The sequence below is a fragment of the Xanthomonas sp. CFBP 8445 genome, assembly GCF_025666235.1.
Lineage (GTDB): Bacteria > Pseudomonadota > Gammaproteobacteria > Xanthomonadales > Xanthomonadaceae > Xanthomonas_A > Xanthomonas_A indica.
Genome location: NZ_CP102594.1, coordinates 772,088 through 829,758, shown reverse-complemented (window position 1 = coordinate 829,758; position 57,671 = coordinate 772,088). Strand labels below are relative to the sequence as shown.

The 57,671-nt window shown below is 70.9% G+C and carries 41 protein-coding genes (2 of these 41 running past the window's edge); 20 read left to right on the top strand and 21 right to left on the bottom strand.

Going from position 1 to position 57,671, the window contains the following annotated elements; genetic code table 11:
* Positions 1–663, bottom strand: the 5' portion of a protein-coding gene (locus tag NUG21_RS03600; RefSeq protein WP_263392307.1) for a DUF3800 domain-containing protein. The gene continues 120 nt to the left of window position 1, outside the view; 663 of the gene's 783 nt are visible here — the first part of the coding sequence; its start codon is at positions 661–663; its stop codon lies off the left edge, out of view.
* 206 nt (positions 664–869) lie between these two features.
* Here NUG21_RS03600 and NUG21_RS03595 point away from each other — a divergent pair, with 206 nt between their 5' ends.
* Positions 870–1,154, top strand: coding sequence for a hypothetical protein (locus tag NUG21_RS03595; RefSeq protein WP_263392306.1), 285 nt, complete (start codon positions 870–872; stop codon positions 1,152–1,154).
* Between the two features lie 587 nt (positions 1,155–1,741).
* On the opposite strand, the gene glgB is transcribed toward NUG21_RS03595, so the two are convergent.
* The 4 genes from glgB to NUG21_RS03575 form a co-directional block, all read right to left on the bottom strand.
* Positions 1,742–3,925: a 1,4-alpha-glucan branching protein GlgB gene (gene glgB, locus NUG21_RS03590; protein WP_263392305.1), complete on the bottom strand. Its 2,184-nt coding sequence runs from the start codon at positions 3,923–3,925 to the stop codon at positions 1,742–1,744.
* Positions 3,922–7,275 (bottom strand): maltose alpha-D-glucosyltransferase, encoded by a 3,354-nt coding sequence (gene treS, locus NUG21_RS03585; RefSeq protein ID WP_263392304.1) that lies wholly within the window; start codon positions 7,273–7,275, stop codon positions 3,922–3,924. Before treS ends, glgB begins: the two co-directional genes overlap by 4 nt.
* Positions 7,272–10,433, bottom strand: a complete 3,162-nt coding sequence (locus tag NUG21_RS03580; RefSeq protein WP_263392303.1) for a maltotransferase domain-containing protein — start codon at positions 10,431–10,433, stop codon at positions 7,272–7,274. Before NUG21_RS03580 ends, treS begins: the two co-directional genes overlap by 4 nt.
* A gap of 562 nt (positions 10,434–10,995) precedes the next feature.
* The gene (locus tag NUG21_RS03575; protein WP_263393025.1) at positions 10,996–13,332 is read right to left on the bottom strand and encodes a GH92 family glycosyl hydrolase; all 2,337 of its coding nucleotides are present in this window, start codon (positions 13,330–13,332) and stop codon (positions 10,996–10,998) included.
* Between the two features lie 147 nt (positions 13,333–13,479).
* Between NUG21_RS03575 and NUG21_RS03570 the strand changes: the two genes are divergently transcribed.
* The 3 genes from NUG21_RS03570 to NUG21_RS03560 all read left to right on the top strand — a co-directional run bounded on the left by NUG21_RS03570 (position 13,480) and on the right by NUG21_RS03560 (position 17,202).
* Complete coding sequence (locus NUG21_RS03570) at positions 13,480–14,529, top strand: LacI family DNA-binding transcriptional regulator (RefSeq protein ID WP_263392302.1); 1,050 nt, start codon at positions 13,480–13,482, stop codon at positions 14,527–14,529.
* Positions 14,526–15,830 (top strand): sugar MFS transporter, encoded by a 1,305-nt coding sequence (locus tag NUG21_RS03565; protein WP_242081904.1) that lies wholly within the window; start codon positions 14,526–14,528, stop codon positions 15,828–15,830. The genes NUG21_RS03570 and NUG21_RS03565 overlap by 4 nt, the downstream gene beginning before the upstream one ends.
* An 85-nt stretch (positions 15,831–15,915) precedes the next feature.
* On the top strand, positions 15,916–17,202 hold the full coding sequence (locus NUG21_RS03560; protein ID WP_263392301.1) for an AGE family epimerase/isomerase: 1,287 nt from the start codon (positions 15,916–15,918) through the stop codon (positions 17,200–17,202).
* Between the two features lie 256 nt (positions 17,203–17,458).
* On the opposite strand, the gene rpoD is transcribed toward NUG21_RS03560, so the two are convergent.
* On the bottom strand, positions 17,459–19,321 hold the full coding sequence (gene rpoD / locus NUG21_RS03555) for an RNA polymerase sigma factor RpoD (protein ID WP_160945553.1): 1,863 nt from the start codon (positions 19,319–19,321) through the stop codon (positions 17,459–17,461).
* Positions 19,322–19,435: 114 nt separating this feature from the next.
* Positions 19,436–19,876, bottom strand: coding sequence for a D-aminoacyl-tRNA deacylase (dtd, locus tag NUG21_RS03550; RefSeq protein ID WP_019797359.1), 441 nt, complete (start codon positions 19,874–19,876; stop codon positions 19,436–19,438).
* A 179-nt stretch (positions 19,877–20,055) separates the two neighbouring features.
* Between dtd and NUG21_RS03545 the strand changes: the two genes are divergently transcribed.
* Positions 20,056–20,970, top strand: a complete 915-nt coding sequence (locus NUG21_RS03545) for a lauroyl acyltransferase (RefSeq protein ID WP_263392300.1) — start codon at positions 20,056–20,058, stop codon at positions 20,968–20,970.
* 25 nt (positions 20,971–20,995) lie between these two features.
* Here NUG21_RS03545 and NUG21_RS03540 read toward each other — a convergent pair whose 3' ends face one another.
* The gene (locus NUG21_RS03540) at positions 20,996–21,517 is read right to left on the bottom strand and encodes a GNAT family N-acetyltransferase (RefSeq protein ID WP_263392299.1); all 522 of its coding nucleotides are present in this window, start codon (positions 21,515–21,517) and stop codon (positions 20,996–20,998) included.
* 284 nt (positions 21,518–21,801) lie between these two features.
* On the opposite strand from NUG21_RS03540, the gene ribA reads away from it, so the two are divergent.
* From ribA to NUG21_RS03525, 3 genes are all read left to right on the top strand, one after another.
* The gene (gene ribA, locus NUG21_RS03535) at positions 21,802–22,926 is read left to right on the top strand and encodes a GTP cyclohydrolase II RibA (RefSeq protein WP_263392298.1); all 1,125 of its coding nucleotides are present in this window, start codon (positions 21,802–21,804) and stop codon (positions 22,924–22,926) included.
* A gap of 148 nt (positions 22,927–23,074) precedes the next feature.
* Entirely contained in the window at positions 23,075–23,614 is a 540-nt protein-coding gene (locus tag NUG21_RS03530; RefSeq protein WP_242081901.1) for a PH domain-containing protein, read from the top strand.
* A complete protein-coding gene (locus NUG21_RS03525) occupies positions 23,611–25,143 on the top strand; it encodes a PH domain-containing protein (RefSeq protein WP_263392297.1) in 1,533 nt (510 codons plus the stop codon). Before NUG21_RS03530 ends, NUG21_RS03525 begins: the two co-directional genes overlap by 4 nt.
* A 22-nt stretch (positions 25,144–25,165) precedes the next feature.
* On the opposite strand, the gene NUG21_RS03520 is transcribed toward NUG21_RS03525, so the two are convergent.
* The 8 genes from NUG21_RS03520 to def form a co-directional block, all read right to left on the bottom strand.
* Complete coding sequence (locus NUG21_RS03520) at positions 25,166–26,203, bottom strand: CDP-glycerol glycerophosphotransferase family protein (RefSeq protein ID WP_019797753.1); 1,038 nt, start codon at positions 26,201–26,203, stop codon at positions 25,166–25,168.
* Entirely contained in the window at positions 26,203–27,036 is an 834-nt protein-coding gene (locus NUG21_RS03515; RefSeq protein WP_160945561.1) for a glycosyltransferase family 2 protein, read from the bottom strand. The genes NUG21_RS03520 and NUG21_RS03515 overlap by 1 nt, the downstream gene beginning before the upstream one ends.
* 82 nt (positions 27,037–27,118) lie before the next feature.
* Positions 27,119–28,393: an O-antigen ligase family protein gene (locus NUG21_RS03510; RefSeq protein WP_263392296.1), complete on the bottom strand. Its 1,275-nt coding sequence runs from the start codon at positions 28,391–28,393 to the stop codon at positions 27,119–27,121.
* A 53-nt stretch (positions 28,394–28,446) separates the two neighbouring features.
* A complete protein-coding gene (locus tag NUG21_RS03505) occupies positions 28,447–29,481 on the bottom strand; it encodes a glycosyltransferase (protein WP_160945563.1) in 1,035 nt (344 codons plus the stop codon).
* Positions 29,482–29,557: 76 nt separating this feature from the next.
* The gene (locus NUG21_RS03500; protein ID WP_263392295.1) at positions 29,558–31,273 is read right to left on the bottom strand and encodes an ArnT family glycosyltransferase; all 1,716 of its coding nucleotides are present in this window, start codon (positions 31,271–31,273) and stop codon (positions 29,558–29,560) included.
* 25 nt (positions 31,274–31,298) lie between these two features.
* Positions 31,299–32,618 carry a 16S rRNA (cytosine(967)-C(5))-methyltransferase RsmB gene (gene rsmB / locus NUG21_RS03495; protein WP_263392294.1) on the bottom strand — a complete coding sequence of 440 codons (1,320 nt, stop codon included), beginning with the start codon at positions 32,616–32,618 and terminating at the stop codon, positions 31,299–31,301.
* Positions 32,619–32,765: 147 nt separating this feature from the next.
* Entirely contained in the window at positions 32,766–33,689 is a 924-nt protein-coding gene (gene fmt / locus NUG21_RS03490) for a methionyl-tRNA formyltransferase (RefSeq protein WP_263392293.1), read from the bottom strand.
* 114 nt (positions 33,690–33,803) lie between these two features.
* On the bottom strand, positions 33,804–34,316 hold the full coding sequence (gene def / locus NUG21_RS03485) for a peptide deformylase (protein ID WP_160945567.1): 513 nt from the start codon (positions 34,314–34,316) through the stop codon (positions 33,804–33,806).
* Between the two features lie 138 nt (positions 34,317–34,454).
* Between def and NUG21_RS03480 the strand changes: the two genes are divergently transcribed.
* The 9 genes from NUG21_RS03480 (at position 34,455) to NUG21_RS03440 (ending at position 44,688) form a co-directional block, all read left to right on the top strand.
* On the top strand, positions 34,455–35,591 hold the full coding sequence (locus NUG21_RS03480) for a LysM peptidoglycan-binding domain-containing protein (protein ID WP_263392292.1): 1,137 nt from the start codon (positions 34,455–34,457) through the stop codon (positions 35,589–35,591).
* An 81-nt stretch (positions 35,592–35,672) separates the two neighbouring features.
* The gene (gene dprA, locus NUG21_RS03475; RefSeq protein ID WP_263392291.1) at positions 35,673–36,827 is read left to right on the top strand and encodes a DNA-processing protein DprA; all 1,155 of its coding nucleotides are present in this window, start codon (positions 35,673–35,675) and stop codon (positions 36,825–36,827) included.
* A 43-nt stretch (positions 36,828–36,870) separates the two neighbouring features.
* Positions 36,871–37,344: a DUF494 family protein gene (locus NUG21_RS03470; RefSeq protein ID WP_010340686.1), complete on the top strand. Its 474-nt coding sequence runs from the start codon at positions 36,871–36,873 to the stop codon at positions 37,342–37,344.
* 21 nt (positions 37,345–37,365) lie between these two features.
* Positions 37,366–38,088: a pilin gene (locus NUG21_RS03465; protein ID WP_263392290.1), complete on the top strand. Its 723-nt coding sequence runs from the start codon at positions 37,366–37,368 to the stop codon at positions 38,086–38,088.
* Positions 38,089–38,127: 39 nt separating this feature from the next.
* Positions 38,128–39,075: an RDD family protein gene (locus NUG21_RS03460; protein WP_263392289.1), complete on the top strand. Its 948-nt coding sequence runs from the start codon at positions 38,128–38,130 to the stop codon at positions 39,073–39,075.
* A 237-nt stretch (positions 39,076–39,312) separates the two neighbouring features.
* Positions 39,313–41,799, top strand: a complete 2,487-nt coding sequence (locus NUG21_RS03455) for a DNA topoisomerase I (RefSeq protein ID WP_263392288.1) — start codon at positions 39,313–39,315, stop codon at positions 41,797–41,799.
* Between the two features lie 331 nt (positions 41,800–42,130).
* The gene (locus NUG21_RS03450) at positions 42,131–42,691 is read left to right on the top strand and encodes an L-threonylcarbamoyladenylate synthase type 1 TsaC (protein WP_160945573.1); all 561 of its coding nucleotides are present in this window, start codon (positions 42,131–42,133) and stop codon (positions 42,689–42,691) included.
* Between the two features lie 591 nt (positions 42,692–43,282).
* Positions 43,283–44,038, top strand: coding sequence for a DUF4124 domain-containing protein (locus NUG21_RS03445; RefSeq protein ID WP_263392287.1), 756 nt, complete (start codon positions 43,283–43,285; stop codon positions 44,036–44,038).
* Positions 44,038–44,688 carry a DUF4124 domain-containing protein gene (locus NUG21_RS03440; protein WP_263392286.1) on the top strand — a complete coding sequence of 217 codons (651 nt, stop codon included), beginning with the start codon at positions 44,038–44,040 and terminating at the stop codon, positions 44,686–44,688. The genes NUG21_RS03445 and NUG21_RS03440 overlap by 1 nt, the downstream gene beginning before the upstream one ends.
* Before the next feature lie 842 nt (positions 44,689–45,530).
* Here NUG21_RS03440 and NUG21_RS03435 read toward each other — a convergent pair.
* Entirely contained in the window at positions 45,531–46,304 is a 774-nt protein-coding gene (locus tag NUG21_RS03435; protein ID WP_263392285.1) for an SDR family oxidoreductase, read from the bottom strand.
* 87 nt (positions 46,305–46,391) lie between these two features.
* Between NUG21_RS03435 and NUG21_RS03430 the strand changes: the two genes are divergently transcribed.
* Entirely contained in the window at positions 46,392–46,598 is a 207-nt protein-coding gene (locus NUG21_RS03430) for a hypothetical protein (protein WP_317852483.1), read from the top strand.
* Positions 46,599–46,679: 81 nt separating this feature from the next.
* Here the strand turns inward: NUG21_RS03430 and sppA are convergent, their stop codons facing one another.
* The 3 genes from sppA to NUG21_RS03415 all read right to left on the bottom strand — a co-directional run bounded on the left by sppA (position 46,680) and on the right by NUG21_RS03415 (position 51,640).
* Positions 46,680–48,578, bottom strand: a complete 1,899-nt coding sequence (gene sppA, locus NUG21_RS03425) for a signal peptide peptidase SppA (RefSeq protein ID WP_160945578.1) — start codon at positions 48,576–48,578, stop codon at positions 46,680–46,682.
* 76 nt (positions 48,579–48,654) lie between these two features.
* Positions 48,655–50,025 (bottom strand): MATE family efflux transporter, encoded by a 1,371-nt coding sequence (locus NUG21_RS03420; RefSeq protein ID WP_160945579.1) that lies wholly within the window; start codon positions 50,023–50,025, stop codon positions 48,655–48,657.
* Positions 50,026–50,185: 160 nt separating this feature from the next.
* Positions 50,186–51,640: a hypothetical protein gene (locus tag NUG21_RS03415; protein ID WP_263392283.1), complete on the bottom strand. Its 1,455-nt coding sequence runs from the start codon at positions 51,638–51,640 to the stop codon at positions 50,186–50,188.
* A gap of 429 nt (positions 51,641–52,069) precedes the next feature.
* Between NUG21_RS03415 and NUG21_RS03410 the strand changes: the two genes are divergently transcribed.
* Entirely contained in the window at positions 52,070–54,259 is a 2,190-nt protein-coding gene (locus NUG21_RS03410; RefSeq protein ID WP_263392282.1) for a primosomal protein N', read from the top strand.
* A 327-nt stretch (positions 54,260–54,586) separates the two neighbouring features.
* Here NUG21_RS03410 and NUG21_RS03405 read toward each other — a convergent pair whose 3' ends face one another.
* Positions 54,587–56,320 (bottom strand): VanW family protein, encoded by a 1,734-nt coding sequence (locus NUG21_RS03405; RefSeq protein ID WP_263392281.1) that lies wholly within the window; start codon positions 56,318–56,320, stop codon positions 54,587–54,589.
* 195 nt (positions 56,321–56,515) lie between these two features.
* Here NUG21_RS03405 and NUG21_RS03400 point away from each other — a divergent pair, with 195 nt between their 5' ends.
* Positions 56,516–57,671, top strand: partial view of an NAD(P)/FAD-dependent oxidoreductase gene (locus NUG21_RS03400; protein WP_263392280.1) — the 5' portion only. 149 nt of this gene lie beyond the right edge of the window; 1,156 of the gene's 1,305 nt are visible here — the first part of the coding sequence; the start codon lies at positions 56,516–56,518; its stop codon lies beyond the right edge, outside the window.

Below are 57,671 nucleotides of genomic sequence, written 5' to 3'. Positions count from 1 at the left end.
AGGGCGCAGAAGTTCAGCGTATCTCGGCTCAGTGAATCCATGGCCGTTTTGATTGACGCCATACCACATAGCAGAGGCGACAGCGTCCGCAAGCTGGAGGCCCATGCGCTTACTGTGCTCAAAAATTTTGACGTCCCGGCAATTGACTGAAGTCCAGTCGATCCGCACATCCCACTCGGTGCTGTGCTGTTTTAGGCGATCGAGGTACGTGCAAAGTTCCGCGTATGACATGTTGGATCGGTTGGAAAAGATCAACCGCGCCACATGCGCAGGATCCGTTCTCCGATCACGACAAAGCCAGGAAACTCGCTCCAAGAGCAGGCGAGTGGCGTAATTGTAGAGACGCCCTTTTTCAGAATATGCGTCTGCATCCAACGAGGGCTTATGGATGAGCACGGAAACTACCCTGAGCCGAGCAGCTGCGATCTGTTGCAAATAGGGTAGCCGCTGCTCATGCCGCAAATCACGGAAATGGAGGTCAGCCCGCTGATGCTTCCTCAAGCGCTCTCGAACCTGATCAACGAGCTTGACCGTTTCCAGATCTGATTCTGCCCGCGTGATCACAGCAGCCAGCGCAAACCAGCGCGAACTCCCCCGATTCTCCTCCTTGAATCGAAAGCCCTCGTCGCCTGATTCGTCGATATAGACGTTGAACGCGTGCATCATGCTTCTCGCGAATGATTGCAGACGAGTCTAAGAGCTGCCCAAGCTACGGGCTAGGGACAAGTCTGTGGATAACACGTTGAGAGACGGTCGTTTTGACCGTGCACGCAGCCACTTGAAGCGCGAGCACCGGCCGAACACTTTTCCGCCAGCCGGCAGAACGCTCTGCCAAGAGTTATAAGCTGGCAACACTTACGGAGATGCCCATGCAATCGATCGAAGAGAAGGTGTTAGCCCTCACGGAGCGCGCGTTCCGTTCCGAGGCCCGGCTGGATCTCATGATGAGTGCGGTTCTAGCGTTGGTTGGGACACACCCTGAGCCTAAGCGCCTTTTGGAGGAGTGGCGGATCCTTTCTTCGATACCGCTGGCTAACACTGCGGCAGAAGCCAATCAGAGCTTTCAAGGCGAGGTGCAAGCAGATGAGACGCGGGAGATGCACGCGATCTGGGACGAGGCGTTTCAGCGGGCCGCGGGCAACCTCGACGACTGAGCTGCATGGATGGCAGCACGCATCGCAGATGCCAGAAAGCCGCGTGTAGTTCCGGTGTAAGGATGTCGGAAATTCCCGGGGTTTCACCGCGAAAATCGGAAAGCGGGTGTGCACCAATATCCGTAGAAACCGCAGGTTTTCAGGGCATTTTGAGCGAACTGAGGGCTGACGGAAACTCAGCGGAACCGGATTATGAGTCCTCTGCTCTAACCGTTGAGCTATAGGCCCGGATGCGTCCGGAGCGGGCGGGCGATGCGTCGGCCGCCGGCTTGGCGCCTCTGGCGTGCATGCAGAGGAAGGCGCCGAGGCGGGCGTGAGTTTAACGGTCGGGGCGGTGGGCTGTCTGCCCGGGGCGGTAGACGGGGCCGAGAATTGCGCTCGGCCTGTGGGCTCAGCGGGTTGGGCGCCGAGGACTGCACCTAACGGGTGCGAATCCTCGGCATCTCGTGCGGTTAAGGCTCGGGTGCTGACAGTAGGGCGGGAAAGCGTCGGGACTGAAGTCCCTCCCACAACAGCCGGCTTCTTCCGGGCAGCCGGCTCTTTCCGCGCTCTAGCCACGGCCCCTTCGCTTTCTCGCCCTACTCGCCCTACTCCTCCACCCCAAGCACCAGCACCGCCAGCGGCGGGATGGTCAGCACCAGCGACGCCGGATGCCCATGCGCGCCGACGTTCTCGGCCCGCACGCTGCCACCGTTGCCGGTGTTGCTGCCACCGTAGATCTCGCTGTCGGAATTGAGCAGTTCGCGCCAGCGGCCGGCGCGGGGCACGCCGATGCGGTAGCCGTGGTGCACCTGCGGGGTGAGGTTGGCCACCACCAGCAGCGGGGTGTCGCCGCTGCGGGCTTTGCGCAGGTAGGCGAACAGGCTGTTGCCGGCGTCGTCGCCGATGACCCAGGCGAAGCCTTCGGGTTCGTCGTCGCGCGCGTGCAGTGCGGGGTGCTCGGCGTAGAGGCGGTTGAGGTCGCGAACCAGGCGTTGGATGCCGCGGTGGTTGTGCTGGTCGAGCAGGTGCCAGGGCAGCGCGGCGTCGTGGTTCCACTCGGTGGGCTGGGCGATCTCGCAGCCCATGAACAGCAGTTTGCGCCCGGGGTGGGTGTACATGTAGCCGAGGTAGGCGCGCAGGTTGGCGAAGCGCTGCCAGTCGTCGCCGGGCATGCGGCCAAGCAGGGAGCGCTTGCCGTGCACCACTTCGTCGTGGGAGATGGGCAGCATGAAACGCTCGGAATACGCGTAGACCATGCTGAAGGTCATCTCGCCGTGGTGGTAGCGGCGGTAGATCGGGTCGAGCTGGATGTAGTGCAGGCTGTCGTGCATCCAGCCCATGTTCCACTTGTAGTCGAAGCCCAGGCCGCCGTGGGCGAGGTCGGCGGTGACGCCGGGCCAGGCGGTGGATTCTTCGGCAATGGTCATGGCGCCGGGCGCCTGGTCAGCCACCACCTGGTTGAGCCGGCGCAGGAAGGCGATGCTCTCGTAGTTCTCGCGGCCGCCATGGATGTTGGGCACCCACTCGCCGGCGTTGCGGCTGTAGTCGCGGTAGAGCATGGAGGCGACCGCGTCCACGCGCAGGCCGTCGACGTGGTAGCGCTGCAGGAACTCCAACGCGCTGGCGATCAGGAAGCCGGAGACTTCGCGACGGCCGTGGTTGTAGATGAGGGTGTTCCAGTCGCGGTGGAAGCCTTCGCGCGGGTCGGCGTGTTCGTACAGGGCGGTGCCGTCGAAGTGGGCCAGGCCGTGCGCGTCGGTGGGGAAATGCGCCGGCACCCAGTCGACGATGACGCCGATGTCCTCGCGGTGGCAGCGGTCGACAAAGCGGGCGAAGCCTTCCGGGCTGCCGAAGCGCGCGGTCGGCGCGAACAGGCCCAGCGGCTGGTAGCCCCAGGAGCCGCCGAACGGATGCTCGGTGACCGGCAGCAGTTCGATGTGGGTGAAGCCCATGTCGGCCACATAGGGAATGAGCCGCTCGGCCAGTGCGTCCCAGTCGAGCATGCTGCCGTCGGCGGCGTGCATCCACGAGCCGGCGTGCACCTCGTACACGCTGATCGGCGCCTGCGGGGCGTGGCGGCGCGCGCGGGTGGCCATCCAGGCGTCGTCGCGCCACTGGAACGGCGTGGGGTCGGCGACGATGGAGGCGGTGCCAGGCGCCAGTTCCGCCTGGCGCGCGACCGGGTCGGCCTTGGCCGGCAACTCTTCGCCGCGCGGGCCGCGCAGGGCGAACTTGTAGCGCGCGCCGGGGCCGACGCCGGGCACGAACAGCTCCCACACGCCGGCCTGGTGGCGCAGGCGCATCGGGTGACGGCGCGCGTCCCAGCTGTTGAAGTCGCCGATCACCGCCACGCGCGAGGCGTTGGGCGCCCATACCGCGAAGCGGGTGCCGCGTTCGCCGTCGACCTCGACCACGTTGGCGCCCAGCGCGTCGGCTAGGTGCAGGTGATGGCCTTCGGCGATCAGGTGCAGGTCGAAGTCGCTGAGTTGTGGGCCGAAGGCGTAGGCGTCGGCGGTGTCCTGCTCGCCGCCGGGCCAGCGGATGCGCAGGCGGTAACGCGCCTCGCCCGGCAGTTCGGCGTGGAAGAAGCCTTCCGGCCCCTGCTGCAGCGGCACTTCGCTGCCGTCCTCCAGCACCGCCAGCACCGCATCGGCGCCCGGCTGGTAGCTGCGCAGCACCCGCGCATTGCCGAGGCGATGCGCGCCCAGCACGGCGAACGGGTCGCCGTGGCGGGCGGTGGCGAAGGCGCGTTGCGTCGCGTCGTCCCAGACGTGGACGGCATCACTCATCGAATCGACTCCTGGGGCGCGGGAAAGCGGTCGAGTATGCGCAACAGTCCCTGTATGGGCACCATGATCCATGCCGGGCGGTTGGCGGCCTCGTAGCGAATTTCGTAGCAGGCCTTCTCGATCAGGAACAGCAAGGTGGTGGCCTCGAACGCGGCCGGCGCCACCCACGGGTGCGGACTGGCGTCGAGCACGCCGCGGTAGGCGGCCAGGAACGCGGCGCTGGCGCGGCTGCGGAACGCGGCCAGGAACGCCTCCTGCGCGGTATCCAAACCCGCGCCCACACGCGCGGCGGTGCCTTCCTCGCCGCGCGCGGACACTTCGCTGGCGTAGTCGAGCGAGCGCAGGAAGCCGGCCACGTCGTGCAGCGGGCTGGCCTTGGCGCGGCGTTCGTCCAGCGACTTGGCTGGCTCGCCTTCGAAGTCGATCAGCACCACGTCGTCGAACGCGACCAGGATCTGGCCGAGATGGAAGTCGCCATGCACGCGGGTCAGCAGCGCACCGGACAACAGCGATGGCGCCTGCTGCAGCCAGGCATCCAAACGCGCGCGCTCGGCCAGCAGGCTGTCCACCGCGGCGTGTTCGGCCGGGTCGTCGTTGGCGTCGCGATGCGCCAGCAGCGTGTCCCACATGGCTTGCACCTCGTGCACCACGCCGTCCACCACCTGCTGCGCGGCGGCTGCGTCCACCGGCTGCGGCGCGAACGCGGGCGCGTCGGTGGGTTGCGCCAGCACCGCGTGCAGTTCGGCCAGGCGCCGGCCGACCAGGGCGGCGAAGGCGTCGTAGCCGGCCACGCTCTCCAACCGCGCGGCGTCGTCCTGGGCGGCGTCGTATTCCTCGGCACCGCGCGCCAGGTGATCCAGCGTCCAGCGCCAGGCATCGCCCTGGTTGCGCACGAAGCCCTGCAGCAGGGCCAGCGTGGTCTCGCTGCCGTCGGCCTCGACGCGGGCGACATGGCCCAGCAACGGCGCGGCGTTGGCGTAGCCCAACTCTGTGAGGCGCTCGCCGATCTCGATCTCCGGGTTGATGCCGGCCGACACGCGCCGCAGCAGCTTGAACACCGCGGCATCGCCGACGATCAACGAGCTGTTGCTCTGCTCCGCCGACAGCCAGCGGATCTCCGGATCGGTGGGGATGTCCACGCGCTGCAGCGCCTGCGTCGGGCAGAAGCGGATGCGCTCCGCGGTCGCCTCGGCGCCAGCCTCGCCATCCACGCGCAGCTCCGCCTTGTCGCGCAGCGCGGTGAGCATGCTCAGGGTGAAGGGTTTCAGCGCGAAGGCGTCGGTCAGGTAGCCGACCTCGCGGCCGTGGCGCACGCGCGCCAGCGCCAGCTGCTCGGCCAGCACGCTGGGCTGCTCGCGCTCCCAGACGATGCCCAGCGGCAGGATGTAGCGCTCGTGCGCGCCGTCGTCCAGTTCCGCCTCGATCTCCAGCAAGGTCAGGCCGTCGCCGCCGGACAGCGGCGTACGCCGGGCGATGCGCACGCTGCGCAGCGCGCGGTCCTTGGCCGCGAACCAGCGCCGCGTGGACAGCCATGCCGGCAGGATGTCGCGCTCCAGCGTCGGCAGGTGCGGCTGCAGACCGGCGCTGTCGGTGCCGCTACGCAGCACCAGCGTCTGGTAATCCGGCAACGGCACCGGCGCCGGCACGTGCCAGTCCGGCAGGGTGGCATTGCCGACCAGTTGGAAGGCGTAGAACCCGAACGCCGGCACGGTAAGCAGGTAGGTCAGGCGCCCGATCGGCGGGAAGCTGCCGCCGCCGAGGATGTCCACCGGCACCCGGCCCTCGAACTCGGACAGGTCCAGCTCCACCGCCTGCAGCGTGTGCGAGAGGTTGGCCACGCACAGCACGGTCTCGTCCTCGTGGCAGCGCAGGTAGGCGAGCAGCCGGCGGTTGCCCGGATACAGGAAGCGCAGCGCGCCGCGGCCGAAGGCGCGGTAGCGCTTGCGCACCGACAGCACGCGGCGGGTCCAGGTCAGCAGCGAGTACTGGTCGCGCTGCTGCGCTTCCACGTTGACCGCCTGGAAGCCGTACAGCGGGTCCATGATCGGCGGCAGTACCAGCGCGGCGGGATCGGCGCGCGAAAAGCCGCCATTGCGGTCGATCGACCATTGCATCGGCGTGCGCACGCCGTCGCGGTCGCCGAGGTGGATGTTGTCGCCCATGCCGATCTCGTCGCCGTAGTACAGCACCGGCGTGCCGGGCATGGTCAGCAGCAGCGAGGTCATCAGTTCGATGCGGCGGCGATCGCGCTCCAGCAGCGGCGCCAGGCGCCGGCGGATGCCCAGGTTGATGCGCGCGCGGCGATCAGCGGCATAGGTCTGCCACAGGTAGTCGCGCTCGGAGTCGGTGACCATCTCCAGGGTCAGCTCGTCGTGGTTGCGCAGGAAGATCGCCCACTGGCAGCTTTCCGGGATCTCCGGGGTCTGGCGCATGATGTCGGTGATCGGGAAGCGGTCCTCGCGCGCGATCGCCATGTACATGCGCGGCATCAGCGGGAAGTGGAACGCCATGTGGCATTCGTCGGCGTTCTCGCCGAAGTACTGCTGGGTGTCTTCCGGCCACATGTTGGCCTCGGCCAGCAGCATGCGGTCGGGGTATTCGGCATCGAGCGTGGCGCGGATGCGGCGCAGGATGGCGTGGGTCTCGGGCAGGTTCTCGTTGGAGGTGCCTTCGCGCTCGATCAAATACGGCACCGCGTCCAGGCGCAGGCCGTCCACGCCCAGGTCCAGCCAGAAGCGCATCACTTCCAGCACCGCCTCCAGCACCGCCGGGTTGTCGAAGTTCAGGTCCGGCTGGTGCGAGTAGAAGCGGTGCCAGAAGTATTGGCCGGCCTCAGGATCCCAGGTCCAGTTGGACTTCTCGGTATCGCAGAAGATGATGCGGGTGCCGGCGTAGTCCTGGTCGCTGTCCGACCACACGTAGAACGCGCGCTCGGGCGAGCCGGCCGGGGCCATGCGCGCACGCTGGAACCAGGGATGCTGGTCGGAGGTGTGGTTGATCACCAGTTCGGTGACGATGCGAATGCCGCGCGCGTGCGCCTGCTCCACGAAGCGCTGGAAGTCGGCGATGCTGCCGTAGTCCGGATGCACCGCCATGTACTCGGCGATGTCGTAGCCGTCGTCGCGGCGCGGGCTGGGGTAGAACGGCAGCAGCCAGATCGTGTCCACGCCCAGGTCGGCGATGTAGTCGAGCTTGGAGATCAGCCCGGGAAAGTCGCCGATGCCGTCGTCGTTGGAGTCGAAGAACGACTTGACGTGCACCTGGTAGATGATCGCATCCTTGTACCAGCGCGCATCGCCGGCCGGTGCGCGCGGCTCGAGTTGGGGGGACGACGGCGCGGCGACATTCATGCAGGGGCTCCGGCGCGGATGCGCCACAGGGAGAACGGCCGCGACGGATCGAGGCGGATGTGTTGGGTCTTGCCGTACCAGGTGAAGTCGTGGCCGTCCCACAGGTCGCGCACGGCGACGCTGGCATGGTCGGGCAGGCCCAGCTCCCACAGCGGCACTTCGATCTCCGCGTTCTGCGGCGCATACGGGTCCAGGCTCACCGCCACCAGCACCAGGCTGCGGCCGCGCGCCAGGTGTGCGGCGTCGAGGAACTTGCCGAAGTACAGCACCTGCTCGTTGTGCGCCACGTAGAAGCGCGTGCCCAGGTGCGACTGCAGTTCCGGATGCTGGCGGCGCAGCAGGTTGAGGCGGGTGATCTCCTCGACGATGTCGCCCGGGGCGCGCTCCGGCCACACGCGCAACTGATACTTCTCCGAGTCCAGGTACTCCTCCTTGCCCGGCAGCGGCGTGGCCTCGCACAGCTCGAAGCCCTGGTACATGCCCCACAGCCCGGACAGCGTGGTCGCCAGCGCGGCGCGGATCAGGTGGCCGCTACGCCCGCTGTGCTGCAGGAACAGCGGATTGATGTCCGGCGTGTTGACGAAGAAGTGCGGGCGGAAGCACTCGCTGGGCGCGCCACTGTTGAGTTCCTCGATGTAGGCCTGCAGCTCGGCCTTGTGCTGGCGCCAGGTGAAGTAGGTGTAGGACTGCGAGAAGCCGACCTTGGCCAGCCGGTACATCGGCTTGGGCCGGGTGAAGGCCTCGGACAGGAACACCACCTGCGGATGGCGTCCGCGCACCTCGGCGATCAACCATTCCCAGAACGGGAACGGCTTGGTGTGCGGGTTGTCGACGCGGAACAGGGTGACGCCTTCGTTGACCCAGAACAGCACCGCATCGCGCAGCGCGTTCCACAGCGCCGGCACCGCGCCGCTGGCGTAGAAGTCGACGTTGACGATGTCCTGGTACTTCTTCGGCGGATTCTCCGCGTACGGGATGGAACCGTCGGCGCGCCAGGTGAACCAGTCGGGGTGGTCGCGCAGCCACGGATGGTCCGGCGCGCACTGGATGGCGAAGTCCAGGGCCAGCTCCAGGCCGTGCTCGGCCGCGGCCGCGCGCAGGCGGCGAAAACCGTCGAGCCCGCCCAGCTCGGGATGCACCTCGGTATGCCCGCCCTCGGCCGAGCCGATCGCATACGGGCTGCCGGGCTCGCCCGGCTCGGCGGTCACGGCGTTGTTGCGGCCCTTGCGGTTCTTCTCGCCGATGGGATGGATCGGCGGCATGTACAGCACGTCGAAGCCCATGGCCTGGATGTGCGGCAGCCGCGCGATCACGTCGTCGAAGGTGCCGTGGCGCTGCGGATCGCCGCTCTGCGAGCGCGGGAATAGTTCGTACCAGCTGGCGAAGTGCGCGGCGCGGCGTTCGGCCTCGACCCTGAAGGTCATCGGGTATTCGGTGCGGAACGGCTTGGCATCGGCACGCGCCATCGCCTCGGCGGTGTCGGGCTCGAGCAGCAGTTGCGCCTTCTCGGCCAGGTCGTCGGTGCGTGCGATGCGGGTGGCGATGGCCTTCAGCCGCGTGGCCAGCGCGCCGCGGCTGCGCCCGCGTGCCGCCTCGACCTGGGCCAGCGCCTCCTGCGCGTCCACCGGCAACAGGGTGCCGGCGGCGCGCTTCTTTTCCAGATCGGCATGGGTGGTGGCGTAGACGTCGCGCCAGGCCTCGATGCGGAACTCGTAGCGGCCCAGGCGTTGCAGCGGGAACTCGCCGCGCCAGCGGTCGTTGCCGAGCGCACGCATCGGCGCGCTCGACCAGGTGCGCGCATCGGCGGCGCGCCACAACAGCGCCACGGCAATGCGGTCGTGGCCGTCGCAGAACGCATCGGCTTCCACGCACACGCGGTCGCCGACCGTGCGCTTGACCGGGAAGCGCCCGTCGTCGACCGACGGCGTCACCGCCTCAAGGCACACCCGTGCCTCGCCCGCGGCGACCTCGGCGGGCGTGCGCGCCCGTGCCGCGGTCAGCACCGGGCGCGCCGGCAGGCTGCGATAAATGCGTACCTCGCCCGCTTCCAGGGTGCCGCCCTGCTCGCCCTGGATCGGCTCGCCGTGGTCGCTGAGCAGGCCTTCGCTGTCGCCGAGCAGGCGCAGCAACGCCGGCCCCGGCACCGGCAGCAGGTGGTCGCGGTCGCTGTTGAGCAGCACCAGCCACGGCGCGGCGTCCAGCGGCTCCACCGCGACCGCGGTCAGCGCGCCGTCGCGCAGCAGCGGGCGCAGGCGCAGCGATGCGCTGGCGTCGGGCAGCGATGCGGCCGGCGTGGTCGCGTCGTCCTCGGCCGCGCCGTGCTGCGCAGGCGCGGACTGCCCATGTTCGGTCGGTGTGTCCTGCGCGGCGATCGCCCAAGCCCCACCGAAGGCGGCCGCCAGGCGCTGCCGCTGCGCGCGCGGCAAGGGCAATGGCGTCTCCGTCGGCGTCCCGGCATCGACGGTGGCGACCACGCAACGCGCCAGCGCGCGCAAGGCGCTGTCCTCGTCGAAGAACCAGTCGCCACGGCCGTCCCACCAGGCCAGCGAGGAGAACGCGGCATCGAAACCGGCGCCACCCAGGCCGCGCAAGGCGTCCAGGCCCAAGCCGGGCGTCCACGCCAGCAGCCGCGCGTGCGGCGCCTGCGCGTGGACCTCGCCGATCAGCGTGCGCCACAACGGCGCCGGGATGCGCTCGGGATGCAACACGCGGAAGCCGGCCACGCCGCTGCGCAGCCAGTCGACCAGGCGCGCGCTCCACCACTGCGCCAGGCCCGCGCCTTCTTCCGCGGAGGCGAAGCGGCCCACCGCGATGTCCGGCGCGGCACGTTCGGCGCGCGGGTCCGGCAGCGCCGAGCTGCGCGCGCGGAACCAATGCGGATGCTCCTGCAGCAGGCGGCTGCTTCCGCCGATTTCGTCGATACGCAGATCCAGCACGACCCGCAGGCCATACTGTTCGGCACGCTGGATCCACTTGCGCAACTGCGCCTGACCTGCGGCGTCGTCGGCCGCCGGATCGTGCAGGCGTCCGTCCGCGTCCTGTGCGAACGGATTGGGCAAGACGATGTGATCGCAGCCCTGTGCCTGCGCCGCCGCCATGGCCGCGTCGAGCGCGGCCGCATCGTGAAGAGGAAAGGGGGACAGCAGGCAGACATGCATTCGGAAGATCCCGTTCGACGAATGAGAAGGACACGTCGCCTCTGCGCGCCGTTGCCGGCAGCGCCGATCGCGCCGTCGCATGGCAACGGCGCCGGAACGGAATGGGCCTGCACGCGGACGCGCTTCGAGAATGCGCGACGGTGCCGGCGCACCCGGTCTGCGCGATGCGATGCAGCCGCGCCACAAGACCACGAACGCCGCAAATGAAATGTGTGGATGACATTAAATGCGCGTGCATGTGACGCGACACGAGGTGACGGTGTGTGGTCAAACACGTTGCGCGGCGGCATGCGCAACGCAACCCACCGCAAACATTCACGCGATGCTGACGCTCGTACTTGAGTCGCGCACGAGGCCGCGCGCGGAAGCCTCGGCCGTCATCCAAGTGCAGACGCGCGCCCGCGCGGCTTCAACGCCTCTCTCAACCTGTGGACACAACATCCCAGGCCGATGCCGCTTACCCTCGTAGGAGCGGCTTCAGCCGCGACCAGCCTTACCGGGAAGCCCCGTCGCGGCTGAAGCCGCTCCTACGGGAGACGCGCTCGAATACGGGAACTGCCCTTCATTCGCTCATCGAATAGGCGCGCTCGGCGCCCGCCGCCGCCCAGGCGGTGTTGGGCGTGGCCTGCAGGGTGAAGCGCAGTTCGCCGCCGGCCATGAGTTCCTCGTGGCGCAGGAACGCGCGGTTCAGCGGGCGCCCGTTGAGGGTCACACTGCCGACGTAGGGATGCGCATCGTCCAGGCCGTCGGCGATCACCGTGAAGCGCTTGCCGTTGGGCAGCGCCAGGGTGGCGCGCGGCAGGAACGGGCGGCCGAGGATGTACTGGTTGCTGGCCGGCGCCACCGGGTAGAAGCCCAGCGCGGTGAACACGTACCAGGCCGACATCTGCCCCATGTCGTCGTTGCCGGCCAGGCCGTCCGGGCGCGCGGCGTACTGGCTGCGCATGATCTGCTGCAGCCGCGCCTGGGTGCGCCACGGCTGCCCGGCGTAGGCATACAGATAGGCGACGTGGTGGCTGGGCTCGTTGCCGTGCGCGTACCAGCCGATCAGGCCGGTGATGTCCTCCATGTGCGCGAACACCTTGGGATCGACCTTGGCGTCGAACACCTGGTCCAGCCGCGCCAGCAGCTTGTCGTCGCCGCCGTGCGCGCGGGCCAGGCCAGCCACGTCCTGCGGCACGTACCAGGAGTACTGCCAGGCGTTGCCTTCGGTGTAGTCGGTGCCGTAGCCGCTGGCATCCGGATCGAACGGGGTGCGGAAGCTGCCGTCGCGCTTGCGCGCGCGCATGAAGCCGGTGCCCGGGTCGAAGGCGTTGCGCCAGTTGCCGGCGCGCTTGGCGAAGGTGGCGGCGACCTCGGTGCGGCCCATGTCCTGCGCCATGCGCGCGATGGTCCAGTCGTCGAAGGCGTACTCCAGGGTCTTGGAGGCGGCCTCGCCTTCCTCGTCGATCGGCACGTAGCCCAGTTCGCGGTACTGGGCGATGCCGTCGTAGGGGCCGTAGTTGGCGCTGGCCACCATGGCCTTGAGCGCGGCGTCGGTGTCGTAGCCGCGGATGCCCTTCATGTACGCGTCGGCGATCACCGGCACCGCGTGGTAGCCGATCATGCACCAGGTCTCCAGGCCGTGGAACGCCCACACCGGCAGCACGCCGTAGGGACTTTCGCGCTGGTGCGCGAGCAGCGAGTTGACGATGTCGTTGGTGCGTTGCGGCGGCTGCACGATGGTCAGCAGCGGATGCAGCGCGCGGTAGGTGTCCCACAGCGAGAACGTCGAATAGTGGGTGTAGCCTTGCGCCTGTTGCACGGCGTTGTCCGGCCCGCGGTAGCGGCCGTCGCTGTCCATGAACAGGGTCGGGCCGAGCAGGCTGTGGTAGAGCGCGGTGTAGAACTGGGTGCGCTGGGTGGGCGGCGCGTCCACGTCCACCACGCCCAGCGCCTGCGCCCATTGCGCACGCGCGGCGCGGCGCACGCCATCGAAATCCCAGCCCGGCACTTCGGCGTCGAGATTGGCGATGGCGCTGTCCTCGCTGACCGGCGAGATCGCCACCTTGACCAGCAGCGGTCCGCGCAGGGCGTCGCCGAAGTCGAACGATCCCACCAGTTGCCGGCCCTCGATCTGCGCGCGCTGGGCGGGGTCGTTGTCGCCCGGCGGCGGGAAGCCCTTGTAGGGGATGTCCTGCTCGGTGTTGTGGAAGGCGTGGCCGCGCAGCGGCTGCGAGAAGCGCAGGGCGAAGTAAAGCTGCCGCCCCGGCGCCCAGCCGCGGGTCTCGCGGAAACCGGTGACGGTGCCGTCGGCGCGCAGGCGCAACCGCGACCAACTGATCTTGCCCGGGTAGTCGTACAGGCTGGTGCGCAGGTCCAGCAACACGTGCGCCGGCTGGCCGGCCGGGTAGGTGTAGCGGTGCACGCCGACGCGGGCGCTGGCGGTGAGTTCGGCGCGGACCCTGTAGTCGTCCAGGGTCACCGCGTAGTAGCCCGGCTCGGCGCGCTCGTCGTCGTGGCGGAAGCGCGCGCTGTAGCCGCTGCCGGGCTTGTCCGGGTCGCCGCGCTCCAGCCGCACCGCGCCGCTGATCGGCATCAGCAGCACGTCGCCCAGGTCGGAGTGGCCGGTGCCGGAGAAATGCGTGTGCGAGAAGCCGACCAGGCTGCGGTCGTCGTAGCGGTAGCCCGCCGCCCAGCCGTAGGCGTCCTTGCGCGGCTGGATGCGCGTGTCCGGGCTCAACTGGACCATGCCGAACGGCACCGTGGCGCCGGGATAGGTGTGGCCTTCGCCGCCGGTGCCGATGAAAGGGTCCACCGCCGCCACCGCACGCTCGCCGGCGGTGGTACCGGTTGCAGCGGCGGCGGGCGCGATCGGCCACAGCGCGGCCAGCAGCAGTGCGGCAGCGCCGCCCAGCATCCTCGAACTGCGCATGGCAGGCTCCCCGTATCGAATCGATCCAAACGGATAGCACAAAGCCCGGGGAATGCCTTGCTGCACTGCAAAATGCGCATCGAATCCCGACAGCGCAGGATGAGCGACCTTTTTGAACCGGTCTAATGCGCCGTGGCGCCGTCTCCCGCCGACAAACGCGTCACCGTGTCCGACATCGCTGCCGCCTGCGGCGTGTCGCGGGCGACCGTGTCGCTGGTGCTGCGCAACAGCCCGCTGGTGCACGCGGACACGCGTGCACGGGTGGCGGCGGAGATCGCCCGCCAGGGCTACGTCTACCACCGCGGCGCGGCCAGCCTGCGCGGCCGCGCGTCCAATGCGGTGGCGCTGGTGGTCAACGACCTGGCCAATCCGTTCTTCGCCGAGTTCGCCGGCGGCGTCGACGCGGCGCTGGCCGAGGCCGGCTACGTGATGCTGATGGGCAGCACCGGCGAATCGCCGGAGCGCCAGCAGACCGTGCTGGCCTCGTTGATCGAGCACCACCCGGCGGCGATGATCCTCTCGCCCACCGAGAACACCGACGCGGCACGGCTGCGCCAGTTGCTGGGGCCGCGCCTGCCGGTGCTGCTGTTCAATCGTGCGCTGGACGGCGACTGGCCGCTGCTGGCGCTGGACAACCGCCGCGGCGCGCGCCTGGCCACCGAACACCTGCTGGCGCAGGGCCACCGCGCCATCGCCTTCTTCGGCGGCCACCGCCAGTCCAGTTCCTGCGCCGAGCGCCGCGCCGGCTACTGCGAGGCGCTGGCCGCCGCCGGCGTCGCGCTCGACCCGGCGTGGCTGATCGAGTGCGCGCCGACCCGGCTGGAAGCGGCGCGCCAAGCCGGCGCGTTGTGCGCGCGCGACCCGCTGCCGACCGCCTTGGTCTGCTACAACGACGTGGTCGCGCTGGGCCTGGCCAGCGGCCTGGCCGAACGCGGCCGCATGGCCGGCCGCGACTACGCGCTGATCGGCTTCGACGACATCCCCGAAGCCGCCGTCGCCACCCCGCCGCTGTGCACCGTCGCCGTCGCCCCGCGCGAGCGCGGCATGCAGGCCGCGCGCCTGGTGCTGGACGCGCTGCGTCACCGCCAGGCCCTGCCTGCGCTTACCATCGCCCCCGCCCGGCTGTGCCTGCGTGCCAGCAGCCGGGTCGCCCTCTCGCCCGTTCCCGGAGTCGCTGCATGAGCCGTCGCCCGCTGTCCAACACCGCCGCCATCGCGGTGGTCAGCATGATCTTCTTCACCTGGGGCGGCCTGACCAGCCTCAACGACGTGTTGATCCCGCATCTGAAAGCCGTGTTCCAGATGAACTACGCGCAGTCGATGCTGATCCAGTTCACCTTCTTCGGCGCCTACTTCCTGATGTCGGTGCCGGCCGGCGCAGTGGTGTCGCGGACCGGCTACAAGGCCAGCATCGTCATCGGCCTGGTGGTGGCGGCGATCGGCGCAGCGATGTTCTACCCCGCCGCGCGCCTGCCCTCCTACCCGCTGTTCCTGACCGCGCTGTTCGTGCTGGCCAGCGGCATCACCCTGCTGCAGGTGGCCGCCAACCCATACATCAGCCTGATCGGCGCGCCGGAGAAGGCGCCGAGCCGGCTCAACTTCGCGCAGGCGCTGAACTCGCTGGGCACCACCGTGTTCCCGTGGCTGATCGGCCCGCTGATCCTGGCCGGCGCGGTGCTCGGCGCCGACCAGCTGGCGGCGATGAACCCCGAGCAGCTGTCCGCCTACCGCATCGAGCAGGCGCGCTCGGTGGAAATCCCCTACCTGATGCTGGCCGGCGGCCTGCTGTTGCTGGCGGTGTTCGTGCTGGTGATGCGGGTGCCGTCGCTGCGCGAGGACACCGACGCCAGCACCGAATCGCATCACAGCTTCGCCGACGCGCTGCGCCACCCGCACCTGCTGTGGGGCGTGGTGGCGATCTTCATGTACGTGGGCGCGGAAGTGTCGATCGGCAGCTTCCTGATCAACTACATCTCCGGCCCCACCACCGGCGGCCTGACCGAAGCCGATGCCAGCGGCTACCTGCCGTTCTACTGGGGCGGCGCGATGGTCGGCCGCTTCGCCGGCGCGGCGCTGCTGCAGTTCGTCCCGGCGCGCAAGCTGCTGGCGACCTTCGCCGGCATCGCCTCGCTGCTGCTGATCGCCACCATGCTCAGCACCGGCCATGTGGCGATGTGGAGTGTGATCGCGATCGGCCTGTTCAACTCGATCATGTTCCCGACCATCTTCACCGTGGCCATCGAGCGCCTGGGCGTGCTCACCAGCAAGGCCTCCAGCCTGCTGATCATGGGCATCGTCGGCGGCGCCATCGTGCCGCTGGCGCAGGGCGCGCTGGCCGACGCCATCGGCATCCAGCACGCCTTCGTGATCCCGCTGCTGTGCTACGCCTACATCGTCTGGTACGGCCTGCGCGGCTCGCGCCTGTCGCCGGACCTGGCGGCGGCCGCGCCCGCCACCGCGCCGACTGCGCGCGTGATGCACTGATCCTCTCCCGGCACGGCGGCGGCGCTCACGCCGCCGTCGTGCGCCGCTGCCTTCCCCTCTCTCAACCAGCTTGCCAGCCAACCGCATGAACCTGCCCGCCACGCCCCTGCCCGACTTCGCCGACGCCGCCGCCCTGCGCGCGCACATCGCCGACACCATGGCCTTCTACCACCCGCGCGCGATCGACCCGGCGGGCGGTTTCTTCCACTACTTCCGCGACGACGGCAGCGTGTACGACGCCGGCCATCGCCACCTGGTCAGCAGCACCCGCTTCGTCTTCAATTACGCGATGGCGGCGATCGAATTCGCCGACTCGGCGCTGGCCGCCGAGTACCTGGACGCCGCGCGCCACGGCCTGCGCTACCTGCGCGAGGTGCACCGCGATACCGCCAGCGGCGGCTACGTGTGGACCCTGCGCGACGGCGTGGCCGAGGACCGCACCCAGCACGCCTACGGCGCCGCCTTCGTGCTGCTGGCCTACGCCACCGCGAAGAAGGCCGGCCTGGACACCGACGCGTGGATGGACGAGACCTGGCAGTTGCTGGAAACCCGCTACTGGGATGCCGCCGCCGGCCTGTACCGCGACGAGGCCACGCCGGAGTGGACGTTCTCCAGCTACCGCGGCCAGAACGCCAACATGCACCTGTGCGAAGCGTTGATCGCCGCCTACGAGGCCAGCGCCGAGCCGCGCTACCTGCAGCGCGCGCTGCTGCTGGCCGACCACATCACCCGCCGCCAGGCCGCGTTGGCCGGTGGCCTGGTGTGGGAGCACTACGACGCGAACTGGCAGGTGGACTGGGACTACAACCGCGACAACCCCAAGCACCTGTTCCGGCCATGGGGCTTCCAGCCCGGCCACCAGGTCGAGTGGTCCAAGCTGCTGGTGCTGCTGCACGGGCACCTGCAGGCCGCCACCGGCACTGCGGCGGACTGGCTGCTGCCGACCGCGCGGCACCTGTTCGACACCGCCCTGGCGCACGGCTGGGACGCGCAGCATGGCGGCATCGTCTACGGCTTCGCCTCCGGCACCGAAGAGGCGCCGGTGGTCGGCGTGCCCGACGTGGCCGCGGCGCCGACCTACTTCTGCGACGACGACAAGTACTTCTGGGTGCAGGCCGAAGCGATCGCCGCCGCGGCGCGGCTGCTGGCCGCCACTGGCGACGCCACGTATCGCGCCGCCTACGACAAGTTGTGGGCGTACTCCTGGGAGCACCTGGTCGACCACCGCTACGGCGCCTGGTTCCGCATCCTCAGCCGCGACAACCGTAGCTACAGCGACGAGAAGAGCCCGGCCGGCAAGACCGACTACCACACCATGGGTGCCTGCCATGATGTGCTGGCGGTGATGCGCGGCAGCAAGGCGTTCGCGTAACGCCGACGTGGCAAGCAGAGCGCCGGCGATCCGGCGCCCTTATATGTCGGTCGTAGGAGCGGCTTCAGCCGCGACCGGGCGTTCCCGGAAGGCCAGGTCGCGGCTGAAGCCGCTCCTACGACGGCCGGGCGACGGCGGCGGCGGCGGCGCGTCACATGGCAACATCCACACGCTAGGTAGCGGCTGACTCCTTCCTCCGCCCACAAAAAAGCCCCGCACCTGGCGGGGCTTTTTCGTTGCAGCGAACCGCGCTCGATCAGTCGATATCGAGGAAGCTGCGCAGCTGTTCCGAGCGGCTCGGGTGACGCAGCTTGCGCAGCGCCTTGGCCTCTATCTGGCGGATGCGCTCGCGGGTCACGTCGAACTGCTTGCCGACTTCCTCGAGGGTGTGGTCGGTGTTCATGTCGATGCCGAAGCGCATGCGCAGCACCTTGGCTTCCCGCGGGGTCAGGCCGGCCAACACGTCGCGCACGGTCTCGGACAGGTTGATGTTGGTGGTGTTCTCGATCGGGGACTCCACGTTGGTGTCCTCGATGAAGTCGCCCAGATGCGAATCCTCGTCGTCGCCGATCGGGGTTTCCATCGAGATCGGCTCCTTGGCGATCTTCATCACCTTGCGGATCTTGTCCTCCGGCATGTCCATTTCCTTGGCCAGCTCCTCCGGCGTGGCCTCGCGGCCGTACTGCTGGAGCATCTGCCGGGAAATGCGGTTCAACTTGTTGATCGTCTCGATCATGTGGACCGGGATGCGGATGGTGCGCGCCTGGTCGGCGATCGAGCGGGTGATCGCCTGGCGGATCCACCAGGTGGCATAGGTCGAGAACTTGTAGCCACGGCGGTACTCGAACTTGTCCACCGCCTTCATCAGGCCGATGTTGCCTTCCTGGATCAGGTCGAGGAACTGCAGGCCGCGGTTGGTGTACTTCTTGGCGATCGAGATCACCAGGCGCAGGTTGGCCTCGACCATTTCCTTCTTGGCCTTGCGCGCCTTGGCTTCGCCATAGGCCATGGCGCGGCTGATTTCCTTCAGCTCGGCCAGGCTCAGGTAGGTGGCCTGCTCCACCGCGACGGTGGCTTCCTGCTCGGCGATGATCTGGTCCTTGACGTCGCGCAGCGCCGACGACCACTTCTGCTTGCGCTTGAGCGCGTCGTCGACCCAGGCCACGTTGGTCTGGTTGCCTTCCCAGGAGCGGATGAAGTCCTTGCGCGGCATGCGCGCCACGTGGGTGGCCAGATGCAGCACGCGGCGCTCGTGGTCCTTGACCTGGGCCATGGTGTCGCGCAGCTTGCGCACCAGCACGTCGGTCAGCGGCAGCGGCAGCTTCAGGGTGACGAACACCTCGGCGATGTCGTTGCGCAGCTTGGTGACCAGCTTGTGCTCGGCGCCGTTCTTGGCGTGGGCCTTCTTGAACTTGGCGTACTCGGTGGCCAGCACTTCCATGCGCCGCGCGACCTCGGCCGGGTCCGGACCGGTCGGGCCGGCGTCCTCTTCGGCGGTGTCGACGTCGTCGTCGTCATCCTCGTCGGCATCGGCATCGGCGGCGCTGTCGTCGTCAGACACCGCGACCGGCGGCGCCGGCTCTTCCTCGATCAGGTCGTTGAAGCCGACCACGATCTCGGCCAGGCGCTTCTTGCCTTCCTTGTGCTGTTCGTAGTCCTCGAGCAGGGTCTCCACCGCCAGCGGGAACGCGCCCAGCGCGGCCTGCACCTGGCCGAGGCCTTCCTCGATGCGCTTGGCGATGGCGATCTCGCCTTCACGGGTCAGCAGTTCTACTGTGCCCATCTCGCGCATGTACATGCGCACCGGATCGGTGGTGCGGCCACCCTCGGTGTCGAGCGCGGTCAGCGCCGCCGCGGCTTCTTCGGCCGCGGTATCGTCGACTTCGCGGTTGCCGGTGTTGCCGTCGTTGAGCAACAGGGTTTCGGCATCGGGCGCAACTTCATGGACATCGATGCCCATGCCGTTGATCATGCCGATGATGTCTTCGATCTGTTCGGGGTCGACCAGATCGTCGGGAAGATGGTCGTTGACTTCCGCGTAGGTCAGATAGCCCTGTTCCAGGCCCTTGCTGATCAGTTGCTTGATGTCGGATTGCTGGGCAGGACGTTCGTTGGCCATGAGTGCTCGCGCCACCGGCAGGTAGGTGAATGAGTGAACCTAGCATTATAACAGCCCGGACCGCCGCTTGCCGGACGAGGAGCCTGAACGGCTCCGCCAGGAACGCGCCGGCGTCTACGGCCGGAGCAGGAAAGTGACCGGGCCGTCGTTGACCAGGCTGACGATCATATGGGCACCGAAACGGCCGCTTTCCACCCCTGGCGGGTGCTGCGCGCGGCACAGCTCCAGCAATCGGTTGAAGCCGCGTTCAGCCTCGGCCGGCGGTGCCGCGGTGGTGAAACTGGGCCGCATGCCCGAGCCGGTGTCGGCAGCCAGGGTGAACTGGCTGACCAGCAGCAGGCCGCCGCCGGTGTCGCGCAACGAGCGGTTCATGCGGCCGCTGTCGTCCGAAAACACCCGGTAGCCGAGCAGGCGCTCGGCCATGCGCCGCAGCTTGGCCTCGTCGTCGCCCGGCTCGACCGCCACCAGCGCCAGCAGGCCGGGCCCGATCTGGCCCACGACCTCGCCGTCGACGCTGACCGAGGCCTGGGTGACGCGTTGGATCAGCGAGAGCATGGCAGTGGGCCGGGATTGGGGATTGGGGATTCGGCACTGGTCGCGCCGCGACGAACGGTTGCGATCGAGCGGCATCATCGCCGAATGGGCGGGATTGAGAAAGCGACGACGCGTGCAGCCGGCGCGATCCGCGACACCGTTCGGAGGGGCCCGGCACGCCGAGCGGATAAACTGGGCCGATGAAACCCGCCACGCTCGCTTCCCTGCTGTACCGCTGCGCCGCTGCCATGGCGCGCCTGCCGTGGCCGTGGCTGCGCCGCCTGGCCGACGGCCTGGCCGGGCTGTGGCTGCGCCTGGACGCACGCGAGAGCCGGGTGGTCCGGCGCAATCTGGAGCTTGCCTATCCGGAGCTGCTGCCCAGCGAGCGCGTCGCCCTGCAGCGCGACGTGCTGCGCTCCACCGCGCGGCAGGCGTTCGAGACGCTGGCGCTGTGGACCCGGCCGCCGGAACAGAACCTGGCGCGGCTGCGCCTGCGCCACGGCCAGGAGCTGTACGACGCGGCGCTGGCCGCCGGCCGCGGGGTGATCGTGGCCGCGCCGCATTTCGGCAACTGGGAACTGCTCAACCAGTGGCTGGCCTCGCGCGGCGACATCGCCATCGTCTACAAGGCGCCGGAGTCGGCGGTCGGCGATGCCTTCCTGCAGTTGGTGCGCAGCGGCGAGCGGGTGCGCCAGGTGCGCGCCGAGGGCCCGGCGGTGCGGCAGTTGTTCAAGACGCTCAAGGACGGCGGCGCGGTCGGCATCCTGCCCGACCAGCAGCCCAAGGCCGGCGACGGCGTGTTCGCGCCGTTCTTCGGCGTACCGGCACTGACCATGACCCTGGTCAACCGCCTGGCCGAGCGCACCGGCGCCACCGTGCTGTTCGCCTGGTGCGAGCGTGTCGGCAACGACCTGGAGTTCGCCTTGCACGTGCAGCCGGCGCCGCCGGACATCGCCGATGCCGACCCGCTGCGCGCGGCCACCGCGCTCAACGAAGGCGTGGAGCGGGTGGCGCGGCGCGACCCGGCGCAGTACCAGTGGACCTACAAGCGCTACACCCTGCGCCCGGACCCGGCCGAGCCCAATCCCTACGCCACCGAGCGTCATCCGCACTAGGCACTCGCCCCGTGCTGGGCCGGCGCTAATCGTCGTGCGGCTGCGCCGGACCGGCGAGGATGCGCTGGTAGAACGCCAGGTCCAGCCAGCGCCCGAACTTGAAGCCGGCCTCGCGCACGGTGCCCGCATGCACGAAGCCCAGTTGCTCGTGCAGGGCGATGCTGCCGGCATTGCTGGCGTCGATGCCGCCGACCAGCACGTGCACGCCGCGCGCCTGCGCGGTGTCGATCAGCGCCTGCAGCAGGCGCCGGCCGGCGCCGCGGCCGCGATGGTCGCGGTGCACGTAGACCGAGTGCTCGACGCTGTACTTGAACGCCGGCCAGGCGCGGAACGTGCCGTAGCTGGCGAAGCCGATCAGGGTGCCGTCCGCGTCCTCCAGGCCCAGCACCGGGAAGTGGCCGGCGCGCTTGGTCGCGAACCAGGCCGCCATGCTCTCCGGCGGGCGCGGCCGGTAGTCGTACAGGGCGGTGGAATGGACGATGGCGTCGTTGAAGATCTCCAGGATCGCCATCGCGTGGCGCGGTTCGGTGCAATCGACGAGCTGCATGCGGGGGCCGGAGGGGACGCGATGCCGCACAGTAGCAAGCAACCGGCGGCGCGTGCACACCCGTCCAGCGCCGGCGGTAGTGCCGCGAGCGGCGCATCCGGTTGCATCGGCGGCGCAGTACGACCGGGCACAGTGCGTTCCATCGCCTGCAGGCTGGCGGGACAGGCAAAGCGCGCGACAATGGCGCCCGGGCGCCATGCGCATGCCGGCGCCGCGCCGGAGCCGCCGCGACCGGATGCGGCAGCCTTGAAGCGGCGCCGCCGATCCCCCATCTGGAGTCGTGCATGACCAGCCCCACCGCCCCTTCCGCGCACGCCTTCGGCGATCCTGCCGCGATCCGCAGCGAACGCGCGGCATCGGAGTTGCGCGCCGGGCGCCCGGTGCTGCTCGAGGACCGTGCCGGCCACGTCCGCGCGGTCATGGCGCTGGACAGCAGCACCGAGCCCTCCTATCGCAGCTTCGCCCAGGCCACCGGGCAGCGGCACTACCTGTTCGTGACCCCTGCGCGCGCGCAGGTGCTGGGCCTGGACGCGCCGCAGGGCGCGCGCATCGCCCTGGCCGGGCAGTCCTACGACGCGCTGGCGGCGCTGGCCTACCTGCGCGACGGTCCGGTGCCGGCGCACTGGCTGCCCGGCGACGCACTCGATGCGGGCGCCGCCGAGATCGCGCGCCTGGGCCTGCTGCTGCCGGCGATGGTCGCCGCGGAACTGGGCGCCGACAGCAGCGCCTTCCAGGGCTGCCAGGCGCTGCAACTGGACGATCTGGAGCATGGCTGCGCCCTCGCCGCCTCCGACAGCTACACCCTGGTCACCCGCACCCAGGTGCCGCTGCGCGATCTGGGGCCCGGCGAGTTCGTGGTGTTCCGCGGCGGCGTGGCGCAGCGCGACCAGGTCGCGATCGTGATCGGCCAGCCCGACCTCGGCGCGCCGGTGCCGGTGCGCGTGCATTCCTCCTGCCTGACCGGCGACCTGTTCGGCTCGCTCAAGTGCGACTGCGGCGACCAGCTGCGGCACGGCCTGGCCAAGCTCAAGGCGCTGGGCGGCGGCGTGCTGCTGTACCTGGACCAGGAAGGCCGCGGCACCGGCATCGCCACCAAGATGCGTGCCTACGGCTACCAGCACGACGGCCTGGATACCATCGACGCCGACGCGCAACTGGGCTTCGGCGCCGACGAACGCCGCTACGGCAGCGCGGTGGCGATGCTGCGCGGGCTCGGCATCCGCCGCGTGCGCCTGCTCACCAACAACCCGAACAAGGCCGAGCGCCTGCGTGCGGCCGGCATCGAGGTGACCGAGCGCATCCCGGTCACCGGCACCATCACCGCCGAGAACGAAGGCTACCTGCGCACCAAGGCGGCCCGCGCCGGGCACGCGCTGGACGTTGACGCCTTGCTGCGCGCGGCACGCTGACCCTGCCGCGCGAGACGACCCGCCGCAGGGATCACACCGGGACGGCGAGGCAGGCAGCGCACGCCCGCCGTCGCCGCGTTAGGATCGCAGGCCACGCCGCGCCCCGCGCCGGTTCGCCCGAGACCCCGACGTGATCGCACCGCCGCCCATGGACGACTCCCCCGCCGCGCCCGCGCCCAGCGCTGCCGCGGCAACGCAGGTGCCCGCCGACTGGCCGCCGGCGGACTGGCAACCATTGCCGTTGCGCGGCGCCTGGCTGGCGGCGCTCGGCGGCGGCTGCATGCTCGGGCTCAGCCTGGTGGTCGGCGCCGCCATCATCGGCCTCAGCCTGCACAGCCTGCACGCGCTGGCCCTGGGTGCCGTGGCGGCGGCGGTGGGCGGCCTGTGCGGCGCCTGGATCGGCTTCGTCCGCCACCGGCGCATCCGCTGGCGACTGACCGCCCAGGGCCTGGACGTGTTCCGCGGGCGCTTGTGGCAGAGCGAAACGCACGTCCCGATCTCGCGCGTGCAGCACCTGGACCTGCGCCGCGGCCCGCTGGAACGCGCCCTGCGCCTGGCCACCCTGGTGGTGCACACCGCCGGCACCCGCCATACCGCGGTCGCCGTGCCCGGCCTGGATCAGGCCGATGCCGAGCGCTTACGCGAGCGCCTGGCGCACCAGCTCGACCACGACGACGACGCGCTGTGAGCGACCTGGCCGACGCCGAGCACAACACGCCGGTGCGGCGCCTGCACCCGTGGTCATGGCTGTTCGTGCTGCTGCAGCACCTCAGGCATTTCCTGCTGCCGTTGCTGGCGCTGCTGGTGTTCGGCAGCCGCGACGGCCACCGCGATCACGCCGATCACCTGGTGATGCTGGCGGTGTGCAGCGGGCTGGTGGCGGTGTCGCTGCTGCGCTATCTAACCTACCAATACCGCATCGGCCGCGACAGCCTGAGCATCCGCAGCGGCTGGCTGGAACGCAGCCTGCGCGAGATCCCGTTCGCGCGCATCCACAACGTGGTGGTGCACCAGTCGCTGCTGCACCGGCTGTTCGGCGTGGCCGAGGTGCGCCTGGAGTCGGCCGGCGGCACCAAGCCCGAGGCGCAGATGCGCGTGCTGCGGCTGGACCAGGCGCTGGCGCTGGAACAGCAGATCCGCCACCGCGCGCCCGCCGCCGACAGTGCCGCCGTCGCCGATGCCAGCGCCGTCCCCGCTGCCGCGCCGGACAGCGAACTGCTGCTGGCCCTGCCTACCGCCGAGGTGCTGCGCCAGGGGCTGATCTCCAACCGCGGCATGGTGGTGCTGCTCACTGCGTTCGGCGCCACCTACCACCTGTTTCCCGAGCGCATGATCTCCAACGCGATCGAGCACTACGGGCGGCAACTGTTCGGCTACGCCACGCACCTGCAGTTGGGCTGGATGGCCGGCACGGTCACCTTCGCGCTGATGCTGGCGACGCTGTTGCTGCTGATGCGCGCGTTGTCGATGGGGCTGGCGCTGGTGCAGTACCACGGCTTCCGGCTGAGCGAGAGCGAGCGTCGGCTGACCGTGGAGCGCGGCCTGCTGACGCGGCTGCGCAGCAGCGTGGCGCGGCGCCGGATCCAGGCCTGGACCCTGCACGAAAGCGTGCTGCAACGGCTGCTGCGGCGGCGCAGCCTGCACATCGACACCGCGGTGATCCAGTCGCACCACGGGCACGACCACGCGCTGACCGAACTGGCGCCGCTGGCCACCCCGGCCGCCTGCGACGCGCTGCTGCAGCGGCTGCTGCCGCAGATCGCCTGGCCGCCGGCGCGCTGGCATGGCATTGCCACGCGCTGCTGGTGGCGGCTGTCGCTGCCGGCGCTGCTGCTGGTGCCGCTGCTGTGCGCCGGGCTGTGGCCCACGCTCGGCGCCTGGGCCGCGCTGGGCCTGTTGTGGCTGCCGTGGTCGGCGTTCAAGTCCTGGCGGCAGGCGCAGCGCATGGGCTACGCGCTGGATGCGCGCTACGTGGCGGTCCGCGGTGGCTGGTGGCGGCGCTGGTGGCGGCTGGCCGAACTGGACAAGCTGCAGGCGCTGCACCTGAGCCGTTCGCCGCTGGACCGCTGGTGCGGCACCGCGACGCTGTCGCTGGACACCGCCGGCGCCCGCCACGGCGAACCGCCGCTGCGCATGCGGCTGCTGCCGGACGCGCAGGCACGGGCGCTGTACCGACAACTGGGCGACGCGCTGGCGCAGCGGCGGCTGCGCTGGTGAGCACGCGCCGCGATGCGGCGCGTCAGCGGCGCGCGCCGCGGCCCCAGTAGCCGATGCGGCGGCGGATCTTCAGCTTGCGCCACAGGTTCAGCGGCTTGCGCCGCGGATTGTGCGCACCCTCGGCGACGAAATCGTCGATCGCACGCAATACGCGCTCGCTGGACTGGCCGTCGCGGTAGGGATGCAGGCCATCGGCGAATTCGCGGATCGCCGCCATCAGCTCCGGCGGCCGCTGCAGCGCGCGGCGGATCGCCGGCTCGAACTGCGCCGGATCGTCGATGTCGATCAGCTGCGGCCCCGGACGCCGGTTCTTGAACGTCACCACCGACTTGTAGGTGAGCAGGAATTCGTTGAGCGCGGACGAGGTGTCCGAGCACATCATGTCCACCTGCGGGAACAGCTCCAGGATGTTGTCGTTGTCGGCGAAGTGCAGGTACTCGCTCTCCAGCGCGCGGTAGCGCGCGACCATCGCCGGGTCCATCTTCGGATGGAAGGTGACGATCCAGCGCCATTCGCCGCTGCGCGAGAGCCGCGCCACCTCGTCGTAGAGGATGCCGGCCGCGCTCCACGACGGCGAGAACGTGGAGTGGTACAGGATCACCGGCGGCTGCCGCACCGGCGCCAGCTCCGCGCCGATCTCGCGCATGAACGGGTCGATCTTGGGGAAGCCGGTCTCCTTGACCGCGAAGTGGCCGAGCTTGCGCGCCAGTGCGCCGAACGCCGCGGTGTCGCGCGGACCGGTGGTGCAGTACAGGTCGAAGAAACCGCGCACGTAGATGTGCCGCGGCTTGCCGGCGTCGAAGCCGTGGAAGGTCTCGACCTTCACCCCGGGGAAGAAATGCGGCACCGCGTTGCTGGAGGTGATCACCGCGTACGGATTCCACGCCAGCACCTCTTCCACCGTCGCCAGGTGGCGCTCGTCGGCGGTCAGGTCCTCGGCGCCGGGGCCGTCGAAGAACCATGCCGCCTCGTCGCCGCGCGCGCGGATCGCCGCCTGCAGCGGGCGCAGGATCGCCAGCGCGTAGCGCTCGGATCCGTACAGCAGATAGTGCTTGCTCATCAGTGCTCCAGATCGTGCCGTTGCAGTTGCGCCCGCGCCTGCTCCACCGAGGCCGGGTTGACCTGCATCTCGTAGTAGCGCATGCGCTTGTACAGCGCATAGCTGGCCGCGGTCTGCGCCACCACGAAGCCGCGCCAACCGTCGAGGAACGCCAGCCGCAGCAGATAGTCCTTGAGGAAGGCGCCGGCGAACACGAACGGGCTCTGCCACATTCTCACCGGCTTGCGCTTGTCGCGCCAGCCGAGCGCCTTGAGTTCGGCGTAGCGCAGCACCTTGAGCTGCTTGTGCACCAGAGTCGGGTTGTGCAGGTGGTTGAACGGCGGCGCGAACGCGGCGCTGGCGCCGTCGAAGCGCAGCGACTCGTGCACCCGCGCATCGCTCCAGCGCGCGCGGCCGCGGTGGTACAGCCGCGCCAGGCGCTCGCCGACCATGGGTTTGTACCAGCGCATCGGCGCGCCCATGTACCAGGTGCTGCGGCGCAGCCACACCGCGTCCACGCGATCCTCGGCGATCAGCTGCGGCAGCCGCGCCAGGCACTCGGCGCGCAGCGCGTCGGACAGGAATTCGTCCGCGTCCAGCACCAGGATCCAGTCGTGCGCGGCCTGGGTGGAGGCGAAGTTGCGCTGCGGGCCGAAGCCCAGCCAGGCCTGCTCGACCACGCGCGCGCCGTGCGCGCGGGCGATCGCCACGGTGTCGTCGGTGCTGCCGCAGTCCACCACCAGCTTGTCGGCGGCGAACGGCACGCTGTCCAGGCAGCGCGCGATGTTGGCGGCCTCGTTGTAGGTCATCACCACCAGGCTCAGCGGCAGGGTGGCGGCGGCAGCGTCGGCCATGGCGCGCGGTATCCGGAAGTCAGGCGCGGTGCCGGCGGCCGGCGCCAGGCGCCGCGCCGCCCGGCGATGCGGGACCGGCAGTCTACCGGCTTCGCGCGGCGCCTTCAGCGCCCGGTGCCGGCTCCGCCTCGCGCGCGGCCAGGCCGATCAGCACGCCCACCAACGAGACATAGAAACCGGTGCTGACCTGGTGCGCGAACATCGACTGGGTCATGCCGCACAGGATGTAGGCGGCCACCACCATGATCCCGGCCGCCGCCGCGCCATGGAAATGCGGTTGCGGCCGGCGCCGGTACAGGCGCAGCAGCAGCCACAGCGGCACGCCGTACACCAGCAGGATCAACACGGTGCCGGGCAGGCCCTGGGTCGCGCTCCACTCGGCCAGGTCGTTGTGCGCGTGGCCCAGGTGGCATCGCTCGACGAAGCCCTTTCTGCAATCCGGCAGGCGCAGCATGGCGTTGTCGAAGCGGCCCACCCCGACCCCGACCACAGGGTGTTCGACGAAGGTCGCCGCCGCCACCTGCAGGCGCTCGATGCGCGCACCGGCCGACGAATCGCTGTCGCCGCGCTCGTAGCGCTGCACGTCGTGATGCAGCTCGGCCAGGCGGGTCTGCTTGGTCAATGCCGGCACGCTCAGCACCAGCACCGCCGCCAGCGCGGTGCACGCGCCCAGGATCATCAGCCGCGTCGCGCTGTCGCGCCAGCGCAGGCACAGGGCGCTGACCACCAGCAGCAGCAGCACGCCCAGCCACACGCCGCGGCTGCCGCTGAGCAGGATGACGATGCCGCCGGCCACCACCGCGGCCACGGCCCACGGCCACTGGCCGCGCGGCCGGCAGAACACCGCCAGCACCATCAGCATCAGCACCACGTCGGCCAGGACGATGGCATTGGTCCAGCCTTCGGCGCGCGGCTGGCCCTGCAGCACCTGCACGCTGGCCAGCACCAGCGCGGCGAGGATGCCGAGCAGCGCGCCCCACCACAGCAGGCGCTGCGGCGGCCGCAGCGCATAGGTCCACAGTGCCGCCCACGGCAGCACCAGGAAGCGGGTCCGGTTGTCGATGTCCTTCAGCGGCTGGCCGAAGTACAGCACCGAACACAGCGACAACCCGATCACCAGCAGCGCCAGGATCCACAGCCAGCGCAGCGACGGTTGCATCGGCGCCACCGCCTGGCGCAACTGCGGCAGTGCCAGCAGGCTGGTCACCAGCAGCAGCAGGCCGAACGGCAGCAGACCGCTGGGCATGCTGATCACCAGCGCCGGCAGGCACAGCAGCGCGAGCGCCGCGCCGCGCTCGGCCAGGGCCTGGCGGGAGGACGCGGAAACGGCATGGCGTGGCGCGATGGGCTGGGACATCAAGGAGGGAAGGCCGTGGGGGTGGGTGGTCGGCGATGATCCGGGGCGCTTCCCTAACCCGGCCTGACCTGTTCGCGATCGGCGCCGCGGCTGGCCGGAACGGCGGGCGGCGGCGCGTCCCCGAGCAGGTCGGCCACGGCCGCACGCAGACGCTCGCCGAACTCGCGCCGGCGCGCCTCGAAGAACCCGCGCGCGGCCGTGCCCAGCGCGTCGCATTGCATCGGCGACAGCGCCAGCGCCTGCGCCATCGCCCGCTCCAGGCCGGCGGCCTCGATCCGGTAGCGCACGCCGAAGTTGTCCGGACCCTCGCCGACCGGGTCGATCAGCACGCCGCGCTCGGCGCTGACCAGCTCGTTCATCGGCGCGCCGTTGGTGGTGATCACCACCGCACCGACGCTCAGCGCCTCCATGATGTAGTGGCCGAAACCCTCCACCTCGGACGGGCACAGGTGGAAGCGGTGCGCGTTCTGCAGCCGCCGCAGTTCCTGCTGGTCCAGGTAGCCGGTCAGGTAGTCGATGTTCTCGGCCTCGATCGGGTGGGACTTCTTCGCGCTCTGCACCACGGTCAGCCGTGGCCACTCGGGGTGCCGCGCCCAGGTCTGCAGCAGCAGTGCCGTACCCTTGGCCGAACTGCGCCCGGCCACGTGCAGGCAGGCGCGTTCGCGCGGCACCTCGGGACGGTAGCAATCGTCGCTGCAAAAGCCGATGAAGGCGGTGGGCGCCATCGTGGAAAACCGCTGTTCGGCCTGGCGGGTCTTGCACAGCACCTGCGCGAAGCGCGGCAGGCAGCGCAGCCACTTGTGCCGGAACCACTCGGGATTGGGGATCAGCGCATTGCGCAGGCCGCCGCCGAGGCAACGCGGATACACCCGCTCCAGGAAGATCTGCAGGTCGGCGCGCCCGAACAGCAGGCTGCGCAGGAACAGGCGCAGTTCGCGCAGGCGGTTGGCGATGCGCACGGTGCCGAAGCCCAGCACCTCGACACGATAGCGGCCGGTCTCGCGCAGCAGGTCGGCGACCACCTGCAGGTCGCGGCTGAGGCCGCCGCCGTTGTCGCGGCTGATGACCCGGATCAGGCGCGGCGGCACGCGCGCCTCCCGGCCCGCGCGGCACGCGGGTCGCCAGCGGCACCCGCGGTACGCTGCCGCAACGCGCGGCTGCGGCTCATTCGAAGCGGTCCTTGTCCTGCTCGCGCAGGCGGTCGCGGTCGTCCTGGGTGACCACGCAGTGGCCGTGCACGGCGCTGGCCGGGACCAGCCACCAGTCGCGCCGGTTGGACACGCCGGCCAGGATGCTGGCGCTGCGGTCGACGCAGCCCAGCATCGCTGCCTCCTGCACCAACAGCCAGCGCCGCTGCGGCGCCTGCGCCTGCCAGGCGATGCCGCGGCGCAGTTGCTCGTCCCAGGGCACCACGAAGCCGAAGGTCGTCGCCGGGCGGTCGGCCATCAACAGGTTCTGTTCCTTCCAGGCGACCAGACCGAGTTCGGCATCCGGGCCGATGCGGCGCCCGACCGACTCCATCACCCCGCGCGCGGAGCTGGACAGGTTGATCAGCGGGTACACCAGCAAGCCGGCCATCGCCCAGACCATGGTCAGGGTCGAGACCGTCGCCAGTTCCGGGCGGCGCCGTGCGAAGGCGGCCAGGCTGGCCACGCCCCACAGGCCGATCGCCAGCAGGATCCAGGCCAGCACCTGCACCGTGGCCAGGTCGATGCCGCGGTCTTCCATCATCTTCGCGCGGAAGCCGTGTCCCAGCAGGATCGCCGCGCCGACGCCGCCCAACGCCAGCGTCAGCAGCGCGGTGAACGCCAGCAGCAGGCGCTTGACCCCGGGCTTGCGCAACAGCCCGGGGATCAGCGGCCCCATCGCCAGGCACAGCATCGGCAGCGCCGGCAGGATGTAGACATCGCGCTTGCCGGTCGGGATCGAGAAGAACAGCACCACCAGCGCCCACCAGGCCAGCGGCAGCAGGTAGCGCGCGTCGCGCCGGCGCAGGCGCCGCGCCCAGGCGGGGATCGCCCACGGCAGCGCCAGCAGCACCGGCAGCCACATGCTCGGCATCACCCCGAAGAAGTACAGCGGCCCGTGCGCGTGGTCCCAGGACTTGGCGTAGCGCCCGGCGGTCTGCCGGAACAGGATGTCGTTGAGGTAGGCGCGGTACTCGGGCGCATTGCTCGACAGCGCGGTGGTCACCATCGGCACCAGCCAGATCGACACCGCCGCCAGGAACGCCAGCGGCCCCAGCCAGAAGCGCGGATCGCGCAGGCCGACCCGGACCCCGCGCCAGTGCGCCAGCGACGCCGCCGCGGCCGGCAGCAGCATCAGCAGCGCCAGCACGCCCACGCCCTTGGTGATGGTGCCCAGGCCCGCGGCGAACCAGCCCAGCGCCCACAAACGCCAGTCCGGCCCGCGCAACAGGTGGCGCAGCAGCGCGTAGTTGGCCAGGGTGATGAAGAACACCACCAGCGGATCGATCTGTGCCTTCTTCGCCTGGTAGGTGAAGTGGAAGGCGAACAGCAGCGCGTAGGCCGCGTACATGCCGACGCGGCGCGTCCACAGGCGCCGGCCGAGATCGTAGACGCAGGCCAGCGTGCCCAGCCCGGCCAGCAGCGACGGCAGCAGGAACGCCACCCGCCAGTTGCCGAACAGCGTGTAGAAGCTGGCCTGCAGCCACATCAGCATCGGCGGCTTGTCCGAGTACAGCTCGGTGCCGCGGTGCGGGAACAGCCAGTTGCCGCTCTCCACCATCTGCTTGGCGACCAGCGCGAAGCGCGGCTCGTCGGCCGGATGCGGATCGCGCAGGCCCAGGCCGGCGCCGAGCACCAGCACCGCCAGGACGGCCAACAACCAGAACTCTCGGGACGCGCGGGTCTTCAGCATGGGACGCGATGATACCGGGGCCGGTTCACGCCGTCTTGCGGAACCGTGCGTAGTAGAAGCCGTCGCAATCCTGTTCGCCGGGGAAGCGCTGGCGCCCGCCACCGGAGGCATGCCCGCAGGCCGCGCCCGGATCCTCCAGCGCCGCGCCTTGCTGCCGCGCCAGCAAGGCCTGCACCTGCCGCGCGTTCTCGTCCTGCAACACTGAGCAGGTGGCGTAGACCAGCACCCCGCCCGGCCGCAGCACCTGCCAGGCGGCGTCGAGCAGGCGCGCCTGCAGCGCCTGCAGCGCGATCACGTCCTCGCGCCGGCGATGCAGCAGCACGTCCGGCTGGCGGCGCACGATGCCGGTGGCCGAACACGGCGCGTCGAGCAGCACCGCGTCGAACGGCTCGCCGTCCCACCAGTCCTGCGGCTGCGCCGCGTCGGCGACCTGCAATTGCGCCTGCGCACCGGCGCCGGTGCGCACAAAGGTCTCGCCGACCCGCGCCAGCCGCCGCGCATCCACGTCCAGTGCGGTCAGGCGCAGACTGGGATCGCGTTCAAGCAGGTGCGCGGACTTGCCGCCCGGTGCCGCGCAGGCGTCGAGCACGCGCGCGCCCGGCGCCGGCGCCAGCACGTCGGCGACCTGCTGCGCCGCGCCGTCCTGCACCGACACGCGCCCGTCGGCGAAGCCCGGCAAGCCACCCACCGCCATCGGCGTTTCCAGGCGGATCGCATCGGCCAGCAGCGGCGACGCCTGCGCGGCGATGCCGGCCGCGGCCAGTTCCTGCAGGTAGGCGTCGCGGGTGCCGCGTTGGCGGTTGACCCGCAGCCACAGCGGCGCCGGCTGCTGGCTGGCGGCGAAGATCGCCTCGGCCTGCTGCGGCCAGTCGGCGCGCAGCGCATCGCGCAGCCACAGCGGCCAGCCCGCGTCGGCAGCCACCGCCGGCAGCCCGTCGCGCAGCGCGCGCCGCAGCAATGCGTTGACCAACCCGGCCTGGCGCGGCCGATCCAGCGCGCGCGTCGCTTCGACGGTTGCCGACAGCGCCGCGTGCGGCGCCAGGCCCAGCGCATCGAGCTGGGCGAAGCCGGCCAGCAGCAGGCCGCGCAGTTCGGCGTCGCGCTGCGGCAACTGCTTCTGCAACCACATCCGCAGCGCCGCCTCGTAGGCCGGGCGGCGGCGCAGCACGGCGAAGCAGATCGCCTCCACCAGCGCGCGGTCGCGCGGATCCGGCAATGTCGGCAGCGCGGTGGCCAGTTCGGCCTTGAGCGAGCGGCCGCGGTCGATCACCGCCGTCAGCACGCGGGCGGCGAGCACCCGCGGGGCCACGCCCGGCGGCCACGCGGCGGCAGGCGTCGCGGTCATCGGCACGCGCTCCAGGACGTGTCATCTGTTCGCGCGCATGCCGCGCTGCGGTGGCGCGTGCGGATGGCGCGCCCATGCCTCAGCGAGGACGCGCGCACGGCGGCGCCTGCCAGGCCCAACGCGGCGTACGCAGGCATGCCCGGCGCCTTACGCCAGGACCGGCAGGTCGCGCCGTGCATTGAGGTAGTCGGCGGCGGTGATCGCCTTGCCGCCCTCGCGCTGCAGCACGCGCAGGCGCAGCGCGCCCTGGCCGCAGGCGATGTCGATGCCCTGCTTGGACGCGGTCAGCACCGTGCCTGGCGGCTGCCCGTGGGCCAGGTCCAGCGCGATCGCACCGCGCACCCGCACCCGCTCGCCGGCCAGCATCGCCTCGGCGACCGGCCACGGATCGAAGGCACGCACCTGCCGCGCCAGCTGCGCCGCCGGCTGCTGCCAGTCCAGCCGCGCCTGCGCCTTGTCCAGCTTTTGCGCATAGGTGACGCCGGCCTCTGGCTGCGGCTGCGCCACCGGACGCAGACCGGCACGCAGCAGGCCCAGACCGTCGGCCAGCACCTGCGCGCCGAGCGCGGCCAGGCGATCGTGCAGCTGCCCGCCGGTCTCGTCGGCGCCGATCGGCGTGCGCTGCGACAGCAGCACCGGGCCGGTGTCCAGCCCCGCTTCCATCTGCATCAGGCACACCCCGGTCTCGCTGTCGCCGGCCTCGATCGCGCGCTGGATCGGCGCGGCGCCGCGCCAGCGCGGCAGCAGCGAGGCGTGCACGTTCCAGCAGCCATGGGTCGGGATCGCCAGCACCGCCTTGGGCAGGATCAGCCCGTAGGCCACCACCACGATCAGGTCCGGCTGCAGCGCGCGCAGCGCCTGCAGCGTCTCAGGCGAGCGCAACGTCTGCGGCTGCAGCACCGGGATGCCGCGCGCCACCGCCTCCAGCTTGACCGGCGACGGGGTCAGCCCGCGGCCACGCCCGGCCGGGCGGTCCGGCTGGGTGTAGACCGCGACCACTTCATGGCGCTGCGCAGCCGCGCGCAACGACGGCACGGCGAAGTCCGGCGTACCGGCGAAGACGATTTTCATTGGGCGGGATTCGGGATTGGGGATTGGGGATTCCCAAAGGCGGGAGTTCGGCGACCGGATGGGAATCCGATACGCGCTTGCGAATCCCCGATCCCGGCTGCCGAATCCCGGCCGTCAGGCCACGTGCTTGCGCGCCTTGGCCAGCTTCTTGCGCACCATTTCGCGCTTGAGCGGGGACAGGTAGTCGACGAACAGCTTGCCGTCGAGGTGGTCCATCTCGTGCTGCACGCACACCGCCAGCAGGCCGTCGGTGCTCAGTTCCTGCGGCTGGCCCTGGCGGTCCAGGTAGCGCACGGTGATGGCGTCGGCGCGGGTCACGTCGGCGTAGATGCCGGGGACCGAGAGACAGCCCTCCTGGTACACCTGTTCGCCGTCGCGCTGCACGATCTGCGGGTTGATGAACACCTGCGGGGCGTTCTTCTCCTCGCTGACGTCGATGACCATGAAGCGCTTGTGCACGTCCACCTGGCTGGCGGCCAGGCCGATGCCGGGCGCGTCGTACATGGTCTCGAACATGTCGTCGAGCAGGCGCTGGAAGGGCGCGGAGGTGACTTCGGCGGCATCGACCGGCACCGCCTTGGTGCGCAGGCGCGGGTCGGGGAATTCGAGAATGGGGAGCAGGGCCATAGCGGTACCCAAGATGGGGGCGCCGGACGATTCGGCAAGACCTGCGGATTCTACCCGTTTCTGCGCCCGGCGCTTGCGCCCGCACCAGGGTTCTGCACTATAGTGCGCCAACCTGTTGGGGAATCAGGCTCCGCGCTCATGTTCAATCGACTCCGCACGGTCGTCGCCGTGGCGATGCTCACCGTGGCGACCTATGCTGCTTCCGCCAGCATGGCCGCCGAACACCCCGACACCTACGTGGTGCGCAAGGGCGACACCCTGTGGGACATCGCCGGGCGTTTCCTCGGCAAGCCCTGGCTGTGGCCGGAGATCTGGCAGGCCAATCCGCAGGTGCACAACCCGCACCTGATCTATCCCGGCGACGTGCTCAGCCTGGCCTACCTGGACCGGGTGGCGCATGCCGAGGTCAAGCCGGGCCCGCGCCAGGACGCGCCGATCGACGCGATCCCGCTGGCGCAGGTGGAGCCGTTCCTGAAGAACCTGCGCGTGGTCGACCGCATCGACAACCTGCCCTACGTGGTCGGCACCGAAGACAACCGGCTGCGCGCCACCGACGGGCAACTGGTCTACGCGGTCGGCCTCGGCCAGGCCCAGGCCGGGCAGCGCTACGCCGTGGTCCGCCCGACCGTGCGCTACCTGCTGCCCAAGCTCAGCGACAACCTCAACGCCGAAGGCCGCAGCATTCCCGGCAGCGGCAACCTGTGGCAGACCTTCGTGCCGCCGGACAAGCGCCGCGAGACCCTCGGCTACGAACTGGCCCAGGTCAACATCGGCACCGTTGCGCGGGTGTCCGCCGATGGCCGCCAGGCCACCGCCCTGCTGCTGCAGGACAACGCCCGCGAAGTGCGCGCCGGCGACCGCCTGATCCCGGTCGAGGCGCAGCCCTACGACCTGCAGTTCGTGCCGCATCCGCCGTCCGAGCAGGCACTGGCCGCCGGCCTGCGGGTGCTGGCGGTGGCCGACGCGTTCAGCGCGGCCGGCCCGCGCGACGTGATCGCCATTTCCGGCGGCCGCCGCGAAGGCATCGACAACGGCACCGTGGTGTCGCTGTGGCGGCATGGCACCCGGGTCAACGACCGCGTGCGCCACCCCAACACCTCGCGCGCCGACGACGGCTTCACCGGCGGCAGCGGCACCACCGTGGCGCTGCCGGACGAGTACGCCGCGCACGCGATGGTGTTCCGCACCTTCGACAAGGTCAGCTACGCACTGGTGATGGACGGCATCAAGCCGACCCGCATCGGCTACGACGTCAAGCACCCCGACGCACGCTGACCCGCCGCCGGGGCATCCCCCTACAGCGATTGCAGACGGCGCCCGAGGGCGCCGTCTGCGTTTGCGGCCTAGCCTGGGCGCATGTCCCCGCCTGTCACCGCTCCCATCGACGCCCCCGCCGACCCAGCCCTGCTGGTCCTGTCGCTGGCCGGCGGCGCCAGCGCCCCGCGCCGGCAACTGCTGGAGCAGCAGGGCAGCCCGGCCGCGGCGCTGGCCGCCGGTCCCGCCGGCTGGCATGCGGCCGGCCTGGACGCGGCGCAGATCGCCGCGCTGCAGCGGCCCGACCGCGCCGCGCTGGATACCGCCGAACGCTGGCTGGCGCAGCCAGGCCGGCACCTGCTCGGCTGCCACGATGCCGACTACCCCGCCCTGCTGCGACGCACACCCAACCCGCCCCTGGCGCTGTATGTGGACGGCGACCCGACGGCGCTGTGGCACCCGGCCGTGGCGGTGGTCGGCAGTCGCGCGCCCAGCGCCGGCGGCCGCGACAACGCCTACGGCTTCGCCCTGGCCCTGGCCGCCGCCGGCTTCGCGGTCACCAGCGGCATGGCCAGCGGCGTCGATGCCGCCGCGCACCGGGCCGCACTGTCGCGCGCGGACGGGCTGACCGTGGCGGTGGTCGGCACCGGCGCGGACCTGGCCTATCCGCGCCAGCACGCCGCCCTGCGCAGCCAGATCGCCGCACGCGGCGCGGTGGTCAGCGAGCATCCGCCCGGCACGCCGGCGCGGGCGGGCCACTTCCCGGCGCGCAACCGGATCATCGCCGGGCTGAGCCTGGCGACCCTGGTGATCGAAGCCGCCACCCGCTCCGGCGCGCTGATCACCGCGCGGCTGGCCGCCGAGGCCGGGCGCGAGGTGTTCGCCCTGCCCGGCTCGATCCACAACCCGCTGGCGCGCGGCTGCCATCGGCTGATCCGCGACGGCGCCGGGCTGGTGGAGAGCGCCGAGGAGGTGTTGGCCGGCGTCGCGCCGCTGGCCGCCGAACTCGCCGACGCCTTGCGCGGACGCCTGAACGCCCCCACACAGGGAACCAGCACCGCGCGCGGCGCCACGCCGGTCTTCCTCCATCCCGACTACCAGCGCTTGTGGCAGGCGCTGGGCCACGACCCCATCTGTATGGATTCACTCATCGCACGCAGCGGATTGACGGCCGCAGCGGCGTCCTCCATGCTGCTGGCCATGGAACTGGATGGCTACGTGGCGGTCGAACGCGGTCGTTACACCCGCAAACCCTAGTTTCTTCACCTCCACAGCGTCTCGCGACGCAGGCCGAGGGGCAATGAAAGAGAGCATTCTGGATGTCCTGCTGTACCTGTTCGAACACTATTTCAGCGAAGACGCGGACCCGGTCCGCGATCGCGACTCCCTCCAGAATGGCCTGATCCAGGCCGGCTTCAGCCCCACCGAGATCAGCAAGGCGTTCGACTGGCTCGACGCCCTGGCCGACCAGCGCCCGGCCGTGGCGCAGCCGCGCATCGATGGCCCGATCCGCATCTACCACGGTCCGGAACTGGACAAGCTCGACGTGGAATGCCGCGGCTTCCTGCTGTTCCTGGAACAGCACGGCATTCTCGACAGCGACCAGCGCGAGCTGGTGCTGGACCGGGCCATGGCCCTGGACCAGGACGAGCTGGACCTGGACGACCTGAAGTGGGTGGTGCTGATGGTGCTGTTCAACCAGCCCGGTGCCGAGGCGGCGTACGCGTGGATGGAAACGCAGATGTTCGTCGACGAGCCGGAGCCGGTCCACTGAGCCGCTGACGGTCGCGCACGGATGCACGAAGACACTTCCTCCCCCGCGCTCTGGTACTACGTCGACGCCGCACGCGAGCGGCACGGCCCGTTGCCGGCCTCGACCCTGCTGGAACGCCTGCACGACGGCCGCCTGCAGCGCGAGACCCTGGTCTGGCGCGAGGGCCTGGCGGAGTGGCGGCCGCTGCACGCGCTCGCCGCCGAGCTGGGCCTGCCCGACGCGCCCACCCCGCCGCCGTTGCCGCCACCGCTCCATGCCGCCCACCCCGCGGGTCCCGCTGCCGCTGCCGCGCCACGCAGTGGCCTGTCCGGCTGCGCGATCATGGCCATCATCGGCGCCGTCGGCGGCGTGATGCTGGTGGCGTTCCTGGGCATCGCGGCCGCGATCGCCCTGCCCGCCTACCAGGACTATCTCGCACGTGCGAAGGTCGCGCAGGCGCTCGGCACGCTGGCGCCGCTGAAAGACCAGGTCGCCGCCTTCGCCGCGCAGGAGCACCGTTGCGCGGTCAACGGCGACACCGGCTTCGGTACCCCGCAAAGCTATGCCGGCGACGCCATCGCGCAGGTGCGGGTCGGCCGCTTCGACAATGGCCACTGCGGCCTGGAAGCCACGCTGCGCTTGCCCGACCAAAAGCGCCTGGATGGCAAAGCGCTGTGGCTGGACTACGATGAGCGCACGTCCGCCTGGAACTGCAGTTCCGACCTGGACGATCGCGTCCTGCCGGTCCACTGCCGCGGCGGCTGACCGGCGTACCGTTTTCGACTGCAACTCCCGGGGAACAGAATGACTGAGTGGTACTACGCCGATGCGGCGCAGCAGCGCCATGGCCCGCTGGCGGCCGCCGACCTGCAACAGCGCTTCCAGCGCAGCGAGATCGGGCTGTCCACCCTGGTCTGGCGCGAGGGCCTGAGCGAATGGCGCACCCTGGCCGAGTTCGTCGACGAGCTCGGCCTGGCCCAGGCGCCACCTCCGGCTCCCGCGCTGGCACCGATGGAGGTCGGCGGAGAAGTGCCGCCCCCCGCTCCGACCCCGGCCGTGCCCGACGCCTGGGCCTCACCCGCGCCCCCCGCAGTCGCATCGCCCTACGCGGCCCCCAGCGCCGTGCTCGACGGCGGTGCGCGGGTGGTCGGCGGCGGCGAGGTGGTACAGGCCGGTTTCTGGAAGCGCGTGGCCGCCTACCTGATCGACGCGTTCCTGGTCGGCATGGTCGCCAATGTGATCCAGTTCGTGGTGCTGCTCGGTTTCATGGGGGTCAGTGGCGTCGGCAACCAGCCCAACTTCACCTCCGCCGCCGGCATCGTCATGCTGCTGCTGATGTACCTGATGCCGATCGCGATCTCGGCGCTGTACTACGGCCTGTTCCACGCCTCCACCAAGCAGGCCACGCTGGGCAAGATGGCGGTCGGCATCAAGGTGGTGCGCACCGATGGCAGCCGCATCACCGTGGCCCGCGGCGTGGGCCGCTACTTCGGCTTCATGCTGAGCAGCCTGACCCTGGGCATCGGCCTGCTGATGGCGGCCTTCACCGAGCGCAAGCAGGCCCTGCACGACATGCTCTGCGACACCCTGGTGGTGGACAAGTGGGCCTACACCGACCATCCGGAATGGCAGCAGCGCAAGCTCGGCACCGTCACCGTGGTGATCCTGTCGCTGTTCGGCCTGCTGATGGCGGGCGTGGTGCTGCTGGTGGCGCTGGCGATCGGCATGGCCGCCAAGGGCGGCTGGCACTGAGTCCGGCAGGCTCCGGAGCCGTGTTGCCACCTGCCCGGCGGCCCGGCCGACCGGCGCCGGCTTGACAGCGGGCGCCGGACATGCCCACTAATAAATAAGCGCCGTAGCTGAACGCCCGGGGGTTCCGTCCCGGGCGTCGGCTTCTCTGCGAGACCGCAACGCTTCACTAACCGGAGCAATTGCGCCACCCTACCGCCCCCAGGGCGTCCGCCCACGCCCATCGAAGCCCGACCCGCCATGTCCAAGCACCTGCTCATCGTCGAATCGCCCGCCAAGGCCAAGACGATCAACAAATACCTCGGCAAGGATTTCCACGTCCTGGCCTCGTATGGGCACGTGCGCGACCTGATCCCGAAGGAAGGCGCGGTGGATCCGGACGACGGCTTCGCGATGCGCTACGCGCTGATCGACAAGAACGAGAAGCACGTGGAGGCCATCGCCAAGGCCGCCAAGGCGGCCGAAGACATCTACCTGGCGACCGACCCGGACCGCGAGGGCGAAGCGATCAGCTGGCACATCGCCGAGATCCTGCAGGAGCGCGGTCTGCTCAAGGGCAAGCCGCTGCACCGGGTGGTGTTCACCGAGATCACCCCGCGCGCGATCAAGGAAGCGATGGCGCAGCCGCGGCAGATCGCCGGCGACCTGGTCGATGCGCAGCAGGCGCGCCGCGCGCTGGACTACCTGGTCGGTTTCAACCTGTCGCCGGTGCTGTGGCGCAAGGTCCAGCGCGGCCTGTCCGCCGGCCGCGTGCAGTCGCCGGCGCTGCGCATGATCGTCGAGCGCGAGGAGGAGATCGAGGCCTTCGTCGCCCGCGAGTACTGGTCCATCGCCGCCGACTGCGCGCATCCCTCGCAGCACTTCAACGCCAAGCTGATCAAGCTCGACGGGCAGAAGTTCGAGCAGTTCACCATCACCGACGGCGATACCGCCGAGGCCGCCCGCCTGCGCATCCAGCAGGCCGCGCAGGGCGCGCTGCACGTCACCGACGTCGCCAGCAAGGAGCGCAAGCGCCGCCCGGCGCCGCCGTTCACCACCTCCACCCTGCAGCAGGAAGCCTCGCGCAAACTCGGCTTCACCACCCGCAAGACCATGCAGGTGGCGCAGAAGCTGTACGAAGGCGTGGCAATCGGCGACGAGGGCACGGTCGGCCTGATCTCGTACATGCGTACCGACTCGGTCAACCTGTCGCAGGACGCGCTGGCCGAGATCCGCGACGTGATCGCGCGCGACTACGGCATCGCCTCGCTGCCGGACCAGCCCAACACCTACCAGACCAAGTCCAAGAACGCCCAGGAAGCGCACGAAGCCGTGCGTCCGACCTCGGCGCTGCGCACCCCGGCCCAGGTCGCCCGCTTCCTCACCGACGACGAGCGCAAGCTGTACGAGCTGATCTGGAAGCGCGCGGTGGCCTGCCAGATGATCCCGGCCACGCTCAACACCGTGAGCGTGGACCTGTCGGCCGGCAGCGAGCACGTGTTCCGCGCCAGCGGCACCACCGTGGTGGTGCCCGGCTTCCTGGCCGTGTACGAGGAAGGCAAGGACAACAAGAGCGCCGAGGACGAGGACGAAGGCCGCAAGCTGCCGGCGATGAAGCCCGGCGATCGCGTGCCGCTGGAACGCATCCTGGCCGAGCAGCACTTCACCCAGCCGCCGCCGCGCTACACCGAAGCGGCGCTGGTGAAGGCGCTGGAAGAGTACGGCATCGGCCGCCCCTCGACCTACGCCTCGATCATCCAGACCCTGCTGTTCCGCAAGTACGTGGAGATGGAAGGCCGCAGCTTCCGCCCGTCCGACGTCGGCCGTGCGGTGTCCAAGTTCCTGTCCAGCCATTTCACCCAGTACGTGGACTACGACTTCACCGCCAAGCTCGAGGACGAGCTCGACGCGGTCTCGCGCGGCGAGGAGGAGTGGATCCCGTTGATGTCGCGCTTCTGGGAACCGTTCAAGGAACTGGTCGAGGACAAGAAGGAATCGGTCGACCGTGCCGAAGCCAGCGGTGCGCGCGAGCTCGGCACCGATCCCAAGACCGGCAAGCCGGTGAGCGTGCGCCTGGGCCGCTTCGGGCCGTACGCGGCGATCGGCAGCACCGCCGAGGACGCCGAGGACAAGCCCAAGTTCGCCTCGCTGCGTCCCGGCCAGAGCATGCACACCATCACCCTGGAGGAGGCGCTGGAGCTGTTCCTGATGCCGCGCAGCCTCGGCCAGGACAAGGGCGAGGAAGTCAGCGTCGGCATCGGCCGCTTCGGCCCGTTCGCCAAGCGCGGCAGCGTGTACGCCTCGCTGAAGAAGGAAGACGATCCCTACACCATCGATCTGGCCCGTGCGGTGTTCCTGATCGAGGAGAAGGAAGAGATCGCGCGCAACCGCATCATCAAGGAATTCCCCGGCAGCGACATCCAGGTGCTCAACGGCCGCTTCGGCCCGTACATCAGCGACGGCAAGCTCAACGGCAAGATCCCCAAGGATCGCGAGCCGGCCACGCTGAGCCTGGACGAAGTGCAGAAGCTGCTGGAGGAAACCGGCAAGCCGGTGCGCAAGGGCTTCGGCGCCAAGAAGGCCGCGGCCAAGAAGGAAGCCGCGCCGAAGAAGAGCGCGGCGAAGAAGGCCGCGGCCGACGCTGCGGCCAAGCCGGCGGCGAAGAAGGCGGTCAAGAAGGCCGCGAAGAAGACCGCCAAGAAAGCGGTGAAGAAGGCGGCGAAGAAGACCGTGGCCAAAGGCGGCTGAGCCGCCCTTGCCGGGCTGCCGCGGTCGCGGCGGCGCTTACTGGGGTGCCGCGACGGAGCACCAGCGCCGGGCGCCCGCGCCAGTAACCCGCGAACCGCTGCCGCAGCTCGCCACATTGCACCTGCGCCATCGCCGGACGCGATCTTGCTGGCGCACATCCGGCGCGACAGCGCGCCCACGCACGCCCCGCCGCTGCACAGCGGCGCTTGCCTGCCCCGGTTGCAGGACCGGCCGCGACGCATCGCCCGGCCCGGCGCGCCCTGCGCCGACCGGCCCTGCCCCGCACCGACCCTCATTGTCCTTAGACGAGGACGTGCCGCATGATGCGCGCATGACCGACCTGTCGCTGAGCCATGCCGTCGCCGTCCTGCGCCAGGGCGGCGTGATCGCCTATCCCACCGAAGCCGTGTGGGGCCTGGGCTGCGATCCGCACGACGAGACCGCCGTGACCCGCCTGCTGCGGATCAAGCAGCGGCCGGTGGACAAGGGCCTGATCGTGGTCGCCGCCGAACTGGATCCGTTGCGCCCGCTGCTCGACCTGTCGGCGCTGCCGGCGGACCGGCTGGCCGCGGTGCTGGCCAGTTGGCCGGGACCGCACACCTGGATCCTGCCCGCCTCCGCGCATGCGCCGCCGTGGGTGACCGGCGCGCACCAGGGCATCGCGGTGCGGATCAGCGCGCATCCGCTGGTCGCCGCCCTGTGCCGGGCCTGGGGCGGCGCCTTGGTGTCGACCAGCGCCAACCGCGGTGGCGAGCCGCCGGCGCGGCAGCGCAGCGAACTGGATCCGCTGGTGCTGAACGACCTCGACGGCCTGCTCGACGGCGACACCGGCGGCCTGGCCCAACCCACCCCGATCCGCGACGCCGCCAGCGGCGAGATCCTGCGCTCCTGAGGCCCTGGCTTCCACGGCACGCCTTGCCTCCGTTGCAGTAACGCCTGGCGCAATGGCGATGGAGCCACGTGGGCGCTTCGCGCACCGCACCCTCACCCCCAACCCCTCTCCCGGTGCGAGAGGGGCTTGCACGCTTCCCTTCTCCCCTCGGGACCATGGCCCCCTTTTCGGGGGAAGGTGCCCCGCAGGGGCGGATGAGGGTACGGGCGCAGCTCGCATCGCCAGATCGACGAGGGCGTTTCGCGCGCCGCACCCTCACCCCACCGCCTCTCCCGGTGGGAGAGGGGCTTGCACGCTTCCCTTCTCCTCTCGGGACCACGGCCCCCTTTTCCGGGAAGGTGCCCCGCAGAGGCGGATGAGGGTCGGGCGCAGTTCGCATTGCCGGAGCAACGCGCCCGCACTGCACGAGCGCGCTCTGGCCGAGGCCGGCAACGCCGTGCAGCCGCTGCGAGAGTGCGGCAGGGAGCGCGCTGGCTGAGCCGCGGCATGCCGATGCGCTACGAGACCCTGCTGCGCACCCGCGCCCATCGCGTCCTGAATCCCCGCATGCACGCCCTTTCCCTGGCCGGCCAAGGCGCGCAAGATGCGCGCATGCGCCGCCTTCTCCGCCCCTTGCTGCTGCTGAGCCTGTCGCCCTGGATCGGTGCCGGCTGGGCGCAACAGACGCAAACGGTCAGCAGCGACGGCGGCAACGCGTCGGTACGCATCTACCGCTGCATCTCCGCCTCCGGTGCGGTCAGCCTGCAGAACGCGCCCTGCGAGAACGCGCGCCGGCAGCAGGTGCTGGACATGCAGCGCCCACGCGATCCGCCGCCGCGGCCGACCACCACCATCAGCACCGATCCGGCGCGCGGCGAGGCCTCCCCGGCGCCGCTGCCGCAGCGCGAACTGCGCATCGTCACCGTGCAGCCGGCGCAGCCGATGTACGAGTGCGTGACCCCGGAAGGCACGCGCTACACCAGCGACGACAACGCCGGCAATCCGCGCTGGGTGCCGCTGTGGGCCTATGGCTATGCCGAGGGCCCGTACGCGCGGCCGTCCGGGCGCGGCCCCGATGGCCGCTCGCCCGGCCCGCCGGGACCGCCTCCGCCCGGCCGTCCATACCCGCCAGGGCCACCGCCGCCGGGAGTGGCCGCCGGCGCCGGGGTGATCGTGCCGGCCGGCAGCACCCTGATCCGCGATACCTGCACGGCGCTGCCCGAGCAGGAGGTCTGCGCGCGCCTGAGCGACCGCCGCTGGGAGTTGATCCGTCGCTACAACAGCGCCCTGCAGAGCGAGCGCCGTGCGCTGGAAACCGAACAGCGCGGCATCGATGCACGCCTGGCGCGCGACTGCGGCGGCACCTGATGCGCCGTGCGCTCTGCCTGGCTGCGTGGCTGGCCTGCGCCGGCGCGGCGAGCGCCGAACCGGTGGTGTTCTATCGCTGTACCGATGCGCAGGACAACCTGACCATCCAGAACATGCCCTGCCCCAAGGGCATGCGCCAGCAGAAGAAGATCATGCAGGGCGTGAGCAGCGCCGCACTGCCGACCACGCTCGGAGCCGAGCCCGTTCCATCGTCGTCCCCTGCAAGCACACCGACCGCCGCCACGCCTGCAGACGCGGCGGCCCCGGTCGACACCACGGCTGCTGCAGCTCAACCGCCACCGCCAAAGCTACCGCCCCCGCCGCTGTACACCTGCACCACCCGCGAGCAGGCGTCCTACATCGGTGAGGTCGCCGAACCGCCGCCGCGTTGCGTGCCGCTGCACACGACGGACCTGGACGGTGGACCCAACCAGGCCGGCGGCAGCGCCTGCGAGGTGCTGCGCGACCAGTGCCAGCCGCTGCCCGCCGAGCAGTTGTGCGATACCTGGAAGAACTACGTGGCCGACACCGAAACCCACTGGCGCTTCGCCGTGCCCGAGCATGCGGAGACGCTGCATGCGGAGTTCGAACGCCGCATGCACCTGCTCGAGGCCAGCAACTGCAGCGCATCGGAGCGGCCTGCGCCGTGACCCATCGCGCTCGCGCGTAGTGGTGCGCCTGTCGTCGTAGGAGCGGCTTCAGCCGCGACCGGGCGTTCCCGACGCCAGCAAGTGCAGCGCACCGGAGCGGCCGCCGTGACCCATCGCGCTCGCGCGTGGTGGTGCGCCTGTCGTCGCAGGAGCGGCTTCAGCCGCGACCGGCGTCACCGAGGCCAGCAACTGCAGCGCATCGGAGCGGCCCGCGCCATGACCCATCGCGCTCGTGCGTGGTGGTCCACCTGTCGTCGTAGGAGCGGCTTCAGCCGCGACCGGGCGTTACCGAGGCCAGCAACTGCAGCACACCGGAGCGGCCTGCGCCATGACCCACCGCGCTCGCGCGTAGTGGTGCGCCTGTCGTCGTAGGAGCGGCTTCAGCCGCGACCGAGCGTTACCGAGGCCAGCAACTGCAGCGCACCGGAGCGGCTGCGCCGTGAGCCATCGTGCTCGTGCGTGGTGGTCCACCTGTCGTCGTAGGAGCGGCTTCAGCCGCGACCGGGCTTTCCCGGTAACGCCCGGTCGCGGCTGAAGCCGCTCCTACGGAATCCGCTGCACGCAGTTGCCTCGCTTGCACCACAGCCTGCAGCGCTAAAAACCCGTAGCGCAAAACCGCGGTCCACCGCGATGCATTCGGCGGTGATGTAGCAGGCGCAATCACAGGAACCAAACCGCAGCCGCCACTTCCTGGCACTCACCGCCGCAACCGGTCTACCACGGCGAGCGCGCGCCCTTGTGGGAGGGACTTCAGTACCGACGCCGTATCGCCCGGGACGCACCGCAAGACGCCTTCGGCTGGAGCCCTGCGCACACGCCGCCGCCATGCAGCCACCGAACCGTCAAAACCCGTAGCGCAAAAACCCACCGTCCACCGCGATGCATTCGCCAGTGACGTAGCTGGCCGCCGGAAGGCACAGGAACCCGACCGCCGCCGCCACTTCCTCCGGTTCGCCGATGCGGCGCATCGGCGTGCGCTCGATCACCTGCTCGTAGTAGTCCGGGTCCGACAGCGGGCCTGACGTGCGGCGGGTGCGGATGTACCACGGCGCCACCGCATTGACCCGGATGCCGTCCTCGGCCCATTCGGCGGCGAGGTTGCGGGTGAGCTGGTGCAGCGCCGCCTTGGTCATGCCGTAGGGCGCGCCGCTGCGCACGTGGGTCAGCCCGGACACGCTGCCGACGTTGACGATCGCCGAGGCCGCATGCCGCGCCAGCAGCGGATGCGCGTAGCGCGACAGTTCAAACGCGGAGAACAGGTTGGTCTCGAAGATGCCGCGCCATTCGTCCTCGGTGTAGTCCACCGCGGCCTTGCTGACGTTGCCGCCGGCGTTGTTGATCAGCAGGTGCAGGCCGTCGGCATGGTCCTCGACCCAATCCAGGATCTCGCGGCGGTCCTCGTCGTCGGCGACGTCGGCGGCCAGTGCCAGGATCTCGCGCTCGGGGAAGGCGTCGCGCAGTTCGTCGCGCGCGGTCTCGAGTGCATCGAGGTCGCGCGCCACCAGCAGCAGGTCGGCGCCGAACCCGAGCAGTTCGCGTGCGATCGCCAGGCCGATGCCGGCGCTGGCGCCGGTGATCAGCGCGGTCTGTCCGTCCAGCCGCCAACGGTGCTGCATGCGCGTGCCTGTCTGCTCACGTGAGAGGCGTAGGATGATACCTCCACCCTCGAGGAGGTCGCCGCCATGTCCGCACCACTGCGCAGGATGACGTTGGCATTGCCGCTGCTCGCACTGCTGGCCGCATGCAGGCCGGCGCCGCCGCAACCGCCCGATGCGCCGCCGCCGCCGAAGGCCAGCGCGTTGCGCGCCGCCATCGCCCAGCCGCTGGACCGCGCCAAGCAGACCCAGACCACGCTGGACCGCGCCGCGGCCACGCAGAACGCCGCGCTCGACGCCGCCACCGCACAATGAACAACGCCGGCCACGGGGGCCGGCGTTGCAGGCACATGCGGCGCGCCCGCGCGGGCGCGCCGCCACCGGCTCAGGGCCGGCTCACAGACCGCAGAAGCAGTAGGCCAGCGCCTTCACCGGTGCGCCCGGACGGGTGTCGGCCGCGTCCTTGACGAAGCGCAGCTGGGTGTCCAGTTCCGGCAGGCTGCGCGCCAGCAGGGCGTGGCCCAGCGCCGAGTCGCTCAGCATCCACACGCCCAGACGGCTGCCGGCGAACCCGCTGACGAACTGCGCGAACGGCGTGGCCGGCTTCTCGACGTAGCGCACCCGGTACTTGTCCGGGCCGCCCAGCTTGGCGCGCGCGGCGGCATCGGCCACCGCATCCTTGAAGCCGCCGAACGCGTCCACCAGCCCGCGCTCCTTGGCCTGCGCACCGCTCCACACGCGGCCGCGCGCCACCTGGTCGATGGCCTCGACCGACTTGCCGCGCGCCTGCGCGACCTTGCCGGTGAAGTCGGCATAGCCCTTGTTGATCACCGACTGGATCAGCTGGCCCACCGCCGGATCCATCGGCCGGGTCATGTCGAACGCGCCGGCGAAGCGGGTGGTGCCCACGCCGTCGGTGTGCACGCCGATCTTGTCCAGGGTGCGGGTGATGTTGGGGATCATGCCGAAGATGCCGATCGAACCGGTGATGGTCGACGGGTCGGCATAGATGCGATCGGCGTTCATGCTGATCCAGTAGCCGCCGGACGCGGCCAGATCGCCCATCGACACCACCACCGGCTTGCCGGCGGCCTTCAGCGCCACCACCTCGCGGCGGATCTGCTCGGAGGCGAACACTTCGCCGCCGGGCGAATCCACCCGCAGCACCACCGCCTTCACCGCGTCGTCGTCGCGCGCCTGGCGCAGCAGCGCCGCGGTCGACTCGCCGCCGATGCGGCCGGCCGGCTGTTCGCCGCCGCTGATCTCGCCCGCGGCGACCACCACCGCCACCTGCGGCCGCGAATCCACCGGCGAACGGCGCAGGTCCAGCTGCTGCAGGTAGCCGTCCAGGTCGACGTTGCGATAGCCGGTGTCGGCATCGTCGTCGGCGACGCCGCGCTTGGCCAGCAGTTGCTCGACGTCCTCGCGGGTCTTCAGGCCGTCCACCAGCTTCTGCTGCAGGGCGAACTTGGCCAGGTCGCCGCCGGCGGCGGCCACGCCCTCGGGCATGGTGTCGATGCCGGCGTTGATCTGCTCAGGCGCCAGCTTGCGCGCCTTGGCGATGTCGGCCACATAGCGCTGCCACACGTCGTTCATCCAGAACAGGTCGGCTTCCTTGGACGCCGGCGAGGCCGCGTCGAGCACGTAGGGCTCGGCGGCGGACTTGTACTCGCCGACCTTGAACAGGTGCACGTCCACGCCGAGCTTGTCCTGCAGGCCCTCGCGGAAATACTGGCGGTAGCGGCCCAGGCCTTCCAGGGTCATCGAGCCCATCGGGTCCAGGTAGACCTCGTTGGCCTGCGCGGCCAGCAGGTACTGCCACTGGTTCAGGTTGTCGCTGTAGGCAACGATCTGCTTGCCGGAGCTGCGCAGGTCCTGCAGCGCCTTCTCCACCTCGCGCATCGAGGCGAAGCCGCTGGGCTGCAGCTTGTCCAGGCGCAGTGCAACGCGCTCGATCTTGGGATCGGTCTTGGCCGCCTCGATCGCGCGCACCAGGTCGCGCAACTGGATCTCCTGCGCGCCCTTGTCGTTCATCGCCTTGGCCAGCGCGCGGCTGACCGGGTCGGCACTGAACTGCTCGACCAGCTTGCCTTCCGGCGCGATCAGCAGCGTGGTGCGGTCGCGCAGCGCCTTGCCGCCGTCGCCGCGCGCCATGGCGAAAACCATCGCCAGCAGGATCAGCAACAGGAAACCGAAGAACACCAGGTTGAAGATCAACCGGCGGGTGAAGTTCATCACATCCCACAGGCCGACGAAGAAGTTGGCGACGGGGCTGCGACGCACGGGTTGGTTCATGGAAAACTCCGAAGGGAAGGCGTCTTGCGCCTGCGCAGCATACCGGCTGCGTCAGGCCCCGCACATGCGTCTGAAGTCAGGGGGCCGCCGGCGCGGCCAGCAGCCGCGCGCTGCTCCAGCGGAACCGCGCGCCCATCATCACCGCCGCCGCGGTCAGGCCCAGGATCAGGCCGATCCACATGCCCTGCGGCCCCCAGCCCAGCCACAGGCCGAGGCCGGCGCCCAGCGGCATGCCCAGGCCCCAGTAGGAGCACAGGGCGAGCAGCATCGGCACGCGGGTGTCCTTGAGGCCGCGCAGCGCGCCGGCCGACAGCACCTGCACGCCGTCGGGGAACTGGAACGTGGCCGCGTACAGCAGCAGCGTGGAGGCCAGCGCCGCCACCGCCAGGTCGCTGGTGTAGATGCCGACGATGGCGTCGTGGCCGAACAACAGCACCAGCGCCGACAGCGCCTGGGTGCCGAGCACGATCGCATAGCCGGCCCAGGCCGCACCGCGCACGCCCACCGCGTCGCCGGCGCCGGCGGCGCGGCCGACCCGCACCGTGGTCGCCTCGGCCACGCCCATCGGCACCATGAAGCACAGCTGCGCCACGTTGATCGCGATCTGGTGCGCCGCCGCCGGCACCTCGCCGAGCCGCGCGATCAGCAGCGCGGTGACGATGAACAGGCCGCCTTCCATCAGGATGGTCACGCCGATCGGCAGGCCGGTCTTCAGCAGCCCGGCGATCGCGCGCAGGTCCGGCGCCTCGAACTGCGCGAACAGGCGCAGCGGCGCGAAGCGCTTGGACCGCGCCAGGTAGAAGGCGAAGCACAGCGCCTGCGCCCACATCGTGATCGCCGAGGCCATGCCCAGGCCGCCGGCGCCGTGCTCGCGCAGGCCCCACAGACCGAAGGTCAGCGCATAGCCGAGCGGGGCCAGCAGCAGCAGGCCGCCGAAGCCGAGCAGCATGGTGGGCAGCGTCCAGTGCATGCCTTCGCTGAGGTAGCGCATGCAGAAATACAGCACCAGCGCCGGCACGCCCCAACGGATCGCATGCAGGAAGTCGCGCGCGCCGGGCACGATCTCCGGGGCGATGCCCAGTTGCGGCAGCGCCATCGGCATCACGCTCAGGAACGCGAACATCAGCAGGCCCAGGCCCAGCGACAACCACAGCGCCTGGCGGAACAGCGGCCCGATCTGCGCCTGGCGCTTGGCGCCGTCGAGCTGCGAAACCGAGGCGGTCAAGGCGATCAGGGTGCCGATCGGGATCATCATCGGCAGCCACAGCAGGGCCGTGCCGACCGTCACCGAGGCCAGCGTGCGGGTGCCGTGGTGACCGGCGATCACGTTGTCGACGAAGCTGATCAGGCCGGTGGAGACGTGCCCCAGGACCAGCGGCAGGGCGAGCTGCGCGGTGGTGCGCAGTTCGCGGCCCCGGACCGTGGCCGGGGTGGAAGACGAAAACATTGCAAGACTCTGGCGATCTCGCCACTGCGGCCGCGCAGACAGCGCCGGACACCGGGTGGCGGAGGCCGCGCATTCTACCCGCTGCGGCGGATGGCTGCTGGGAGCCGCGCCCCGCGGCTGGAATCAGGCGCCCGCGAAAGCCAAGCGCCGCGCGCGCATCTCAGCGCGCGGCGCGCTGCTTCAGCCAGGCGCCGCGGCTGTCGGCGCCCTGCGCCAGCAGGTCGCGGCGCAAGGCCGCGCGGTCCTGCGGCGGGGTGCGTTGCGACAGCAGCGCCAGATGTTCGCGCTGGTCCGCCGGCAGGCTGCGCAGCACGCCCAGCAGCGCCTGCCGCTGCGCCGCGGGCACGTAGCCCAGCAGCGGCTGCAGCGCCCAGAACTCGGCGCCCAGTTCCGGGCCGAGCAACCAGCCGTGGCGCTCCAGCGCGTCCATTTCGGCGAACTGCGCATGCAAGCTGTGCTGCTGCTCGATCGGCAGGCCGGCGAAGGCCGTGGCGACCTGGCGCAGGCGCGCCTGCGCCGCCGCCGGCAGCGCGTCCCAGGCGGCCTGGCGCGCGTGCAATTGCGCCGGGGTCAGCGCCGGCGGCGTGCTGGCTGCCGCGGGCGCGACAGCCGGGGCCACGGCGGCGGCCGGCGGGTGTTCGGCGGCCTCGGCCAGGTCGGCGGCGCTGGGGGCACTGCGCTCGATCCGCGGCGGCGGCGCACCGGCCGCGTACCACGCATAGAAATCCAGGTCGTAGATCGCCGGCTCGGGCAGCGGCGCCGGCGGGTCGGCCGGCAGCGGCGGCGCGCTGGCGGTATCCGATTCCGGCGGCAGCACTTCCACCTGCACCGGGCCGGTGTCGCCCAGCGCCAGGCCCGCGTCGGTGCCGCCCGCGCCGGTCGCCACGTGCGCGCGGCGCCACGGCAGCCGATCCCAGAACGCCGTACCGACCAGGGCCAGGACCACAACGGCGATCACCGCCCCGGCCAGGCGCGTGCGCAGGGCCGAGCGCGCGCCACGGCGGCGCGGACGTGCGGGGGCCGTGTCCGTTGCCGGGGCCGGGGTCGCCGCCGGCGGGGCCGTGCTGCCGGCGATCGCCGCATCGCGCAGTTGCGCCAGGGCCTGCAGCCGTGCCGGCGGCAGGTCGCGCAGGCACTGCTGCGCCGCATCGGCCAGCGCGCGCCAGCCCGCCGCATCCGGCCTGCCCGCGGCATCACGCGGGCAAGCCCGCGCCAGCGCCTGCTGGTAGTCCTCGGTGGACAACTGCAGCACCTGCGCGGCGAGCGGCTCATCCAGCCCGGCCACGATACGCAGCAGCAGCGCCAGGCGATCGGCCGGCTGCAGGGTGCGCAGGTGCGCCAGCGGCGCGGGCCAGGCGCCCGCGGCGGCATCGGCCTGGCGCAGGGTCGGCACCGCGCCGAGCAGTTTCCAGAACCGTAGCGGCCAGTCGGCCATCGGCAGGGCCGCGGCGTGGCTGCGGAACGCCCGCATCGCCGCCGCCAGGGCCGGCGTGCCGCGTTCGGGCCGGCCGCTCTGCAGGTCGGCCAGGACCGCGGCGCGGCGTTCGATCCCGCGCAGGAACGCGGCCAGGGCGGGCGGGGCGGCCACGCCGTCGGAAGGGGACGTGGCGGTCATCGGAACTCCATCATCGGCGCGATGATAGCGAGGCCGCCGCCGCACCGCGCGCTTGACAGCGACGCAGCGATCGGCTCACCGGCGGCCGTCGCGACGGCGGGTTGTGCACAGCACCGGAAATTGGCCCGGGACAGGTCTTGTCAAGCCCCCGCGAAACCATGTTGCATCTGTGTTTCACGGCCAAGTGATTGTTCTTAAAGAAATAAATGCGATTGGCGCTTTTTTGTCCAACTCGTGGCAGAGGCTTGTGAGTCCGTCTTCACGGCGTGGAGCATGCCCGTCATACACAGCTTTATCCACAGCAGATGTGGATAAATTCGATTCTCCAAGCACGGCAGCTATTTACGACCGGTTTATCACTTTGCGGGCAGCAATCGCGCGCAACTCCTGGCTGCCGGGCGCGCTTGCCGCGGCCGCTAGACTAGGTGGATGCCCTCCCCCGCCGCCACGCTCCGCGTCGCCCTGCCCGTGCCGCTGCCGCAGCTGTTCGACTACCTGCCACCGCCCGGCGACACGGTCGCCGACGGCGATGTCGGCCGCCGCGTGCAGGTGCCGTTCGGCAACCGCGAACTGAGTGGCGTGGTGGCCGCGATCGGCCAGGCCGAGGACGCCGACGGCCTGCGCGCTGCGCTGGCCTGGCTGGACCCGGCACCGTTGCTGCACGGCGAACTGGCCGAGTCGCTGCGCTGGCTGGCGCGCTACAGCCACGCGCCGCTGGGCGAGGTGCTGGCCACGGCGTTGCCGGTGCCGCTGCGCCGTGGCGAGCCGCTGCCCGACACCCACGCCTGGGCCTGGCGCCTGACCGAGGCCGGCGCCAGCCACCGTGCCCGTCCCGGCACCCGTCCGCATCGCTTCGCCGCGCTGCTGGCGGCCGGCGCCATGGACGAGGACCGGCTGGACCAGGCGATGGACGACTGGCGCAGCGCCGCGCGCGCCCTGGCCAAGCGGGGGCATGCCGAACGCATCGCGGTGCCGGCCAGCGCCGCGGCGCCGCAGCCGCAGCCCGGGCCGGTGCCCAATGCCGAACAGCAGGACGCCATCGACGCGGTGGTCGCCGCTGCCGGCTTCGCGCCGTTCCTGCTCGACGGCGTCACCGGCAGCGGCAAGACCGAGGTCTACCTGCAGGCGATCGCCGCCTGCCTGGCGCGCGGCCGCCAGGCGCTGGTGCTGGTGCCGGAGATCGGCCTGACCCCGCAGACCCTGGCACGCTTCCGCGCCCGCCTCGGGGTACCCGTGCATGCGCTGCATTCCGGGCTCAACGACAACGAACGCGCCCGGGTCTGGGCCGCCGCCTGGCGCGGCGAGGCGCAGGTGGTGGTCGGCACCCGCTCGGCGGTGTTCGTGCCGCTGCCGCGGGCCGGCCTGATCGTGGTCGACGAGGAACACGACGGCAGCTACAAACAGCAGGACGGCATCCGCTACCACGCCCGCGATTTCGCCCTGGTCCGCGGCAAGGCGCTGGACGTACCGGTGCTGCTGGGCAGCGCCACGCCGTCGCTGGAAAGCCTGCACAACGCCGCCAGCGGCCGCTACGCGCACCTGCGCCTGACCCGCCGCGCCGGCGACGCCAAGCCACCGACGGTGCGCGTACTCGACGTGCGCAAGCGCCCGCTGCAGGACGGCCTGTCGCCGGAGGTGCTGGCCGGCATCGGCACGGCACTGGCCGAAGGCGGCCAGGTGCTGGTGTTCAAGAACCGCCGCGGCTATGCGCCGGTGCTGCTGTGCCACGACTGCGGCTGGACCGCGCCGTGCCAGCGCTGCAGCACGCCGCTGCACGCCACGCCGATGACCGTGCACGCCGGCGGCCGGCGCCTGCAATGCCACCACTGCGGCGCGCGCCAGCCGGCGCCGCTGGCCTGCCCGGATTGCGGCAGCCTGGCGCTGCAGCCGCAGGGCATCGGCACCGAACGCCTGGAAGAACGCCTGGTGCAGGCATTCCCGGACGTACCGGTGCTGCGCATCGACCGCAGCACCACCCAGCGCCGCGACGCGCTGGAGACGCAACTGGCCACGCTCGGCAGCGCGCCCGGCATCCTGGTCGGCACGCAGATCCTGGCCAAGGGCCACGACCTGCCGCAGCTGAGCCGGGTGGTGGTGGTGGGCATCGACGAAGGCCTGTTCTCGGCCGATTTCCGCGCCAGCGAGAAGCTGGCGCAGCAGTTGATCCAGGTCGCCGGGCGCGCCGGCCGCGCCGCCCGCCCGGGCGAGGTCTGGCTGCAGACCCATCACCCCGCACATCCGCTGCTGCAGACCCTGGTGCACGGCGGCTACCACGCCTTCGCCGCCGCGGAACTGGAGCAGCGCGAGGCCGCCGGCTTCCCCCCGTTCGCGCACCTGGCGCTGCTGCGCGCCGAGGCCAAGCAGGTCGAACATGCCAACGCCTTCCTCGCCGCCGTGCGCGCGTTGCTGCCGGTGCAGGACGAGGTGCAGCGCTTCGGCCCGATGCCGGCGCCGATGCCGCGCCGCGCCGGTTTCCAGCGCACCCAGTTGCTGCTCTCGGCCAGCACCCGGCGCGCGCTGCACGCGCTGCTGGACGCGGCGGTACCGGCGATCCACGCACTACCGCAGGCACGGCGGGTGCGCTGGTCGCTGGATGTGGATCCGCAGGATCTGTACTGAGGCGGCGACGCGTCCCCTGCAAGCCATCGCTGGAGCACCGACGCGCGTTGCTGAGCGGGTGATGTGCCCGTCGAGGCATGGATGAAGCCGCAGATCGTCAGAAGCCGATTCGCGATGCGATTGCGCGTGGTCCCACATTCCGTAGGAGCGGCTTCCAGCCGCGACGCGTTTTCCCGGTAACGCCTGGTCGCGGCTGAAGCCGCTCCTACGCGATGGCGTGTGTCGCCAGCCCGTGGCAAAGCAGCCGCTCTGGGCGAACCGCGTCAGGCTGATACGAGGCAAAGCGGACGGACCACGCATCTGAGGCCGCGATGCCTTTTGTTTCGCTCAACCCGCCAGGCCCAATGCCTCCAGCACCTGCGTGCGCAGCGCGGCGCTGTCACCGGCTTCCACGCAGCGCCACGCGCCATCGTCTGCAGCCAGACCGCAGGCGGCGGTGGCGATCACCGGTTTGCCCAGCGCCATGGCCAGCAGCAGCCCGCGCGGCTGCTGTTCGATCCAGGCCGGCAGCAACACCAGCGTGGCCGCACGCACGCCCTCGGCCATCGAGGCGACGCGCTGCACGTCGACGCCGTTCCAGAAGTCCGGCGTTTCCTGCGCGCCGGGCGGCAGCAGCAACAGCAGCGGCAAGCCACGTACCGCTTCGCGCAATTCGTAGGCACCCTTGCGCGCCAGCGCCGAGGCCGCCAACAGCACCCGCGGCACGGTGTCCGCGATGGCGACCGCATCCCCTGCCGCGACCGCCGGGAGCGGCGGCCGTTGCCATGCCAGCGCGAGACCGCGGCTGCCTGCCAGCGCCAGCAGTTCGCGGTGCGGGGCGATCCAGTACCGCGCCTGCGCCAGTGCCGCGCGCTCGGCCTGGACCAGCGCCGGATCGGCGCGGAAATCGCGCAAGGTGGGACTGTGCGGATGCCGCTGCGCGGTCACGTCCAGGCGCGCCTGCAGCAGGTGCATCGGCAAGGCGGTCATGTACACGTCCCAGCGCCGCCCCTGCAGTTCGCCGGCCAGCCACAACTCCGGCAGCAGGCTCTGCGGCACCACCAGGTCGACGTCGCGCGCGCCCAGCCGGCGCCGCAATGCCTGCAGGCGGATGCGCTGTGCGCACTGGCGCGCCTGCGGCAACGGCATGCCACGCCACAGCCACCAGCGCCGCAGCAGCGCTGCGTGCACCGCCGCGACACTGGTGCGCGGCAACGCCAGCACCCGGTCGCCCGGCTGCCGCCGGCGCCGGCGGTCCTCGGCGAACTCCGGCCAGTCCTCGTCCACCAGCCAGGTGCGGTGCAGGCCCTCGGGCACCGCCGCCACATGGCGATGGCAGGCGCTGCGACCGCAGCGGGTGCAGTCGTTGGCGGCATCGACGCCGGCGGGCGCGGTGCGGCGCTGCAGCGGCGGCAACGGCAATGCCGCCGGCGCCGCGGCACCGCCGCGGATGCGCACGTGCAGCGCCTCGCCGTCCAGCCACACCTCCAGCCGCCACGGCGCGGCGGCGCGCAGGCGCAGGTCCACGTAGTTCCAGAACACCACCGCATCGCGGTCGCGCTCGGCCAGGGAGCCGGCAATCACCTGGGTGTGGCGGTGTCGCTCGACGATCTCCAGGCCCTGCCGCAGCGCCGCGTCGTAGATCGCATTGGACAGTTGGCACAGGCCGCCACCGATCGACGGCACCAGGCAGCCCTCGCGCAGTTCGCGGCCGGCGACGAAGCCGCGATGACGCGTGGCGCGGCCGAGCTGGCGCCAGAAACTGAAGGTCGCCCCGGCGGGCACTTCCACGCCGTGCAGCGCACGCGCGGCCAGGCGCAGGTTGTGGATCTTGCCGGCCACCAGCTGCGGTGCGGTCTCCTCGGTGTCGGGCCACAGCGTGGTGACCGATTCGGCGCAAGCGGCATCGGCGATCGCCAGGCCGCCATCGCGGCGATGCCGGCGCGGGCCATCGCGCAGATCGTCCAGCGCGCGGCGCAATTGCAGCGCGCGGGTCTTGGCCCAGAACAGCAGGCTGCGCCAGCGCGACGGCAGCGGCGCCCGCAGCGGCACCGAAGCGCGCGGCTTCACTGTCGCTGACATGACCGTGCGTTTTCTCTGTCGCTGACCGCGCTTGGCATCGCGCTACTATACGAGCATGCAGGTCCGGCCTTCGACGATCGCGCAGCGCCCCATCGGCAGCGCGCGTTCCGGCGGATCGGTGCGCCGCGCGACTGCGACGCGACCGCCGCGCCGACACCGGACGCCTCCTCTCCCCTCCCCCTCCTGGAGTCCTGCATGGACGACACACGCGTGCCGCACCTGATCGTGGTCGGCGGCGGCTTCGCCGGCTTGTGGGCCACCCGCGCCCTGGCCAAGTCACCGCTGCGCATCACCCTGATCGACCGCCGCAACCATCACTTGTTCCAGCCGCTGCTGTACCAGGTCGCCACCGCCGGCCTCTCGGCGCCGGACATCGCCGCGCCGCTGCGGCAGATCCTGCGCCACCAGGACAACGTCGAAGTGCGCCTGGGCGAAGTGGTCCACATCGACAAGCAGGCGCGGCAGGTGCGCCTGGCCGATGGCCAGGCCCTGGACTACGACTACCTGTTGGTCGCCACCGGCGCCACCCATGCCTATTTCGGCCACGACGACTGGGCGGCGCACGCGCCGGGCCTGAAGACCCTGGATGATGCGCTGCAGTTGCGCCGGCACCTGCTGCTGGCGTTCGAGCGTGCCGAAGCGGAAACCGATCCGGCCGCACGCGCGGCCTGGCTCAGCTTCGCCATCGTCGGCGGCGGCCCCACCGGAGTCGAGCTGGCCGGCACCCTGGCCGAGATCGCCCGGCACACGCTCAAGCACGAGTTCCGCCGCATCGACCCGGCCGAGGCGCGGGTGCGGCTGATCGAGGCCGGCCCGCGGGTGTTGTCCTCCTTCCCCGAGCACCTCTCGGCCAAGGCGCAGAAGCAGTTGGAAAAGCTCGGCGTGGAAGTGCTGACCGGGGTGCCGGTCGCCGACATCGACGCCAGCGGCTATCGCCTGGGCAGCACCTTCGTGCCGGCGCGCACCGTGGTCTGGGCCGCCGGCGTGGCCGCCTCGCCACTGGCGAAGACGCTGCAGACGCCGCTGGACCGCAGCGGTCGCGTGCAGGTGCAGCCGGACCTGAGCGTGCCCGGCCATCCGGAGCTGTTCGTCGCCGGCGACCTGGCCGCGGTGCAGCAGGCCGACGGCCGCCCCGTTCCGGGCGTGGCGCCAGCCGCCAAGCAGATGGGCCGGCACGTCGCCGACACCCTGCGCCGGCGGCTGCGCGGCGACACCGCCAGCGTGCCGTTCCGCTATGCCGACTACGGCAACCTGGCCACCATCGGGCGCATGGCCGCGATCGTGCACCTGGGCCGGCTGCAGCTCTCCGGCGTGCTGGCCTGGTGGTTCTGGCTGGCCGCGCACGTGTTCT

What these genes read in the sequence shown, in the direction of transcription:
- NUG21_RS03595 (WP_263392306.1), top strand. Translation starts at nt 870, where the DNA reads ATGCAATCGATCGAAGAGAAGGTGTTAGCCCTCACGGAGCGCGCGTTC.
- glgB (WP_263392305.1), bottom strand. Translation starts at nt 3,925, where the DNA reads ATGAGTGATGCCGTCCACGTCTGGGACGACGCGACGCAACGCGCCTTC.
- treS (WP_263392304.1), bottom strand. Translation starts at nt 7,275, where the DNA reads ATGAATGTCGCCGCGCCGTCGTCCCCCCAACTCGAGCCGCGCGCACCG.
- NUG21_RS03580 (WP_263392303.1), bottom strand. Translation starts at nt 10,433, where the DNA reads ATGCATGTCTGCCTGCTGTCCCCCTTTCCTCTTCACGATGCGGCCGCG.
- NUG21_RS03575 (WP_263393025.1), bottom strand. Translation starts at nt 13,332, where the DNA reads ATGCTGGGCGGCGCTGCCGCACTGCTGCTGGCCGCGCTGTGGCCGATC.
- NUG21_RS03565 (WP_242081904.1), top strand. Translation starts at nt 14,526, where the DNA reads ATGAGCCGTCGCCCGCTGTCCAACACCGCCGCCATCGCGGTGGTCAGC.
- NUG21_RS03560 (WP_263392301.1), top strand. Translation starts at nt 15,916, where the DNA reads ATGAACCTGCCCGCCACGCCCCTGCCCGACTTCGCCGACGCCGCCGCC.
- rpoD (WP_160945553.1), bottom strand. Translation starts at nt 19,321, where the DNA reads ATGGCCAACGAACGTCCTGCCCAGCAATCCGACATCAAGCAACTGATC.
- dtd (WP_019797359.1), bottom strand. Translation starts at nt 19,876, where the DNA reads ATGCTCTCGCTGATCCAACGCGTCACCCAGGCCTCGGTCAGCGTCGAC.
- NUG21_RS03545 (WP_263392300.1), top strand. Translation starts at nt 20,056, where the DNA reads ATGAAACCCGCCACGCTCGCTTCCCTGCTGTACCGCTGCGCCGCTGCC.
- NUG21_RS03540 (WP_263392299.1), bottom strand. Translation starts at nt 21,517, where the DNA reads ATGCAGCTCGTCGATTGCACCGAACCGCGCCACGCGATGGCGATCCTG.
- ribA (WP_263392298.1), top strand. Translation starts at nt 21,802, where the DNA reads ATGACCAGCCCCACCGCCCCTTCCGCGCACGCCTTCGGCGATCCTGCC.
- NUG21_RS03530 (WP_242081901.1), top strand. Translation starts at nt 23,075, where the DNA reads ATGGACGACTCCCCCGCCGCGCCCGCGCCCAGCGCTGCCGCGGCAACG.
- NUG21_RS03520 (WP_019797753.1), bottom strand. Translation starts at nt 26,203, where the DNA reads ATGAGCAAGCACTATCTGCTGTACGGATCCGAGCGCTACGCGCTGGCG.
- NUG21_RS03515 (WP_160945561.1), bottom strand. Translation starts at nt 27,036, where the DNA reads ATGGCCGACGCTGCCGCCGCCACCCTGCCGCTGAGCCTGGTGGTGATG.
- NUG21_RS03510 (WP_263392296.1), bottom strand. Translation starts at nt 28,393, where the DNA reads ATGTCCCAGCCCATCGCGCCACGCCATGCCGTTTCCGCGTCCTCCCGC.
- NUG21_RS03500 (WP_263392295.1), bottom strand. Translation starts at nt 31,273, where the DNA reads ATGCTGAAGACCCGCGCGTCCCGAGAGTTCTGGTTGTTGGCCGTCCTG.
- rsmB (WP_263392294.1), bottom strand. Translation starts at nt 32,618, where the DNA reads ATGACCGCGACGCCTGCCGCCGCGTGGCCGCCGGGCGTGGCCCCGCGG.
- fmt (WP_263392293.1), bottom strand. Translation starts at nt 33,689, where the DNA reads ATGAAAATCGTCTTCGCCGGTACGCCGGACTTCGCCGTGCCGTCGTTG.
- def (WP_160945567.1), bottom strand. Translation starts at nt 34,316, where the DNA reads ATGGCCCTGCTCCCCATTCTCGAATTCCCCGACCCGCGCCTGCGCACC.
- NUG21_RS03480 (WP_263392292.1), top strand. Translation starts at nt 34,455, where the DNA reads ATGTTCAATCGACTCCGCACGGTCGTCGCCGTGGCGATGCTCACCGTG.
- dprA (WP_263392291.1), top strand. Translation starts at nt 35,673, where the DNA reads ATGTCCCCGCCTGTCACCGCTCCCATCGACGCCCCCGCCGACCCAGCC.
- NUG21_RS03470 (WP_010340686.1), top strand. Translation starts at nt 36,871, where the DNA reads ATGAAAGAGAGCATTCTGGATGTCCTGCTGTACCTGTTCGAACACTAT.
- NUG21_RS03465 (WP_263392290.1), top strand. Translation starts at nt 37,366, where the DNA reads ATGCACGAAGACACTTCCTCCCCCGCGCTCTGGTACTACGTCGACGCC.
- NUG21_RS03460 (WP_263392289.1), top strand. Translation starts at nt 38,128, where the DNA reads ATGACTGAGTGGTACTACGCCGATGCGGCGCAGCAGCGCCATGGCCCG.
- NUG21_RS03455 (WP_263392288.1), top strand. Translation starts at nt 39,313, where the DNA reads ATGTCCAAGCACCTGCTCATCGTCGAATCGCCCGCCAAGGCCAAGACG.
- NUG21_RS03450 (WP_160945573.1), top strand. Translation starts at nt 42,131, where the DNA reads ATGACCGACCTGTCGCTGAGCCATGCCGTCGCCGTCCTGCGCCAGGGC.
- NUG21_RS03445 (WP_263392287.1), top strand. Translation starts at nt 43,283, where the DNA reads ATGCGCCGCCTTCTCCGCCCCTTGCTGCTGCTGAGCCTGTCGCCCTGG.
- NUG21_RS03440 (WP_263392286.1), top strand. Translation starts at nt 44,038, where the DNA reads ATGCGCCGTGCGCTCTGCCTGGCTGCGTGGCTGGCCTGCGCCGGCGCG.
- NUG21_RS03435 (WP_263392285.1), bottom strand. Translation starts at nt 46,304, where the DNA reads ATGCAGCACCGTTGGCGGCTGGACGGACAGACCGCGCTGATCACCGGC.
- NUG21_RS03430 (WP_317852483.1), top strand. Translation starts at nt 46,392, where the DNA reads ATGACGTTGGCATTGCCGCTGCTCGCACTGCTGGCCGCATGCAGGCCG.
- sppA (WP_160945578.1), bottom strand. Translation starts at nt 48,578, where the DNA reads ATGAACCAACCCGTGCGTCGCAGCCCCGTCGCCAACTTCTTCGTCGGC.
- NUG21_RS03420 (WP_160945579.1), bottom strand. Translation starts at nt 50,025, where the DNA reads ATGTTTTCGTCTTCCACCCCGGCCACGGTCCGGGGCCGCGAACTGCGC.
- NUG21_RS03415 (WP_263392283.1), bottom strand. Translation starts at nt 51,640, where the DNA reads ATGACCGCCACGTCCCCTTCCGACGGCGTGGCCGCCCCGCCCGCCCTG.
- NUG21_RS03410 (WP_263392282.1), top strand. Translation starts at nt 52,070, where the DNA reads ATGCCCTCCCCCGCCGCCACGCTCCGCGTCGCCCTGCCCGTGCCGCTG.
- NUG21_RS03405 (WP_263392281.1), bottom strand. Translation starts at nt 56,320, where the DNA reads ATGTCAGCGACAGTGAAGCCGCGCGCTTCGGTGCCGCTGCGGGCGCCG.